Below are 49107 nucleotides of genomic sequence, written 5' to 3' on the forward strand. Positions count from 1 at the left end.
CCAAGCGGGGTGGTGTGGGGAGTGGGCGGGGTGGGGTCCCGCGTCGGGGCCGCGGGTGCGGGGCTCGGCCGGGGCGGGCGGGCCCCCGGCCGCCGTGACGACCGGGCACCGCCGGGCGGTCCACCGGCGGCCCCGGTCGACCCGATGGGGCCCGCCCATGACCGCGAGCAGCACCCGGCCCGGCCCCGCGCCGCGCGCCCGCCGCACCACCGAGGCGCACGTCCACCGCCCCGCGCCGGACTCCCCCGCCCCCTGCGCGCCGTCGTACCACCGACTGACCGTGCTCACCCCGGTCGTGAGCGTGCGCTGCGCCCCACCCCGGCGCGGCGACGGCTGGCTGACCGTCGCCGACCTGGCAGCGGACCCCGGGGCGGTGCGCGAGCTGGTCGCCCACGACGCCCGACAGGGCCTCGCCCGCTACCGACAGCCGCTGCGCCCGGACGTGGCGGCCGGCTTCGGACTGCACCGCTTCGTCTGGCCGGTCTCGCTGCTGTTCACCGTGCCGTGGTTCCTGGAGCGGCGCGTGCCGCTGCTCGGCCCGGCGGACGTCTCGGTACGCCGGGGCCCGGGCTCGGTCGAGCTGACGGTCCGCCCGGAGTCCTTCGCCTGCCTGCCGGACGACCCGACGGCCGGCGCGCCGCAGGCCCGTACGGCACCGGACGAGCCCACACTGGCCGCCGAACTGCGCGGCGCGCTGGGTGAGTTCCTCGCGCCGGTGCTCGCCGCTTTCGGTCCGGAGGTGCGGCGCGGACCCCGGGTGCTGTGGGCGATGGCCACCGACGCGGTGGTGGAGGGGCTCGGGTACGCGGGCGGGCTGCTCGGCGAGCAGGAGCGGGCGCGCGCCGAACTGACCGCGCTGCTCGCCCCCGGGGAGCCCGCCGCGTGCGCGCCCGGCGCGGGCCGGTGCCCCGCTTCCGCCCCGGCCCCCTTCACCCCGGGTGCCGGTTTCGCGGACCCGGCGCCCGGCCGCCCCGGCGCCCCCGATGGTCCGGCGGAGGGCTCGGTCAGTGCTTCGGACACCGACCGAGCCCGGGCCAGCTGCTGCCTCGTGTACACCGTGGAACCCGAGGACATGTGCGGCGGCTGCCCCCGGATCCGGCGGCGCCGAGCCGCGCCGCCGCCCGTCACGCCAAGTTGACGGAAATCCGTCCGATTTCGAATCCGAAAAGCCCGCCATTTCGGGAACAATCCGCATCGCATTGATACGACAATGCGCTTTTCGCCGGATCAGAAATCCCTCTCCTCAGCGCATTGACAGCGAATCAGCCGTTCCCCGGCCGAGCATCCGCCATGATGGTCCCCGCCATCACGACACAGGAACGCGACGCAGGAAAGCGAGGCTGGTTCCGGCGATGAAATTGTCCGACATACCGCTCGGTTGGGCCGTCACCGGGGTTGCTGGGCTACTGGTCAGCGCGCTCCTGGTGGCCCTGGCCCGGAGCCGGGGATCCGCTCCCGCCGCCGGCGCGGATTCCTGGGAGCGTTCCGAGGAACGGCGCCGCCACAAGGAATCCCTGTACGGCGCGGCCTCGTACACGCTGCTGTTCTGCTGCGCCGGCGTCGCCGCCGCGCTGTCCTTCCACGGGCTGGTCGGCTTCGGCGTGCAGAACCTCGGCCTCTCCGGCGGCTGGGAGTACCTCGTCCCGTTCGGGCTCGACGGCGCCGCGATGTTCTGCTCGGTGCTGGCCGTGCGCGAGGCCAGCCACGGCGACGCCGCACTCGGCTCCCGGCTGCTGGTCTGGCTGTTCGCCGGCGCCTCGGCCTGGTTCAACTGGGTGCACGCCCCCCGCGGCTTCGGCCACGCCGGCGCCCCGCAGTTCTTCTCCGGCATGTCGCTGTCCGCGGCGGTCCTGTTCGACCGGGCGCTCAAGCAGACCCGCCGGGCCGCGCTGCGCGAACAGGGCCTGGTGCCCCGCCCGTTGCCGCAGATCCGCATCGTCCGCTGGCTGCGCGCCCCGCGCGAGACCTACGCGGCCTGGTCGCTGATGCTGCTGGAGGGTGTGCGCAGCCTGGACGAGGCGGTGGACGAGGTCCGCGAGGACAAACGGGAACGCACCCTGGACAAGGAACGCCGCAAGCTGGCGGGCCGCCGCGAGCGGGCCGAGATCCGGGCGATCAACCGCAGCGGCGGCCACTGGCGCGGACGCGGCGGCGCCGCACGGCAGTTGGAGTCCGGCTCGGAGCCCGCCACAGCCGACGGGCCCGGGGCGGAGCGGCCGGAGCCCGCCATAGCCGCCGGGCCCCGCGGGGACGGGCCGCGCGAGGTCGGCGCGGCCGAGGGCACCGTCGTCCAGCCGGGCCTGCCGGCCCGTCCGGAACGGCGCACCATCGACCTCACCGCGGACGAGGACACCGTCACCCTGCCGCGGCTGGACTCGCTGGAGCGCAAGCTCAAGGACCTGGAGCAGCAGTTCGGCTGACGGTGGCTCGACTGACGTCGGCCGGGCCGAACAGCGGTCGGGCCGACGGCGGTTCGGCCGACGGCGGTCGGGCCGACGGCGGTTCGGCTGAGCACCTCCACCGGGGTCAGGACCGGACGCCGGGCGTCAGGACGACCGCCGCACCGGCACCGAGGAGTCGGCCCGCGCCCGGCGGCAGGGGGACGGAAATCGCGTCCCGGTCGTGGTCGAGCGGCCCGGCACCGACCGGGTCCCGGTCGGCGATCGCACCGGGCAGCTCGGAGTTCCAGGCCGCCCGGATCCGCAACTCGCCCTCGGGATCTACGCCGCGCTCGCCCCGCTGAGTTCGAACCACATCCGCTTGCCGGAGCCGCGCGGCTCCACGCCCCAGGCGTCCGCCAGCGCCTCGACCAGCATCAGGCCGCGTCCGGAGGAGGCCTGCTCCCCCGGCGTGCGGCGGGTGGGCCACAGGTCGGACTCGTCCTCCACCTCGACCCGCAGCCGGGCCCGGCCGCCGTCCGAGGCCGACTCGCGGTAGAGCCGGGCGGTGAACATGGCGTCCCGGTCGGTGTGCCGGATGGCGTTGGTGACCAGCTCGGAGGAGAGCAGCTCGGCGGTGTCGATGAACTCGGCGACACCCCAGCGGCGCAGCGCGTCGCGCAGTTCGGCGCGGACCTCGGCGATCCGGGCCAGGTCGGCCTGGCCGATCCGGCGGCGCAGCTGCTGGGTGGTGAGCCCGCCCGCCGGGCCGTCCCAGCGCAGGAGCAGCAGCGCTATGTCGTCCTCGCGCTCGCTGGAGTCGGCGGCCTGGGAGGCGATCCGGTCGGCCAGGTCCTCCAGCGGGTCGCGGACCGCCTCCTCGGGGGCCGGCAGCGGACGGGCGAGCACGCGGGTGAGCCGGCCGATGCCCTCGTCCAGGTCCATGCCGCGTGCCTCGACCAGGCCGTCGGTGCACAGCAGCACGGTCTCGCCCGGGTCCAGGCTGAACCGGGTGACCCGGTACTCCTGGTCCGGGTCGATGCCCAGCGGCAGCCCGCCGGCCACCGGCACGGCGGCGGCGGTGCCGTCCGCGCGGCGCACCACCGGGTCGAGGTGGCCGGCCCGCACCGCGTAGACCACGCCGTAGTCCACGTTGACCTCGGCGTAGGTGCAGGTCGCGAAGTGGTCGGTGTCCAGGTCGGCGAGGAAGCGGGAGGCGCGGGCCATCACCGCGGCGGGCGGGTGGCCCTCGGCGGCGTAGGCGCGCAGCGCGATCCGCAGCTGGCCCATGATGCCCGCGGCGTGCACGTCGTGGCCCTGGACGTCGCCGATCACCAGCCCGACGTGCCCGCCGGGCAGCGGCACCACGTCGTACCAGTCGCCGCCGATCTGCAGGCCGGAGCCGGCCGCGAGGTAGCGCACGGCGGTGGTCACGCCGGGGATGGAGGGGACGGTGCGCGGCAGCATCACCCGCTGCAGGCTCGCCGCCAGCTCGTGCTCGGCGTCGTGCAGCCGGGCCCGGGCCAGCGACTGGGCGACCAGCCCGCCCAGGGTGGTCAGCAGGGTCCGCTCGTCGGCGTCCAGTTCGCGCTCGTCGTCGAAGCTGACCACGCAGACGCCGATCGCCCGGCCGCTGGCCACCAGCGGCAGGTAGGCCCAGGAGCCACGGCCGGTGCGGCTGGTCTGCTCCCAGACGTCGGCGTGGCGCTCGCGGAACTCCCGGCGGTTGGAGACGAAGACCGGGGCGCGGTGCTTCAGCGCCTCGGCGGCCGGGTGGCCGGGCGGCAGCACGGCGCGGTCCCAGACCGCGAGCGCCTCGGCGCGGTAGCCGGAGGCGCCGAGGATCTGCGCCCGGCCGGCCTCGAAGGAGGCGAGCACCAGGCCGTCCGGCGGCAGTCCGGGCAACGGCAGCTCGGTGAAGACCCGGGCCACGTCCCGGACGGTGACGGCCTCGGACAGGGCGCGGGCGGCCTCCTTGATGAAGCGGGAGCGATCCTCGCGCAGCAGGGCGAGCCGGTCGGCGCGGTCGCGCTTGTGCAGTTCGACGGTGGCGTCCCAGACGAAGCCGACCATCCGGGAGGCGCGGCCGAAGGCGTCCGCGAGCACCCGGCCGCGGAAGCGCACCGCGCGCATGCTGCCGTTCGGCCCGACGGTGCGGTAGTAGGCGCCGCACTGGCCCAGTTCGGTCACGGCACGCTCGACCCGGCGGCGCACCACGGGCGCGTCCTCGGGGTGCAGCAGGGACAGGAAGGAGGCGGCGGTGCGGTCGAAGCGGCCGCGCTCGACGTCGTCCAGGCCGATGATCGCGCAGGCGCGCTGGTCGCCCTCCAGGACGTCGCGGCGGATGTCCCAGTCGAAGGACCCGATGCCGTTGGCGGCCATCGCGGGCTCCAGCCAGTCCGGCATGGAGTCAGCCGTGGCGGGCGGCAGTCCGCCGGACAGCACGGGGGCCAGCCGTCCGGAGGCGAGTCCGGGGGGCGTGCGCAGCGGGTTCCGACGGGAGGCCTGCGCGGGCGGGCGGGCGGCGGGCGGCGGCTCCACGGCGGACGCGCCGGGAGGAAGCGCCGGCCCCGGCGACTCGGGCTCAGTGGGCATGCTGCTCCTGCCGCTGCCGTGGCGGACCGCGCCGACCGTCCGGACGGGCCGCGTGGCGATGTGATGGGTCGTGCTGGATCGGACGGTGCCGACGGACGGTGGTCAGTCGAGGTTCGGTCTCCCCGCTGCTGTCCCGCACGTGGACACACATTCCCACCATCCTGGCCAATGTTCGGCCGAGCGGCAATGGCAACGGGCCGGAAATCTTGCGTTCCGCCTTCTGTTCAGGGCTTGCTTCGAGAACAGATCAATCGATGACGAACAGTCGTGTGGACGGCGGGTACGAGTGGTGGCGCGGCGCGCGGTCCGACGATCGGACCGGCGGTCGGTGCGGCACGGGGCCCGCGGCGGGACTCAGGGCATCGCGAGCTCGAACCAGGTGACCTTGCCGTCGCCCCTCAGCTGCACTCCCCAGGAGTCCGCGAGCGCCTCCACCAGCAGCAGGCCGCGCCCCGAGGTCGCGTACTCGGCGTCCGGATCGCGGCGGCGCCCGGGCAGTCGGCTCGCACCGTCCTGCACCTCGACCCGCAGCCGGCTGTCCGAACCGAGCACCGCGTCGAAGACCGCGCCCTTGCCGGTGTGCAGCAGCGCGTTGGTGACCAGCTCGGAGGAGAGCAACTCGGCGGTGTCGGACAGCTCCGGCACCCCCCAGCGGCTCAGCGCCGTGCGCAGCCGGTGCCGGACCGCGCCGACCGCGACCAGGTCGGCCGGGTCGAGCGTCAGGTGCAGCCGGTGGTGCAACGCGCAGCCGGGCGCGGACGCGCCCGACACGGTCGTCCCGGTGCCGGTGGCCGGGCCCTGGGTCTGTCCGGCCCGGTAGGTGTCGCCCGAGCCCGTCCGCTGCCGCGGGAATCGCGACTGACCGTCCATCAACACATGCCCCCGCCCTCAAATCCGGGCCCCCGCCTCCGGATCCCCCGCCGGCCGGGTGGCCCCCTCGTTCTGACCACCCATCCTCATGCCCAGTTGACGGCGTTTGCAACAGTGTGCGTCCGATCACGTGGGGTGAAAGGGGCACGGGGAGGTTCACGTGATCCAACTGCCCGCGCCGGACAGGTTTGCGAAGCGCAGAGGCGCTTTTCGAGGCCGCCCCCACCCGATCCCGCGCACACCCGGCGCCCGTCCGGACCGCACGCCCGGACACGCGCCCCCGCCTTCGCCACCGCCGCGCGCCGGGTCCCGACACCCGCCCTCACCGCCGCCGCCCGCCCGACAGGCCGGACCCGGTCGGAGCGGCAACGCTGGACAGGGCGGCCCGGTCCGGGTTCAATGGCCCCGAGATGTTTGAACGACGTTCTAACGATGGTCCGAACATCACCCCATAAGCCCCCCGGCCCCGTGCCGGCCCCTCTCCCGGCGACGAGCGAGCGAGGAACCGTGCGACTGACCCCCACCGAGCGGGACCGGCTGCTGATCTTCACAGCAGCCGAGCTGGCCCGCGCCCGCCGTGCCCGGGGCGTACGCCTCAACATCCCCGAGGCGACCGCCCTGATCGCGGACACCGTCTGCGAGGCCGCCCGCGACGGCCTGCGCCTGGCCGAGGCCATCGAGGCCGGCCGCTCCGTCCTGACCGCCGACGACGTGCTGCCCGGCGTGCCGGACGTGGTCACCGTCGTCCAGGTCGAGGCCGTGTTCGAGGACGGCACCCGCCTCGCCGTCGTCAACGACCCCTTCAAGGGCGCCGGCTCACTCGGCGACGAGGCCCCCGGCGGCGCGCTGATCGGCGACGGCGCCGGCTACGACCCGGTCGAGGAGACGCTGCTGATCCCCGTCCACAACACCTCCGGAGTACCGATCTCGGTCACCTCGCACTTCCACTTCTTCGAGGCCAACCCGCGCCTGGCCTTCGACCGCGCCGCCGCCTACGGCACCCACCTGGCCGTACCGGCCGGCTCCTCGGTGCGCTTCGACCCGGGCGCCACCGTCGAGGTCGGCCTGGTGCCGATCGGCGGCGAGCGGGTCGCGATCGGCTTCGCGGGGCTCGTGGACGGGCCCCTGGACGCGCCCGGCGCGAAGGAGGCCGCCCTCGCGAAGGCCCGCGCGACCGGCTACCTGACCAGCTTCGACGACACGGAGGTGCCCTCATGACGGCGATCAGCCCCCACGACTACATCTCCGTCCACGGCCCGCGCGCCGGGGACCGGATCCGGCTCGGCGACAGCGGCCTGATCGTCCGGGTCGAGGCCGACTCCCAGGCGCCCGGCGACGAGTTCCTGGCCGGCTTCGGCAAGACCGCCCGCGACGGCCTGCACCTCAAGCCCGCCGCCGTCCGCGACACCTGCGACGTCGTGATCAGCAACGTGCTGGTGATCGACGCGATCCAGGGCATCCGCAAGACGTCCATCGGCCTGATCGGCGGCCGGATCGCCTCGATCGGCCGGGCCGGCAACCCGGACACCCTCGACGGCGTGGACGTGGTCGTCGGCACCGGCACCACGATCGTCTCCGGCGAGGGCATGATCGCCACCGCCGGCGCCATCGACACCCACGTCCACCTGCTCTCGCCGCGGATCATGGAGGCCTCGCTCGCCTCCGGCGTCACCACGATCATCGGCCAGGAGTTCGGCCCGGTCTGGGGCGTGGGCGTCAACTCGCCCTGGGCGCTGCGCCACGCGTTCAACGCCTTCGACGCCTGGCCCGTCAACATCGGCTTCCTGGGCCGCGGTTCGTCCTCCGACGAGGCCCCGCTGATCGAGGCGCTGGCCGAGGGCGGCGCCTCCGGCTTCAAGGTGCACGAGGACATGGGCGCCCACACCCGCGCCCTGGACACCGCGCTGCGGGTCGCCGAGGAGTACGACGTCCAGGTCGCCCTGCACACCGACGGCCTGAACGAGTGCCTCTCCGTCGAGGACACCCTGAAGGTGCTGGAGGGCCGGACCATCCACGCCTTCCACATCGAGGGCTGCGGCGGCGGTCACGTCCCCAACGTGCTGAAGATGGCGGGCGTGCCGAACGTCATCGGCTCCTCCACCAACCCCACCCTGCCCTTCGGCCGGGACGCGCTGGGCGAGCATTTCGGCATGATCGTCTCCGCGCACGACCTCAAGGTCGACCTGCCCGGCGACGCCGCGATGGCCCGCGACCGGATCCGCGCCGGCACGATGGGCGCCGAGGACGTGCTGCACGACCTCGGGGTCATCGGCATCACCTCCTCCGACGCCCAGGGCATGGGCCGGGCCGGGGAGACGGTGCGCCGCACCTTCGCCATGGCCGGCAAGATGAAGGCCGAACTCGGCCCGCTGGACGGCACCGGCTCGTACGGCACCACCGACAGCGGCGACGACAACGAGCGCGTGCTGCGCTACATCGCCAAGCTGACCATCAACCCGGCCATCGCGCACGGCCTCTCGCACGAGGTCGGCTCGATCGAGGTCGGCAAGCTCGCCGACATCGTGCTCTGGCGCCCGGACCACTTCGGCGCCAAGCCGCAGCTGGTCCTCAAGGCCGGGTTCCCCGCGTACGGTGTGGTCGGCGACCCCAACGCCTCCACCGACCGCTGCGAACCGCTCGTCCTGGGGCCGCAGTTCGGCGCCCACGGCGCCACCGCCGCCGACATCTCGGTGGCCTTCGTCGCCCAGGCCGCCGCCGACGGCGCCTACCTCGACCGCCCCGCCGACGGGCTGCCCACCCGCCGCCGCCGCGTCGGCGTCCGCGGCACCCGCGGCATCGGGCCGCGCGACATGGTGCGCAACGCCCGCGTCGGCCAGGTCGAGGTCACCGAGACCGGACTGGTCTCGCTGGACGGCTCGCCGCTGCGCTCCGAGCCCGCCGACAGCGTCTCCCTCAGCCGCCTCTACTTCCTCTGATCCTCCCCTCAAGGACCCGATGATGACCACCCCCACGCCCGCCTCCCTCGGCTACCGGATGCCCGCCGAGTGGCACCCCCACGACCGCACCTGGATGGCCTTCCCGACCCCCAACCCCACCTTCGACGGCCCCGAGCAGCTGCACGCGGCCCGCGAGGCCTGGGCCGCCGTCGCCGACACCATCGTCCGCTACGAGCCGGTGACGCTGATCGTCAACACCGGTGAGACGGCGGACGCCCGCCGGTACGTCTCCGAGCAGGTCGAGATCGTCGAGCGCCCGCTCAACGACGCCTGGATGCGCGACATCGGCCCGTCCTTCCTGATCGACGGCAAGGGCTCGGTCGCCGCCGCCGACTGGATCTTCAACGGCTGGGGCGCGCAGTCCTGGGCCCGCTGGGACAAGGACCAGCACATCGCCGAGCACATCGGCGAGCTGACGGGCGTCCAGCGCTTCGCCTCCCGGCTGATCAACGAGGGCGGCGGCATCCACGTCGACGGCGAGGGCACGGTGCTGGTCACCGAGACCGTCCAGCTCGGCGAGGGCCGCAACGCCGACTGGACCAAGGAGGAGGTCGAGGCCGAGCTGCACGCCTTCCTCGGCACCACCAAGGCGATCTGGCTGCCGCGCGGGCTCACCCGCGACTACGACGAGTTCGGCACCCGCGGCCACATCGACATCGTCGCCTCCTTCGTGCGCCCCGGCGTCGTGGTCGCCCACGTCCAGCCCGACCCGTCCCACCCGGACCACGAGGTCTGCCGGGAGCTGGTCGCCGTCCTGCGTGCCGCCACCGACGCCCGGGGCCGCTCGCTGGAGGTCATCGAACTGCCCGCCCCCACCGTCCTGTCGGACGAGGACGGCGAGCCGGTCGACTACTCCTACATCAACCACTACGTGGCCAACGGCGCCGTCGTGCTGTGCGCCTTCGCCGACCCTCGCGACCAGGAGGCCGCCGACATCCTCGCCAAGGCCTACCCGGGCCGCACCGTAGAACTCGTCGACGCCCGGGAGATCTTCGCCAACGGCGGCGGCATCCACTGCATCACCCAGCAGCAGCCGAAGGCGCTCTGACATCCACCCCGGGCGGGAGCCGCGCGCTCCCGCCCGGGTAGCCTTCTGAGCTCCGCACCACCGAGGGAGAGCACTGCACATGGCGGACGCCCGCCCGCGCCGGCCGGCGCGCCCCCGCGAGGAGGTCTTCGCCACCGCCCGGGCCGCGATCGCCGAACACGGGCTCGCCAAGCTCACCATGGCCGGGCTCGGCAAGCAGCTCCAGATGAGCGCCGGGCACCTGCTCTACTACTTCGGCAGCAAGGACCAGCTGCTGCTGGAGACCCTGCGCTGGAGCGAGGACCAGCTCGGTGCCCGCCGCCGCGAGGCCCTCGCCGACCACGCCCTCGACCCCTGGCGGCGCCTCGACGCCTACCTGCGCCTCTACCTGCCCGAAGGGCCCGGCGACCCGCGCTGGATCCTCTGGGTCGAGGTGTGGGGCCGCTCCCCCGCCAGCGTCGAGATCCGCCAGGGCCAGCAGGAGATCGAATCCCCCTGGCAGGCCGACCTGGTCGCCCTCATCGAGGAGGGCACCGCCGCCGGCCACTTCACCCCCGGCCCCGCGGCCGACCGCGCCCTCCAACTGCGCTCCCTGCTCGACGGCCTCGCCGTCCCCATCGCCATCGGCCTGCCCGGCGCCGGCCGGCCCGCCGCGCTCGACCAGGCCACCGCGGTCGCGACCATCCTGCTGCGGGCCTGAGGCACCGACTGGGGCCCACCCGCGCGAGAAGTCGGACCGGCCGACTTCTGGTGCAGACGGCGGGGCACTGAGATGTGGCCGTCGGCATGGCCGTTGGCATTCGCCCGACCTGACGTGAGACGGCCACGACGTCCGGGGGCGGTGGGAAGCGGGCGCCACAGATCCGGTTGCGCCAGAAGTCGGATGGGCCGACTTCTGGCGCCCGGGCACCAACTCACTCGGTCCAGACCGCGGCCGCCGTACGGTCGTCGGCGTAGCCCTTGGCGCGGACCTGGACCTGGCGCAGGAAGTCGACCGTGCCCGGCGGGTGGGGGTGCGCCCAGTGGGCGGACAGGAAATGGGCCACGGCGGGCTCGTCCGCGATCGGGGCGGCCAGGCCCGGGGTGCAGAGCAGCAGGATGTCACCGGGGGTGGCCGGAACCAGCCGGAAGCGGAACGGGCGCGGATCCGGCACCGGGGCGTCCGGCACCGGCGGCTGACCGTCGGGGTGGTGGAGCAACCGGGCCGCGTAGGCGTCGATCCAGTGGCCCGAACGCAACAGGTACAGCCCGCCCGGGCCGACACCGAAGGCCGCGCGGTAGCCCGCCGCCGGGTCCAGCGACAGCATCAGGCAGTGCAGCGAGGCCGGGGACGGCGCGTCGTCCCCTTCGGCCCGGGGCGCCAGCGCGCGCAGCGGGGCGGCGGCGCTCGTGGCCAGGCGCTGCAGGCCGTAGCGCAGCCGGTCCCGGGCGCCGTCGCGCAGATCGGTGGCCAGGCCCGCCCGGCTGCGCCCGATCGCGGCCGCGAGCTGACGGCCGGCCTCGCTGGTGGCGGCGGCGACGGCCCCCGCGGTGAGTGCCCCCTCCTCGGCGCCGCCCGTACGGTCGAAGCCCGCGAGGACGGCGAGCAGCAGCCCGTCGGGGCCGTCGCCGAACCTGGTCACCAGCAGGCTGTCGCGGCGCGGCTCGCCCCGGTAGCGGGCGGAGTCGCCCCGGACGGAGACGGCGCGCAGCACGGTGTTCCCGTACTGGGCGCCCTCCAGCGCGGTGTCCGGGACGACCGCGCCGAGCGAGTCGGGGTCCGCCTCCGGTACGGCGGTGGGCTCGGGCCCGTAGGTCGGGGGGCGCTCGCCGACGTGCGGGACGGCGGGGTCGGTGTCGGCGCGCTGGGTGCGGATGGCCAGGCGGGGGTCGGGGATGGCGGGTGCGGGCTCGGGGTCGGGCTGGGGGGCGTGGTCGGGCTCGGGTTCGGGGGTGGGGGTCTTGGTGGCGGCCGGGGGTTCGGGGGTGGAGGCGGGCTCGGGCTCCGGTTCGGGGGCGGGTTCCGGCTCGGGGGCGGGCTCCCCGGCGGCCGGGGGTTCGGGAGCGGGCTCAGGCTCGGGCTCCGGTGCGGCGGCGGGGGCCGGGGCGGGCTTCTCCAGGGACACCGGGGTGGGCGGCTCCTCGAGCTCGGGCTCGGGCTCGGGTTCGGCCTCGGCACCGGCCTCCGGCACGGGCGCGGCCTCGGTCGCAGGCACGGCCTCGGCCACGGCCTCGGTCGCAGGCACGGCCTCGGTCTCGCTCTCGGGCGCACGCTCCGCCCGGGGCGCGTCGGAGGCGAAGGACGGGGCGGGAAACTGGTGGGTCTCGGTCGAGGGGCGCCGGCGCCCTGGCCCGTCGGTCCCTCCGGTCTCCCCGGTCCCCTCGCTCCCCCCAGTCCCCTCGATCACGCCGATCGCGGTGTCGAACCAGTCGTCGATGCTGTCCCGCGCCACCGCAGGCTCGGGCTCGGGCTCCGGCGCGGGCTCCGCGACGGCCTCCGGCTCCGACTGCGGCTCCGGCTCCGCCGCGCGCTGCTGCCCGATCAGCCCGACCGCCGTGTCGAACCAGTCGTCCACGCTGCCGTCGCCGGGGTCGGCGTGCGGGGTGTCGGGGAGGGTGCCCGCCGGGCCGTCGTAGACCGTGTCCCACCAGCCGTCGCCCGGCCGGGGCGGCTGTGCGGGTGCACCCTGCTTGCTCATCTGGCGGCTCCTGGTCGGTCCGTGGTCGCGCCGCCCCCGGCGGGGCCGGACTGGCGTCATTGTCTCCAAGTGCAACGACGCTGTCCGGGTTTCGGCGACAACCGGTCACCGACCGGACCATCCCGGCCACCGCGCTCACCAGCCGGTTCGCCCAGGCGCGGCCGGGTCGCGACGGAGCCGCGGCGGGGCGGTCGCGGGGCCGTCGGCACGCCGTCCGCTTCCGTTCCGTCCGTGCTTGCCGGATGTGCCCCGAGCAGGGCGTTTCCTGGACATTGCGGGGCATGCGCCGCCGAAAATGGGGGCCGAGGAGGGGCATCGCTTCACCCGTTCGGCTGATTAAATGTGCGCATGACCGCGTCGGCCCCCAGCTCGCCCCGACCGGGGAGGGCCGCACCGGCGGGCCGCCCGGCGGGTGCGCTGTTGGTCCTGCTGCTGGTCGCCCTGCTGACGGCACTGCCCTGCGCGGGCCAGTCGAGCGCGTTGGACGCTCCCGTCCGTCCGGCACCGGCCCCGGTCAGCGCCGTGTCGGTGGTCAGCGCCGCCGAGGCCACTGCGGCCACTCCCCACGCCGGCCACGCCACCAGGGCGTCCCAGCACCACCAGCGGCTCGCCGTGGAGCAGGACCACTGGATCCTGTGCACCGCGGACGGCCGGCCGCCGCACGACAACGGCTGCTCCAGCCACCCGTTCTGCCCGCAGGACGCGCAACTGCCGAACCCGCCGCCGCAGCCGCAGCCCGCCGTCTCACCCCTCACCGCGCCGGCGCCCGAGGCGCTGCCCCGCGTGGTGCCCGCGGGACTGCTGGACGGCCCGCACCCGGCACCCGATCTGCACGAACTCCAGGTGCACCGGTCCTGAGCGGAACCCACCGCCGACGCTGCCCGTCGGCGGGTCCGCCCCACCCCCACCACAGCCGACCGCCGTCGCCACCAGCCGTGCGCGGCGGGGACAAGGACAACCATCATGGGTTCCGCCTCGAAGCAGTCCAACAAGCCCGGCGACAAGAACGTCGCCGACCGCCGTACGCGCATCGCCGAGCTGCGCGCCGCCGAGCAGCGCCGCGACCGCCGCAACAAGGTCATCGCCTCGGTCGCGGCCGGTGTGCTGGTGATCGGCGCGATCGCCACCGGCACCTGGATCGTCATGGACCAGAACCAGAAGAAGAAGGACAAGGAGGCCGCCGCCAACGCGGACATCCCGGGTGTGAAGACCTTCGGTGACCTGAGCCGCAACCACGTCAAGGAGAAGGTCAACTACCCGATGACCCCGCCGGTCGGCGGCGACCACAACGCGATCTGGCTGGACTGCATGGGCCACGTCTACGACCAGCCGGTCGAGAACGAGCGCGCCGTCCACTCGATGGAGCACGGCGCGGTCTGGGTGACGTACAACGGCAAGGCCACCCCGGAGGACATCAAGACCCTCTCCGACAAGGTCAAGAACACCCCGTACTCGCTGATGAGCCCCTACCCGGACGAGCAGGGCACCATCACCCTGAACGCCTGGAGCACCCAGCTGATCGTGGACAGCGCCAGCGACCCGCGGGTGAACCAGTTCTTCACCAAGTACGTCCAGGGCAAGCAGACCCAGGAGCCGGGCGCCTCCTGCACCATGGGGCAGATGTGACCGCCGACGCGACCCGTCCCGAGAAGGCCTCCGCGGCGGACGCTCCGGAGCCGGACGCTCCGGAAGCGGTCGCGACCGGGGAGCCGGCGGCCCGTCCCGGCCGTCGGCGGCTGTGGTGGCCGGCCGCGCTGGCCGCCGCGGTGGCGCTGGCACTCGGGGTGCCGGCCCTGGTGGCGAGCGGGACGTCGGCCTCCGGCACGGCCTCGGTGGCCGTCCCCGCGGACGACTCGCCCGAGGCCGGGTTCGCCCGCGACATGGCGACCCACCACCAGCAGGCGGTGGACCTGTCGTTCATCGTCCGGGACCGCACCGGCGACGAGCCGACCCGCACCCTGGCCTTCGACATCATCAACACCCAGGCCAACCAGCGCGGGATGATGACGGGCTGGCTCGACCAGTGGGGGCTGTCGCAGCACTCGCCCGCCAAGCCGATGGCGTGGATGAAGATGGACCACGACTACGCCGCCCACGACGGTTCGCTGATGCCCGGCATGGCCACCAACGCCCAGATGGCGAAGCTGCGTTCGCTCAGCGGGCGGAACGCCGAGGTGTACTACCTGCAGCTGATGATCGAGCACCACAAGGGCGGCGTCGAGATGGCCCAGGGCTATGTGGACCTGGCGAAGAACGACGTCGAGAAGCGGCTCGCCCAGTCGATGGTGGTCGCCCAGACCTCCGAGATGGAGCTGATGACCGACATGCTCAAGGAGCGCGGCGCCGCCCCCGGCGTCCCCGCGTCCTGACAACTGCTGTTCCCCGGACGGCCGGGGAAGGTGCTGTTTCCCCGGACGGCCGGGGCGCTGCGGCGGTCCCGTACCGCCCGCACCGCGCTCCGGCCGTCCGCCGTCCCGACTCCTGGAGAACACCGTATGACCCCTGACGCGCCCTGGCTGATCACCGGGCTGGGCAACCCCGGCCCGTGGTTCCGGCTGACCCGGCACAACGCGGGCTTCCTCACCGTCGACCGGCTGGCCGAGCGCCACGGCGCCCGGTTCCGCCGGCGCGGGCTCGCCACCGTGGTCGCCGAGATCGAGGTGGACGGCCGCCGGGTGCTGCTGGCCAAGCCGCTGTGGTTCATCAACCTGTCCGGCCGCCCGGTGGCCGCCCTGCTGCGCCGCTACGGGGTGCCGGTCGAGCGCCTGGTGGTCGTCCAGGACGACCTGGACTTCGCGTACGGCTCCGGCAAGTTGAAGCGCGGCGGCGGGCCGGGCGGGCACAACGGGGTGCGCTCGGTGGGCGAGGTGCTCGGCACCCGCGACTTCGTCCGGCTGCGGTTCGGCATCGGGCGTCCGCCGAAGGGGCAGAGCGTCGGCGACTATGTGCTGAAGAAGTTCTCGGACGAGGAACTGGCCGCGATGCCGGGGGTGTTGGACCGCTGCGCGGACGCCCTGGAGACCCTGGTGCGGCTCGGCCTGAACCGGGCCCAGGACGCTCTGAACGTCAGCCCGTCCTGAGGCTCCCACGGACCGGGGTCGGACCGGTCAGCGCGGTGGCCGCCACGGCGACCACCGCGAGGACGACCAGCACCGTCCGCCCACCGGACGCCGCGCCCGCCAGGTGGACGCCGAGGACGGACAGCGCCATGCCGAGCGCGGTGCCGAGGCTGCGCGCCATGTTCACCATGCCGCCGCCGACCGCCGAGCACTCCGCCGGGATCGCCCGCATCACCAGCGCGTTGTTGGCGGGCAGCAGCAGGCCCAGCCCGTACCCGGCGACCAGCAGCGGGGCCACCACCGCCGCACCGGAGACCGGCAGCACGGCGAACAGCAGCAGCCCGGCGCCCGCGAGGCCCGCGCCGAAGCGGCACCTGGCCACGTCCGACCAGCCCCGGGGCAGCAGTGCGCCGCCGACCGTCGCGGCGACCGCGAAGGCCGCCGGCAGCATGGTGACCACCAGTCCCGCGGCAGCCGTCGACACCCCCGCACCGGTGAGCAGCACCGGACCCAGCACGAGCGGGCAGAACAGCAGCAGGTAGCCGATCAGCGCGACCACCAGCCCGGACCGCACGCCCGGGGTGTTCACCAGCCCCGGCGCCAGGATCGGCCGGGCGGCCCGCCGCTCCTGGCGCACCAGGGCCAGCGCGAGGACGACGGAGACGAACAGCAGGACGGCGACGGCCCAGCCGGGCAGGGGCAGGCCGGAGGCGGTGGACAGGGCGAGCAGCAGCGCGCTGGTCGCGCCGGTGAGCAGCAGCATGCCGGGCAGGTCGAAGCGGGGCGCCCGCGGCTCGCCGTCGCGCGGTCCCGGGACCGCCACCGGAGCGCAGGTCCGGGTGCGGGGCAGCAGGTACCAGCCGGCCACGATGCCGAACACGGCGATCGGCACGTTGACCCAGAACACCCACTGCCAGGAGGCGTGCTCCACCAGCAGCCCGCCGAGGCTGGGGCCGAGCGCCAGCCCGAGGCCCTGGGCGGCGGCCTGGATGCCGAGCGCGCGGCGCATCGCGTGCTCCGGGACCCCGCGCGCGACCAGGGCGACGCTGTTGGCCTGCATCATCGCGGCGCCGACGGCCTGGACGGCCCGGCAGGCGACCAGGATCCACAGAGCGTCGGCGAATCCGGCGCCCAGCGAGGACAGGCCGAAGACGGCGAAGCCGCCGATGTACATGGTCTTGCGGCCGACCAGGTCGGACAGCCAGCCGATCGGGGCCAGCAGGGCGACCAGGACCAGCAGGTAGGCGAGCGCGACCCATTCGACGGCGGCGAAACCCGCGTCGAAGTGCCGGCCCAGGGCGGGGAAGACCAGGGCGATGACGCTGGCGTCGAGCTGGCCGAGGAAAGCGCCGAGGCAGACCGTGCCGACGGCCAGCCAGTGGGCGTGGCGCCAGCCGGCTACGCCGCGGGGCCGGGGCCGCTCGGTGAGCAGGCGCGCAGCAAGGGCGGTGGCGTTCATGGGACGAATATATCGGATGCAGATATGTTCTTTCTACGAGCTGATCGCCCTGCGATACGAAACGTCCCACCCTACGTCCGCGGCCCGTCCGAGGGGCGGACGGCGCGCCGGAAACGCCCCGTACCAGGCGATACGCTGTTCGCCATGCCGTCGTCACCGCATGTTCCCGACCCCGCCACCGAAGCCCCGGACCCGGCGGTCGAGCACGCCCGGCAGCTGACCGACACCGTCACCCGGCTGCGCCGCGCACTGCGCAGCAGCATCCGCACCGACTACCCGTGGGAATCCCTGCCGATGGCGCAGGTCGAGCTCCTGCTGACGCTCGCCGCCGCACCACTGCGGGTCGGCGAGCTGGCCGCCCGGCAGCGGCTCGCCCCCAACACCGTCAGCGGCCTGGTCGGGAAGCTGCTGGAGGCCGGGTTCGTCGACCGCCAGGCCGACCCCGGCGACCGGCGCACCGCCCGGATCGCGCTCACCCCGGCCGGGCGGCGCCAGCTGGACGACTGGCAGCACGCCCACGAACGCCGGATCGCCACCGCCCTGGGCACCCTCGCCCCGGCCGACCGCGAGGCGGTCGTCCACGCACTGCCCGCGCTGGACCAGCTCGCCCGCGCCCTGGCCCAGCCGGGGGGCGGCGGGGAGCAGGGCTGACGGGCAGGGCCCGGAAGCCGGGCCGAGGAGGCGGGTCCAGGAGCCCGGCCCGGGAGGCGAGCCCGGGAGCCGGGCCGACGAGGCGGGCCGACGAGGCCTGCGGACCGGCCCCGCTCGGTAAAACCGCTGGTCCCCGAGGCCCGGCGACGCTACCGTCCCCGCCATGACCACCGTAGAGGTACAGATCGAACCCTGGACGGACGCCGACCTCGCGCTGCTGCGCCGGGTCAACACGCCGGAGATGAAGAAGCACGTCGGCGGACCGGAGACCGAGGAGCAGCTGCTCCACCGGCACCGGCGCTACCTGGACTTCATCCCGTCCGCCCTGGGTTGCATGTACCGGATCGTGCTGCTGCCCGAGGGCGAGGCGGTCGGGACGGTCGGCTACGGCACCCGGACGTGGGAGGGCGAGACCGTGCACGAGATGGGGTGGAACGTGCTGCCCGGCCACCAGGGGCGGGGCATCGCCGTCGCCGCCACCCGGGCCGCCGTCGAGGCCGCCCGGCGCGAGGCCGCGCACCGCCATCTGCACGCGTTCCCGTCGGTGGACAACCCCGCCTCCAACGCGGTCTGCGCGAAGGCCGGGTTCACCCTGCTCGGCCAGAGCGACTTCGAGTTCCCGCCCGGGCGGTTCATGCGCAGCAACAACTGGCGGGTGGACCTGCGCAGTTGAGACCGCCTCGGCACGGAAACCGGTTCAGCCGACCCCGGACGAGAGGCCGCCCAGCCGGCTGCGGGCTCACCGGGTCAGAAGAGGGTGCCGCGCTCCAGCTCCAGCAGCCAGCGCTTGCGGTCCACGCCCGCGGCGAAGCCGGTGAGCGAGCCGTTGGCGCCCATCACCCGGTGACAGGGGCGGACGATCAGCAGCGGGTTCGCGCCCACCGCGCCGCCGACCGCCCGCACCATGCGTGGCTCCTGCCCGGCCAGCTCGGCGAGTTGGCCGTAGGTGACGGTCGTGCCGTACGGGATCTCGTCCAGCGCGGCCCAGATCCGGCGGCGGAACTCGGTGCCCTCCGGCGCGAGCGGAAGGTCGAAGGTGGTGCGCCGGCCGGCGAAGTAGGCGGTCAGCTGGGTCACCGGCTCGGCGAGGGCCTCGGGGTCGAGCACCCAGTCGTCGGCGGGCTCGGCCAGCGCGTACTTCTGGCCGGGCGCGGTGACGGTGGCCAGGGCCGCCGCACCGCCGTCCTCCGGCAGCACACCGCTGAGCAGCAGCTGGCCGAAGGGGCTCTCCATGGTGGTGTAGACGGTGGTGCTCATGCCGGGTCGTTCTCCGTTCCGGTACTGATGATGGCGCTGGTGCTGGTGCTGGTGCTCGCGGGGCCGGCCCACAGCCGGTGGACGGCGTAGGAGCGCCACGGGGCCCAGGCCCCGGCCGCGCAGGCGGCGGACTTCGGGTCGCCGGCGGCGCCGAGCCGGGTCAGGCCGTGCTTGACGCCCACGTCGCTCGGGAGGAAGACGTCGGGGTCGGCGAGGGCCCGCATCCGCAGGTAGCCGACCGTCCAGGGGCCGATCCCGGGCAGGGCCAGCAGCTGGGCCGCCGCCTCCTCGCGGTCGGCCCCGCTGTCGAGGCGGACCACACCCTCGGCGAGCGCGGCGCACAGGCCGGTGAGCGCGCGGCGACGGGCCGCGGGCATCGCGAAGTCCTCCGGGTCGGCGGTGGCCAGGGCCGCCGCCGTCGGGAAGAGCAGCCGCAGGCCGCCACTCGGCTCGGGCAGTGCGGCGCCGTACTTCTCGGCGAGCCGGCCCGCCAGGGTGCGGGCGGCACCGACGGTGATCTGCTGGCCGAGGACGGCGCGCACGGCGAGCTCGTGCGGATCCACATGGCCGGGCGAGCGCAGGCCGGGGCGCTCGCGGACCAGCAGGCCGAGCACCGGGTCGGCGCCGAGCTGTTCGTCGACGGTGTCCGGGTCGGCGTCCAGGTCGAAGAGGATGCGCAGGCGCTGGACGGCGGTCGGCAGGTCGCGCAGGTCGGCGAGCAGCAGGCGGCAGTCGAGCCAGCCGCGGGTGCGCGGCTCGCCCGGCGCGAGGCCGTCGACTTCGGCGATGCCGTGCCCGTACGGGAGCGCGAGGGTGCGCCGGTAGGTGCGCACGCCGGGGCGCGCGCTGGGTACGACCTCCTCCACGCCGGGGACGGCACGCAGGGCGAGGAAGTCGATCAGGTGGTCGCTGTCGATCGCGCCGCGGTAGGCGAGGCGCAGGGTGAGGCCGCCTGCCGGGGTCGCGGTGCGGCGGCCGGCCGCGACCTCGGCGCGCAGGCTGGTCGGGGTGCGGTCGTAGACCTCGCGGACGGTGTCGTTGAACTGGCGGACGGAGGCGAAGCCGGCCGCGAACGCGATGTCGGTGACGGGCAGCTCGGTGGTCTGCAGCAGGAGGCGGGCGGTCTGGGCGCGGCGGGCGCGGGCCAGGGCGATCGGGCCGGCGCCGAGCTCGGCGGTGAGCTGGCGCTGCAGCTGGCGGGCGCTGTAGCCGAGGCGGTCGGCCAGGCCCGCGACACCCTCGCGGTCCACCACACCGTCGCCGATCAGGCGCATCGCGCGACCGACCAGGTCGGCGCGGTGGTTCCACTCCGGGGAGCCCGGCACCGAGTCGGGGCGGCAGCGGCGGCAGGCACGGAAGCCCGCGCCCTGGGCGGCCGCGGCGCTGGGGTAGAAGCGGCAGTTGGCGCGCTTGGGGGTCACGGCGGGGCAGCTCGGTCGGCAGTAGATTCCGGTGGAGGTGACGGCCGTGAAGAAGACCCCGTCGAAACGGGCGTCGCGGCTGTCCACGGCTCGGTACCGGATGTCGTCGTCGATCACGTTGTCCAGTTTGCGGCACCGGGTGGGGGGTGACTGGCGGGAATCGGACATCGCCGTTCGGGGGGCCCTCCCCCTCCCCCTCCCTCCCACCCGCCGCCACCTCCGCCCTCCGCCTTCCGCCTTCCGCCTTCCGCCTTCCGCCTTCCGCCCATGCCGGGGCCTCACAGGGCCCGGGTCCCCTGCCCGGGTCCCCTGGGTCGCTCAGGTCACCTCGTCGCGCCGCCCGGCGACCCAGAGGCCCCAAGGGCCCAGAGGCGCGGGCGGTCCGGACCGCCCGCGCCCACCGCACCCCGGGCAAACCGTGGGCGAGTCGGGTCCAACCAGCTCAGGTCAGCGCTTCACCGGACCTCCCGCAGCACGCATCGACTTGGTGATCGTCTTCCACTTGTTCAGCCGGGCCTTGGCCACCCGGGCGTCCGAGCGCGAGGCGATCCACTCGTTCTCGCGCTGGAGCTTGAGGTAGCTGTCCATCCGGCGCTGCGGCAGCGTGCCGTCGGCCAGCGCCGCCCGGACCGCGCAGCCGGGCTCGGTGTGGTGATTGCAGTCGTGGAAGCGGCACTGCTCGGCCAGCTCGGCTATGTCGGCGAAGGCCAGGTCCACTCCCTCGCCACCGTAGAGGCCGACCTCGCGCAGCCCGGGGGTGTCGATCAGCACGCCCCCGCCGGGCAGTGCCGCCAGTTCGCGGGTGGTCGTGGTGTGGCGGCCCTTCTGGTCGACCGAGCGGGCCTCCTGGACGGCCATCACCTCGGAGCCGACCAGCGCATTGGTGAGGGTGGACTTGCCGACGCCGGACTGGCCGATCACCACGGTGGTACCCGGGGCGCAGGCGCGGAGCACGTCGATGCCCTCGCCCGTCTCGGCGCTGACCACCAGCACAGTGACACCGGGTGCGACCGCCTCGACGTCGGCGCGGATGAACTCGGCGTCGTCGACCAGGTCGGCCTTGGTGAGGACGACCAGCGGTTCGGCGCCGGACTCCCAGGCCAGGGCGAGGAAGCGCTCGATCCGCCCGAGGTCGGGATCGGCCGCGAGCGAGGCGGCGATCAGGACGGTGTCGACGTTGGCCGCCAGCACCTGGCCGTCGGAGCGCTTGCCGGCCACCTTGCGGATGATCGCGGTGGAGCGCGGCAGCAGCGCGACGACGGCGGCCATCGGCTGGGCGTGCAGGTCGGCGGCGGCCCAGTCGCCCGTGCACGGGCAGTTGATCATGTCGGCGTCGCCCACCGGCCGGGTGTCGAGCCGGACGGTGCGCAGCTCGCCCGTCTCCGGGTCGGCCAGGACGGCGTCGCACTGGCCACGGTCGACCCGGACGATCCGGGCCGGGAGCAGCCCGGCCTCGGCGAGCGGGGCGAAGAGCTCGGCGCGCTCGGTCGTCCAGCCGTAGCGGGACAGCGGGGAGTCGTCGACGGAAGAGGGGGAGGCGAGGGAAGGAGAGTACGACGGAACGGAGGCAGCGTTGAACAACGCAGTGGCCCTTCGGGAGGAGATGGTCCCGGCGGGCTACGGCTGGCGCGGAAGGCTCAGCCTGCGGCCGGGAAAAGGAGGTGAACGCGCGTGCTGCCCAGGGCAGCTATCGGGGCGACAACGACCACGGGGTTCACCTCCTGCTCTCTACTCCTCGGGTGGCCCAACGGCCCCCGAACCGGACGCTGACACGCTAGCGGAACGACCGTGCGCGGCCAACGTATTTTTGACCTGCGGAAATGCGGCCGCGGCGGCCGGAAGTCGCTCGACAACGGCCCGACAGCGGGCCGGCAGCGCTCCGACAACGGGCCGAGAGCAGCGCGATAGGACAAGGCCGGCAGCAGGGGCCAGCAAGGACCAAACTTGGCCCCCCTACAGAACTCCCCTACCCGCCGTACCGGTGCTTGAGGTTCGGGTCGTCCAGCCACCAGGGCCGCATGCCGGTCTCCTCCTCCTCCGGCAGCCCCGCCGCCCGGGCCTCCGCGGCCGCCGCCTCGAAGCGGGCGTCCAGCTCGGCGTCCACGGCCTTGATCTCCTCGCGCCCCTGCACCACCATCCGCCGCACCAGCGCGGCCAGGAACGGCAGCCCGACGAGGTCCCCCAGGACCCAGAAGGCGTTGCCGCCCCAGGTCTGGTCCTGCGCCAGGCTCGGCCCCCAGGGCCGCCCGAGCGCCACGTAGTAGTGCTCGGCGACGAGGTGGCCGCCGTAGATCAGCACGATCCCCAGGCCCGCGTCGAAGATCACCTCGGCGAAGGTGATGAACAGCCCGACCAGGTGCGGGTACTCGTGCCCGACCGGGTCGATCTGCAGCCGCGGCCAGAAGTACGCCAGCCCGAGCAGCACCAGCGACAGGTGCAGCACCACGTTCCCGGCCCCGCTGGAGAGCGACCACTCGTACCAGGGCGTGAAGTAGAGCAGCCACGGCGGCGCCATCAGCAGCGCGGTCGAGACCGCCGGGAACATCAGCACCTTGGACGGCCGGCTGCGCAGCGCCCGCAGGACCCGCTCGCGGCGGTGCTCCGGCAAGGACTCGACCAGCAGCGAGATCGGCGCGCCGAGCGCCAGCAGCAGCGGGACGACCATGAGCAGCAGCACGACCTGCACCGCGCGGTCGGTGAAGAGGATCCGCTCGTACACGCCGAGGCCGGAACAGGTGCACCAGATCCACAGCAGCAGCCCGCCGAGGAAGGCGGCGGTGCGGGTGGGCTGCCAGCGCCCGCCGCCCCGGTGGACGGTGCGCACCGCGATCAGGTACCAGCCGCCGAGCAGCACCGAGAGCGCGAGCACCAGCGGTTCGAAGGTCCAGGAGGTGACCAGGTCGGACCACTGCCACGCGGGCGGTCCGCTGTACGCAAGCGCCGCGCCGTCCATCCGTCCACTCACCTCGTCCGCAACCGCCGGAAGGCACCGGGCGGGGGCCGCGGCGCCCGGCCATGATGTCCTCCCCCCACGGGGTCCGCCCCGGGCGGGGCCCACCTCTATACCTGGACCTGAACAAAGCTTTACCCAGCCCCAGCAAAGCTTTGCCCAGGCAAAGTTCTCCCCTCGCCGGCCCCGGGACCGCAACCGGCGCCGGACCGCGTTCGTCTGGCAGGATGCACCGTCGGCGATACCGGCCACGTGGGTGACAGCAAGGGGACGACAAGAGGTGCGAAGCACTGCACGCGGCGAGGGCCGCCGGCTGGCCGCGCGCCACCGCAACATCGAGCTGGGCCTGCTGGTCCTCGCGGTGGCCGTCTGTCTGGCGGGACACATCGACGCCTCGCTGGCACTGAGAGGCTCGATGCCTCCGGGGCTGCTGATACACGGGCTGTCCCTCGGGGCGCTGGCCGTGGCCGCGCACCTGGCGGTGCGGCGGTTCGCGCCGTACGCCGACCCGCTGATCCTGCCGATCGGGGTGTTCCTGACCGGCTTCGGGCTGGTGCTGCTGGACCGGCTGGACTTCAGCTACAAGGCCGCGCACGCGGCCAAGGGCGACTACCAGAAGCTCCCGGCCGCGCCCTCCCAGCTGATGTGGGTGTTCATCTCGGTGGCGGCGGCGATCGCGCTGATCGTCTTCGTCAAGCACCACCGCTTCTTCCAGCGGTACGTCTACCTGATGATGGCGGGCGCGCTGATCCTGCTGACCGCGCCGGTGTTCTCGCCGACCGACAGCTTCGGCGCCAAGCGGTGGATCAAGCTTCCCGGGCTGCCCTCCTTCGAGCCGGACGAGTTCGTGAAGGTCGCGATCACGATCTTCTTCGCGGGCTACCTGATGGCCAACCGGGACGCCCTGGCGCTGGCCGGGCGGAAGGTCTGGGGGATGACCCTGCCGCGCGGCCGGCACGCCGGTCCGGTGCTGGCGATCTGGGCGGTCAGCCTGCTGGTGCTGATCTTCGAGCGCGACCTGGGCACCTCGCTGATCTTCTTCGGCCTCTTCATCGTGATGCTGTACGTGGCGACCGAGCGCACCAGCTGGGTGGTGCTCGGCGTGATCATGGCGGTCGGCGGCGCGACGGTGGTCGGCACCCTGGAACCGCACGTGCACGGGCGTGTCGAGGCCTGGCTGCACCCGCTCGACTACTACAAGCCGGTGCACGACCCGGCGATCTCCGAACAGCCCGCCGAGGCACTGTTCAGCCTGGGCACCGGGCACATGACCGGGACCGGCCTGGGCTCGGGCCGGCCGTGGCTGATCGGCTTCGCCGGGCGCAGCGACTTCATCTTCACCACCATCGGCGAGGAGCTGGGCCTGGCCGGGGTGACGGCGGTGCTGCTGGTGTACGTGCTGCTGATCCAGCGCGGGCTGCGCACCGCGATCGGCCTGACCGACCCGTTCGGCAAGCTGCTAGCCACCGGCCTGTCGGCGGCGCTCGCGCTGCAGATCTTCGTGGTCGTCGGCGGCGTGAGCGGGCTGGTCCCGCTGACCGGCAAGGCGCTGCCGTTCCTGGCCGCCGGTGGCTCCTCGCTGCTGGCGAACTGGCTGATGATCGCGCTGCTGATCAAGCTGAGCGACTCCTCGGGCCGCACCGCCATGGAGCCGGCCCCGCCGAGCCCCGAGCCGGTCCTGGCACAGGCCGGCCCGGCCGACCGCTCCGCCGCGACCGCCCCGACCGCCCCGGGTCCGGGCGCAGGTCCGGGCGCGGGCCCCGGTACGGGCCCGGGCGCCGACCCGGCGGCACCGAGCCCGACCCTGGGCGGCCTCGCGGACCCCGGCGCCCCCACCGAGCTGCGCCCCGCGTTCGGCCGCACCCCGGCCACGCCGCAGCCCGGCGGCCCCCAGCCGGACGGCGCCCGGCCCTCGTACGGCTACCCGCCGGTCGCCGACCAGCCCACCCACGGCTACGGCCTGCCCCCGCAGTCCCCGTTCCCCCCGAACCCGACCGGCACCTGATCACCATCCGACCGCCACATCCGGCCGGAAGAACACACAGGGCCTCCCCCGCACCCGCGGGGGAGGCCCTGCCCGTATGTCCCGAAACGCCCGTCACCGCCGGCCGGCGCTCGAAACGCCCGTCACCACCGGCCGGCGCCCGGAACCGCCCGCTACCGCTGCTCCCACGGCGGCCGCGGCGGCCTGGGCGGGTAGCCCGGCAGCTGCCGCTCCGGCGGCGGCCCGGCCGGCCGGTCACTGTCCGGCGGCGGCGGGGCGGGCCGGTGGTGCGGCCCGCCGCGGGAGGTGAGGCGGCCGCGCACGTTGTCGGCGGCCAGTATGTCGGCCCACCGCTCGGGGTACTCTGCGGGCACGTCGACCTCGTCGACCTCCTCCTCGCCCCACTCCTCCTCGACGCCCTCGGCCAGGCCCAGCTCGCGGGCCCGCCGGGCCCGTTCGACGGCCCGTCGGGCGGCGACCTCGCGGACCACGGCGGCGGCGGCCTCCTCGTGGGCGCGCTCGTTCTCGGCGCGGGCGTCGGCGGTCTCCAGGGTGGGCCAGCGACGGTCTATGGCGGCGTTCATGGCGGCGCCGATGAGCACCGCGAGGGCCACTACGAAGATCCACAGCAGTACGGCCACCGGCGCGGCCAGCGAGCCGTACACCGAGGGGCCCTCGACCGAGCTGACCAGGTAGAGGCGCAGGCCGACGCTGCAGAAGACCAGCACCACCAGGGCGACCAGGGCGCCGGGGATGTCCTCGCGCCAGGGCGTGGAGACCGGTACGGCCAGGTGGTAGAGGGTGGTGAGGGAGACGATCAGCAGCAGGATCGCGACCGGCCAGTAGGCGGCGCCGACCAGCCCCGCGATGCCGGGCACGGCGTTCTCGACCAGTCCGGGCCCGGCCATCATCAGGGGCAGCACCAGCGAACCGATCACCAGGGCGCCGAGGTAGAGGCCGAGCGACATCGTGCGGGTCTTGACGATGCCGCGCTTGCCGTCCAGCCCGTACATGACGGTGATGGTGTCGATGAAGATGTAGAGCGCCCGGGATCCGGACCACAGCGACAGCAGGAAGCCGATCGAGATGAGGTCGGGCCGGGTGTGGTCGAAGACCTGGCTGAGCAGCGGTTTGACGACCTGGTTGACGGAGGAGTCCGACAGCACCGTCCCGGAGGCCGAGACGATGTCGTGCTTGAGCCGGTCGATGGTGCCCGCGCCGAGGAACTCGTCGAGATAGCCGAGGGTGGCGGCCAGGCCGAGCAGCAGCGGTGGGATCGACAGCAGGGTGAAGAAGGCCGCCTCCGCGGCGAGGCCGGTGACCCGGTACTCGACGCAGGTGTTGGTGGTGTCCCTGACCAACTCCCACACGGTGCGGCGCCAGGTGGCCTGTTTGGCCGCGCGCCGGGAGCCCTTGCCCCGGCGCCGGGAGACCCGCTCGGGATTCGGTCTGCTCGTATCGCCTGCTGCTTGCACAGGGCTAACGGTATCGGGCCCCGACAGCTGCGGTTGATCTCCCCGGGGGTACGGGCGCGTGACCGGACACCGGGCGGGGAGCGGCGGGAACCGTACGGCGTCCCGGATTCTGAAACTCCAGCGTCCAGCATTCGGATGTTAGTGGACCGCGAGTCCCGTGCCGTGCGAATCTCTTGCCATGTCTAGCGCCGGAACCACCCTGGTAGGTCGACTCCACGTCGATCTCCTTCGCGTGTCCAGCGCCATCTGTCCGGTGATCTGAGCCCACCCCGCCGCACCACCGCACCCGGCGCCGACCTCACGCCATCCCCCGCAGCAGCGGATGCGTAGGCGCCCGCCCGGCCCGGCCACTGCTCTCCCCGGTCCTGAGAAACCCGCAGGTCACAGCAGCACCGCAGCGTCGAGCACGCCCAGCGACCCACCCGGCTCCAGCACCACCTGCCCCGAAGGACTTCACCATGGCCACCTCCCCCGAGACCGCCGAGCCCACGGCCGACCGCACCGCCGCGCGCCGACCCGCCGCGGCTCGCAAGGTGACCCGCCACCGCGGCGAGGGCCAGTGGGGCATGGGCCACTTCACCCCTCTGAACGCCAACGAGCAGTTCAAGAAGGACGACGACGGTCTCAATGTGCGGACACGTATTGAGACGATCTACGCGCACCGGGGCTTCGACTCGATCGACCCCGCCGACCTGCGCGGCCGGATGCGCTGGTGGGGCCTCTACACCCAGCGCAAGGAGGGCATCGACGGCGGCAAGACCGCGATCCTGGACCCGCACGAGCTGGACGCCGAGTACTTCATGCTCCGGGTGCGCATCGACGGCGGCCGGCTGACCGTCCCCCAGCTGCGGGCCGTCGCCGAGGTCTCCGAGCAGTACGCCCGGGGCACCGCCGACCTGACCGACCGCCAGAACATCCAGTACCACTGGATCCGGATCGAGGACGTCCCGGCGATCTGGCGGAAGCTGGAGGCCGTCGGCCTGTCCACCACCGAGGCCTGCGGCGACACCCCGCGCGTCATCCTCGGCTCCCCGGTGGCCGGCGTCGCCCAGGACGAGATCATCGACGGCACCCCGGCCATCGAGGAGATCAACCGCCGCTTCATCGGCAACAAGGAATTCTCCAACCTGCCGCGCAAGTTCAAGAGCGCGATCTCCGGCTCCCCGCTGTTGGACGTCGCGCACGAGATCAACGACGTCGCCTTCGTCGGCGTGGTCCACCCCGAGCACGGGCCCGGCTTCGACCTGTGGGTCGGCGGCGGCCTGTCCACCAACCCGCGCCTGGGCGTGCGCCTGGGCGCCTGGGTCCCGCTGGAGCAGGTGCCGGACGTCTACGGCGGCGTGATCGGCATCTTCCGCGACTACGGCTACCGGCGCCTGCGCAACCGCGCCCGGCTGAAGTTCCTGGTCGCCGACTGGGGCGCGGAGAAGTTCCGTCAGGTGCTGGAGGACGAGTACCTGAAGCACAAGCTGGTCGACGGCCCCGCGCCCGTCGAGCCCGCCGCCCGCTGGCGCGACCACGTCGGCGTCCACCGGCAGAAGGACGGCCGGTTCTACATCGGCTTCGCCCCGCGCGTCGGCCGGGTCGACGGCAAGCTGCTCGGCCGGATCGCCGACCTCGCCGCCGACCACGGCAGCGACCGGGTGCGCACCACCGCCGAGCAGAAGATGCTGATCCTCGACATCGCCGAGGAGCACGTCGAGTCGGTCGTGGCCGGCCTGGAGGCGCTCGACCTGCGGGTCACCCCCTCGCCGTTCCGCCGCGGCACCATGGCCTGCACCGGCATCGAGTACTGCAAGCTCGCCATCGTCGAGACCAAGGAGCGCGGCCGCACCCTGATCGACGAACTGGAGCAGCGCCTGCCGGAGTTCGCCGAGCCGCTGACCATCAACATCAACGGCTGCCCGAACGCCTGCGCCCGCATCCAGGTCGCCGACATCGGCCTCAAGGGCCAGCTGGTCACCGACGAGGACGGCAACCAGGTCGAGGGCTACCAGGTCCACCTGGGCGGCGCGCTCGGGCTGGAGGCCGGCTTCGGCCGCAAGGTCCGCGGTCTCAAGGTCACCAGCGCCGGCCTGCCCGACTACGTCGAGCGCCTGCTGACCCGCTACCAGGGCGACCGCGCCGAGGGCGAGCGCTTCGCCCAGTGGGCGGCCCGGGCCACCGAGGAGCAGCTGTCGTGAGCGAGAGAGCCGCTCCGTTCTTCTGCCCCTACTGCGGGGACGAGGACCTGCGCCCGTCCGAGGCCGGGCACGGCGCCTGGGAGTGCCACGGCTGCCGCCGTGCCTTCCAGTTGAAGTTCCTCGGCCTGCTGTCACCGACCAACGGGGGTGCGTCCCATGAGCGGCACGACGACTGACTACGAGGAGATCGCCGTCCGCGCCGGCCGCGAGCTGGAGGAGGCCACGCCGCAGGAGATCCTGCGCTGGGCCGCCGACACCTTCGGCAAGCGGTTCTGCGTCACCTCCTCGATGGAGGACGCGGTGGTCGCCCACCTCGCCTCCTCGGTGTTCCCCGGCGTGGACGTGGTGTTCCTGGACACCGGCTACCACTTCGCGGAGACCATCGGCACCCGCGACGCGGTGGCCGCGACCATGCCGGTCAACGTCATCACGCTCACGCCGCTGAAGACGGTCGCCGAGCAGGACGCCGAGCACGGGCCGAACCTGCACGACCGCGACCCGGACCTGTGCTGCTCGCTGCGCAAGGTCGAGCCGCTCAACCGCGGCCTCGGCGGCTACGACGCCTGGGCCACCGGGCTGCGCCGCGACGAGTCGCCGACCCGCGCCAGCACCCCGGTGGTGGCCTGGGACCCCAAGCGCCGCAAGGTCAAGATCGCCCCGATCGCCCGGTGGACGCAGGAGGACGTGGACGCCTACGTCGCCGCCAACGGCGTGCTGCTCAACCCGCTGCTGTGGGAGGGCTACACCTCGATCGGCTGCTCGCCGCTGTCCTGCACCCGCAAGCCCGCCGAGGGCGAGGACGCCCGGGCCGGCCGCTGGTCCGGCTCCGGCAAGACCGAGTGCGGCATCCACCTCTGATCAGCCATCACTTCTCGCGTAAGGAAGACACCGTGACAGCTCACACCCTGGCCGCCGATGGAGCCGCAGAGGCGGCCCGCGCGGCCGCCCCCTGCGAGCGCGGCGCCACCGTGTGGCTGACCGGGCTGCCGAGCGCCGGCAAGACCACGCTGGCCTTCTCGCTGGCCGAGCGGCTGCGCGCCGAGGGCCACCGGGTCGAGGTCCTGGACGGCGACGAGATCCGCGAGTTCCTCTCCAAGGGCCTCGGCTTCTCCCGCGAGGACCGGCACACCAACGTCACCCGGATCGGCTTCGTCGCCGAGAAGCTCGCCGCCAACGGCGTCAAGGTGCTCGCGCCGGTGATCGCCCCGTTCGCCGACTCCCGCGCCGCCGTGCGCGAGCGCCACGCCGCGGCCGGCACCGAGTTCCTGGAGATCCACGTCGCCACCCCGGTCGAGCTGTGCTCGGACCGCGATGTCAAGGGCCTGTACGCCAAGCAGGCCGCCGGTGAGATCTCGGGTCTCACCGGCGTGGACGACCCGTACGAGGCCCCGGACAACCCGGAGCTGCGTATCCAGACGCAGGGCCGCGCGGTCACCGAGTCCGCCGCCGAGCTGCACGCCTTCCTGACCGAGAGGGGTCTGGCATGACCACCGCGACCGACAGCCCGGTCCGCACCGAAGACACCCCCTTCGCGCTGTCCCACCTGGACGCGCTGGAGGCCGAGTCGGTGCACATCTTCCGCGAGGTCGCGGGGGAGTTCGAGCGCCCGGTGATCCTGTTCTCCGGCGGCAAGGACTCCATCGTCATGCTGCACCTGGCGCTCAAGGCCTTCCATCCGGCGCCGGTGCCCTTCTCCCTGCTGCACGTCGACACCGGGCACAACTTCCCCGAGGTCATCGCCTACCGCGACCGCGTCGTCGCGCAGCACAACCTGCGCCTGCACGTCGCCCACGTCCAGGACTTCATCGACCGCGGTGTGCTGCGCGAGCGCCCGGACGGCACCCGCAACCCGCTGCAGACCGTGCCGCTGCTCGACGCGATCGAGCAGAACCGTTTCGACGCGGTGTTCGGCGGCGGCCGCCGGGACGAGGAGAAGGCCCGCGCCAAGGAGCGCGTCTTCTCGCTGCGCGACGAGTTCGGCGCCTGGGACCCGCGCCGCCAGCGCCCCGAGCTGTGGTCGCTGTACAACGGCCGGCACGCGGTCGGCGAGCACGTGCGGGTCTTCCCGCTGTCCAACTGGACCGAGCTGGACGTCTGGCAGTACATCGAGCGCGAGGGCATCGAGCTGCCGGAGATCTACTACGCGCACGAGCGGGACGTCTTCGCCCGGGGCGGCATGTGGCTGACCGCCGGCGAGTGGGGCGGCCCCAAGGACAGCGAGCCCGTCGAGCGGCGGCTGATCCGCTACCGCACCGTCGGCGACATGTCCTGCACCGGCGCCGTTGACTCCGACGCCACCACCATCGAGGCCGTGATCGCCGAGATCGCCGCCAGCCGCCTCACCGAGCGCGGCGCCACCCGCGCCGACGACAAGCTGTCCGAGGCCGCGATGGAAGACCGCAAGCGCGAGGGGTACTTCTAAGATGACCAGCACCACCCGGGAAGCCACCGCCACGTCGCTGCTGCGCTTCGCCACCGCCGGCTCCGTCGACGACGGCAAGTCCACCCTGGTCGGCCGACTGCTGCACGACTCCAAGTCGGTGCTCGCCGACCAGCTGGAGGCCGTCGAACGCGTCTCCCTGGGTCGCGGCCAGGAGGCGCCCGACCTGGCGCTGCTCACCGACGGCCTGCGGGCCGAGCGCGAGCAGGGCATCACCATCGACGTCGCCTACCGCTACTTCGCCACCCCCCGGCGGCGGTTCATCCTCGCCGACACCCCCGGACACGTGCAGTACACCCGCAACATGGTGACCGGCGCCTCCACCGCCGAGCTCGCCGTCGTGCTGGTCGACGCCCGCAACGGCGTGGTCGAGCAGACCCGCCGGCACGCCGCCGTCGCCGCGCTGCTGCGGGTGCCGCACGTCGTCCTGGCCGTCAACAAGATGGACCTGGTCGACTACGCGGAGCCCGTCTTCGCCGCCATCGCCGAGGAGTTCACCGCCTACGCCGCCTCGCTCGGCGTGGGCGACGTCCTCGCCGTCCCGATCTCCGCCCTGGCCGGGGACAACGTCGTCGAGCCGTCCGCCCACATGGACTGGTACGGCGGCCCGACCCTGCTGGAGCACCTGGAGACCGTCCCGGTCGGCAGCGACCCCAGCCAGGAGGGCGCCCGCTTCCCGGTCCAGTACGTGATCCGGCCGCAGACCGAGGAGCACCCCGACTACCGCGGCTACGCGGGCCAGCTGGCCTCCGGCGTGCTGCGTGTCGGCGACAGCGTCACGGTGCTGCCCTCCGGCCGGACCAGCACGGTCGCCGGGATCGACGCGCTCGGCCGCCAGAGCGACATCGCCTGGGCGCCCCAGTCGGTCACCGTCCGCCTCACCGACGAGCTCGACATCTCCCGCGGCGACCTGATCGCCGCCGGGGCGGCCCCTGCCCCCACCCAGGACATCGAGGCCACCGTCAGCCACCTCAACGAGCGGCCGCTGCGCGCCGGGGACAAGGTGCTGCTCAAGCACACCACCCGCACGGTGCGCGCGCTGGTCAAGGAGATCTCCTACCGGATCGACATCGACACTCTCGAACGACGCTCCGGCGCCGAGGGGTTGAACGTCAACGACATCGGCCACGTGCGGCTGCGCACCGCTGAGCCGCTGGCCCTCGACACCTACGCCGACAACCGCCGCACCGGCTCGTTCCTGCTGATCGACCCGGCCGACGGCACCACCCTCACCGCCGGGATGGCGGGCGAGGCCTTCGAGACCGTACGCACCAACGACGCACCCGACGCACCCGACGAGGAGGACTGGGTCTGATGCCCAGCGAGGCGTTCTCGAGCATGGACAAGGAAGGCGGCCGCATCGGCAGCGGCGCCCTCGGCAGCGGCCAGGGCGGCTTGACCCGATGTGTGGGCCGACAGGGCTGAGAACGCCCTGTCACCGGGCTGTCCTCCCCCCACAGCCGCCCGGCTTGCCCCGGCACCTCGATGCCGCGCGCACCACCTTCCCGACTTCCCGCCCGAGACCGCCTCCTGACGGTCCGTCCGCGAACAGGACTCACCACCATGGCACCGAACCCGGCACCCTCCCATACCCTCTCCCGCCCCGATGCCGGGCGGAGCAGACGCCGCCTGGCGGCCGTCGTCGCCTCGCTGGCCGCCCTGAGCCTGGTCAGCGCCTGCGGCTACGGGTCGAAGGCGGACGACAAGTCCTCGGACACCAAGGCCAACTCGACAGCCGCCGGCGGGAATTCCACCGGCGCGAAGCTCTCCGCGGACACCGTGAAGATCGGCTACTTCGCCAACCTGACCCACGGCACCGCTCTGGTCGGCCTCCAGGAGGGCCTGTTCCAGAAGGAGTTGGGCGCCACCCAGATCAAGACCCAGGTCTTCAACGCGGGCCCGTCCGAGATCGAGGCGCTCAACGCCGGCTCCATCGACATCGGCTGGATCGGCCCCTCCCCCGCGATCAACGGCTACACCAAGTCCGACGGCAAGTCGCTGAAGATCATCGGTGGTTCGGCCTCCGGCGGGGTCAAGCTCGTGGTCAACCCGGCGAAGATCTCCTCGCTGGACGACCTCAAGGGCAAGAAGATCGCCACCCCGCAGCTGGGCAACACCCAGGACGTGGCACTGCTCAACTACCTCGCGGGCAAGGGCTACAAGGTCGAGGCGACCTCCGGCGCGGGCGACGTCTCCGTGGTGCGCACCGACAACAAGGTCACCCCCGACGCCTACAAGCAGGGCTCCATCGACGGCGCCTGGGTGCCCGAGCCGACCGCCTCCAAGCTGGTCACGCTCGGCGCGAAGGTCCTGCTCGACGAGAAGGACGTCTGGCCGGACAAGAAGTTCGTGATCACCAACATCATCGTCTCGCAGAAGTTCCTCAAGGAGCACCCGGACGTGGTGGAGGCCGTGCTGCGCGGCTCGGTGAACACCAACGCCTTCATCAAGTCCAGCCCCTACAAGGCCAAGGCCGACGCCAACGAGGCCATCAAGCAGGCCACCGGCAACGCGCTGGAGCCGGCCGTCCTCGACCCGGCCTGGGCCGACATCGACTTCCTCGACGACCCGCTGGCGAACACCCTGCAGGCCGAGGCCGACCACGCCGTCACCGCCGGGCTCCTCAAGCTGCCCAGATCAAGTTCCGCTGGCGCGGGGGCGAACCTGGACGGCATCTACGACCTCACCCTGCTCAACAAGGTCCTCGCGGCACAGGGCCAGGCCTCCGTGGCGGACGCCGGACTCGGCGCCAAGTAGCGCCGGACGTACGGCAGTTCACCCCCGAACCCGCGGTCCGGTCCCCCGCCCGCCCGGTCGATCCCCGATCGATGCCCACCGGGACGGGCGGGGGCCGGACCCCGGCCCCCGCTTCGCAGCCCTTTCCCTCCTGGCCCGCCGACCGGCAGGAGGGGCCCATGACCACTCACGCAGGAGGGGCCCGCATGAGCGAGCACAGCGAGCGAATCATCAGAAGGCGCGCGTGGGCGAATGCCCCTGCCGAGCGAAGCGAGGAGGGCGCATGAGCCCGGCACTGACCACCGAGGCCAACGCCACCGGCGTCCACGCCCCCGGCGGCGCGCCCGCCGTGCGGATCTCGCACGTGCACAAGTCCTTCGGCCGCCCGGGCGCGCAGACCCACGTCCTGGACGACATCACCCTCGACGTCGCGCCCGGCGAGTTCGTCACCCTGCTCGGCGCCTCCGGCTGCGGCAAGTCCACCCTGCTCAACCTGGTCGCCGGCCTGGACAAGCCCAGCCGCGGCACCATCGAGGTGCCCGGCGGCCGCCCCGCCCTGATGTTCCAGGAGCACGCGCTGTTCCCCTGGCTCACCGCCGGCAGGAACATCGAGCTGGCCCTCAAGCTGGCCGGCGTGCCCCGTCCCGAGCGCCGCGCCGAGGCCGAGCGCCTGCTCGAACTCGTCCGCCTGGGCGGCGCGTACGGCAAGCGGGTGCACGAGCTATCCGGCGGCATGCGCCAGCGCGTGGCGATGGCCCGGGCGCTCGCCCAGGGCAGCAAGGTGCTGCTGATGGACGAGCCGTTCGCCGCGCTCGACGCCATCACCCGGGACGTGCTGCACGACGAGATCACCCGGATCTGGGCCGAACGCCGGCTGTCCGTCCTGTTCGTCACCCACAACGTGCGCGAGGCGGTGCGTCTGGCCCAGCGCGTCGTGCTGCTCTCCTCCCGCCCCGGCCGGGTCGCCCGCGAGTGGCGGATCGACCTGCCGCAGCCGCGCCGCATCGAGTCCTCGGGCGTGGCCGACCTGTCCATCGAGATCACCGAAGAACTGCGTGGGGAGATCCGTCGCCATGTCCAGCACTGACACCACGCTGTCCCGCCCCGACAGCGGCACCGCCGACGTCGGCGCCGGCCTCGACGCCCTCGACTCCGTCTCCGCACAGCGCAGTTCACTCGGCGAGGTGCTGCGCACCAAGGCGCTGCCGCCGCTGATCGGCGTGCTGGTCGTGCTCGCGCTGTGGCAGGGCGCGTACAGCCTGCACCTCACCTCCTCGTACAAGCTGCCCAGCCCCGCGGACGTGTGGCACTCCCTGCAGGACCTCTGGTACCAGGGCACGCTGTTCTCCATCATCTGGACCAGCGTCTGGCGCGGCCTGTCCGGCTTCCTGCTCGCCGTCGTCATCGGCACCCCGATCGGCCTGGTGGTCGCCCGGGTCAAGCCGGTGCGCACCGCGATCGGCCCGGTCCTGCAGGGCCTGCAGTCGCTGCCCTCGGTCGCCTGGGTACCCGCCGCGGTCATCTGGCTCGGCATCAACGACTCGATGATGTACGCGGTGATCCTGCTCGGCGCCGTCCCCTCCATCGCCAACGGCCTGGTCGCCGGCATCGACCAGGTGCCGCCGCTGTTCCTGCGCGCCGGACGCACCATCGGCGCCACCGGCCTGACCGGCGCCCGCCACGTGCTCATCCCCGCCGCGCTGCCCGGCTACCTGGCCGGCCTCAAGCAGGGCTGGGCATTCTCCTGGCGCTCCCTGATGGCCGCCGAACTGGTCGCCTCCTCCCCCGACCTCGGCCGGGGCCTCGGCCGGTTCCTGGAGGACCAGCGCGAGTTCTCCGACATGTCCGGCGTCCTGCTCGGCATCATCCTCATCCTGTTCGTCGGCATCGCCATCGAACTGCTGGTGTTCACCCCGATCGAGCGCCGGGTCCTGCGCAACCGCGGCCTGCTGACCGCCACCAAGTGAGGCCCCGCTGATGCCCGCCCTGCTCCTCATCGCCCACGGCAGCCGCGACCCGCGCCACGCCGCGACCGTCGCCGCCCTGGTACGGCAGGTGCGGGCGCAGCGGCCCGGCCTGGAGGTCGCCACCGCCTACCTGGACCACTGCGCCCCGCGGATCCCCCAGGTCGTGGGCCGGCTCGACGACGCGGTGGCCGTCCCGCTGCTGCTCAACCGGGCCTTCCACGCCAAGCACGACATCCCCGCCGCCCTGCGGGCCGCCGGCGCCGCACTGCCGGTGGCCGACGTGCTGGGTCCCTCGCCCCTGCTGCTGACCGCCCTGGACCGCCGCCTCGCCGAGGCCGGGCTCGACGTCCGCTCGGCCGCGGTCCGCGCCCGTACGGGCGTGGTGCTGGCCGCCGCGGGCTCCTCCGACCCGGCCGCCGACGCCGCCACCCGCGCCGTCGCCGCCGCATGGCGCCGCACCCGCGGCTGGGCCGCCGTCGAGGTCGCCTACGCCTCGGCCTCCGGCCCGCGCGTCCCTGACGCCCTCGCCGCCCTGCGTGCCGCCGGCGCCGAGCGCACCGCGGTCGCCCCCTACCTGGTGGCCCCGGGCCTGCTGCCCGACCGCATCGCGGCGGCCGCGAGCGGGGCGGACACCGTGGCCGACACCCTCGGCCCCGCCCCGGAACTGGCCGCCCTGCTGCTGGAGCGCTACGACGAGGCCCGCCGGGCGGCGCGGGCGGTTCCGGCGCTCACCGCCTGAGCTCGGGGTCGGCTCACTCGTGGTCGAAAATGCTGTGTTCGCTCAGGTCGGGGGCGTACCGCGACACAGTCCGATAGTCCGCGTCGATCGCGTCGAACCAGGCGGTCTGGAGCCTGGGCTCACGCAGCAGCCGGACCAGTGCCGACGTGTCGAGGAGATGGATCACCGAGCATCCTTCTCGGCCTGGTGCAGCCGCTCGGCTCGCTCGACGGACTCCCAGTGTCGGGCCCGCTCAAAATGCCTGCTGATGCGGGCCGCGCGTTCCTGCTGTTCGGCGTAGAAGCGCAGTGCGAGGTTGACAGCTTCCTTCTTGGTCCGCACTCCGGCGAGGGCCATCGCGCGCTCCAGTGCCTCTTCATCGATGTCGATCTGTGTCACGGACATCTGGCACCTCCGCCAATCGATGTTGGTGATGTACACAGCATTGCATCTCGCCAACATCGATTGCCGAAGGGATTTCAGAGCAGCGTCAGATCCGCCGCAGGACGAAACTGTCCGTCGGGTGGCCGGCGTTGGCTTCGGTGAGGCCTCCGGAGAGCTGGTAGAGGGCGCCGGCGGGGCCGGTGGTGACGGCGGTGGGAGTGGGGTCGCTGGAGGGGTGGACGGCGGTGAGGCGGGCGGTGCGCCAGCGGTCGTCGGAGCGCAGCTCCACCTCGGCGTCGCGGCCGGCGCCGTAGAAGAGGTTGGTGACGCCGGCGAGGGTGCCGTCCGGGCGGGCGAAGATGCCGTCGAGGTGCAGCAGGGCCCCGCCGTCGGCGACCTCGACGCGGCGCAGGGCGGCCGGGTCCCACAGCGGGACCTGCCACAGGGTGCCGTCGTCCCACTTGCCGAGGATGAGCCGGCCGCCCTGGTAGGCGATGCCGTTGAGGCCGTAGGAGCCGGCGGGGGCGGTGAGGCGGTCGTCGCGCAGCAGGACGGAGCCGGTGCCGTCGGGGTCGACCTGGTAGACGTACGGGGCGAAGGAGTCGGTGACGTAGGCGGTGCCGTCGGGGGCGACGGCGATGTCGTTGGCCAGGTGGGCGCCGCCGTCGGCGGCGACGGCGGCGAGGTCGGTGTAGAAGAGGCGGCGGCCGGTGTCCAGGTCGTAGGCGGCGATGCCGGCGACTCGGCCGAGGGTGGCGGGGCCGCTGCGTTCGCCGATGCCGTTGTCGAGGTTGGTGACCAGGATGCGGCGGTGGGCCTGGTCGATCCGCAGGCCGGCGATCTCTATCAGGGTGCCGGGGTCGTCGATCAGGGTGCGGACGCTACCGTCGGCGGCGACGGCGGAGACGGTGCCGTGGCGCAGCGAGCCGACCAGGAAGCGGTGGTGGGCCGCATCCCAGACCGCGGTCTCGGGCACCAGGGTGGGCGCGTGGCCGGCGATCACGGCCGGGGCCGGACGGTGGGCGGCCGCGGCGGCGGGTAGCGTGCCGGCGGTGCCGAGCAGGGTGGCGGCCGCGAGGGCGACCAACGCGCGGCGGACAGTACGGTTCTGGCGGTTCATCACGATTCCCTTGCGCATGCGGTGCGTTGTCGTGATCAAGCTTCGTTCGGACGCCGGGGGCGCAGCAGTGCGTGGGGATACTGGTAGTTCGACCACCAGGAAGGACGGGGGACATGAACGAGGTGGAGGAGCGTCGCGCGGAGCTGTCGAGTTTCCTGCGCACCCGGCGGGCCCGGCTGACGCCGCAGGACGTCGGGCTGGCGCCGGGGGTCCGGCGGCGCACGCCGGGGCTGCGGCGGGAGGAATTGGCACTGCTGGCCGGGGTGGGAGTGACCTGGTACACGTGGCTGGAGCAGGGGCGGGACATCCACCCGTCGCCGGAGGTTCTGGCGAGTCTGGCGCGGACGTTGCGGCTGGACCGGGCGGAGACGGCGTACCTGTTCCGGCTGGCGAGCAGTCATCCGCTGGACGGCGAGGTGACGGCGGCCGCCGAGGTCCCGGTGGCGCTGCTGCGGCTGATGCACGCCCAGTGGCCGTCGCCGGCCTGGGTGATGGACGCCAACTGGGACGTGCGGGCCTGGAATCCGGGCGCGGACGCGCTGTTCGGGTTGTCCGGGCGGCCGCCGCAGGAGTGCAACCTGGCGTGGGTGGTGTTCGGCAACGCGGTGCACCGGCGCCGGGTGGAGCACTGGGAGGAGCACGCCCGCCGTTTCCTGGCGCAGTTGCGCTCGGCGTACGCGGAGCGGGGCGGGGAGGCGACGGCGGTGGGCCGCCGGCTGGGCCGGATGATCCAGCATGTGCGCGGCGAGCATCCGGAGGCGGACCGCTGGCTGGACGAGCACCAGGTCGCGGAGCGTTCGGGCGCGGAGAAGGTGGTGCGCCACGAGGAGTTGGGCGAGCTTCGGATCGACCAGCACGTGCTGCTGGCCGCGGAGGGGCTGCAGTTGATCGTGATGGCGCCGCGTGACGCGGAGACGGCGGAGCGGTTGCGCCGGCTGGCGCCCGCCGCGACAGCCGAGTCCGTGGCGAGTGCCGCGCCCGCCTCGACGGCCTGACGGCAGACGGCCGGCGACAGACGGCCGGCGGCCTGACGGCGCCGGGCCCGGAAAACGGCCGGGGCCCCTCACCCGAGGGGCCCCGCAACCGTCTGTCGTTCTCGTCCCGCAGCCGTCAGTCGGCCTTGCGCCGCTGGCGCCCGGTCCCGTAGTTGGAGCCGGACTTGGAGCCGGTGCCGGGCTTGGCACGGCCCGAGGAGCGTCCGATGAAGCCGGCGGCCTGGGGCCGCTCGCCCTGGCCGGCCGCGCCGAAGCGCTGCTTGGGGCGCGGGCGGCGGGGGTTGCCGTTCATGTCGACGTCGGCGGGCAGCCCGGAGCGCTTGGCGGGGCGGCGGCGCGAGGTGGCGGCCTTGCCGTCGGCGGGCTTCTCGACGGCCGGGGCGGCCGCGGCGGCGGGGACGAGCACGGCGACCGGGACGCCGCTGGGCGTGCGGGCACCGGTGATCCGGGCCAGGTCGGCGTCGCCGGGGCGGACCTTGGTGACGGTCGGGCGGATCCCGGCGACCGTCATCAGCCGGTTGACCTCGCGGCGCTGCTCGGGCAGCACCAGGGTGACGACGGTGCCGGACTCGCCGGCCCGGGCGGTGCGGCCGCCGCGGTGCAGGTAGTCCTTGTGGTCGATCGGCGGGTCGACGTTGACGACCAGGTCGAGGCCGTCGATGTGGATGCCGCGGGCGGCGACGTTGGTGGCGATCAGCGCGGTGACGTCGCCGTCGCGGAACTGGTCGAGGACCCGGTTGCGCTGCGGCTGGGACTTGCCGCCGTGCAGGGCGGCGGCCTGGACGCCGGTGGCGCGCAGCTGCTTGGCGAGCCGGTCGGCGCCGTGCTTGGTGTGCACGAACATGATCACGCGCCCGTCGCGGGAGGCGATGTGGGCGGTGGTGGAGGCCTTGTCGGCGGGGTCGAGCTGCAGGACGTGGTGGTCCATGGTGGTGACCGCGCCGGCCGAGGGGTCGACCGAGTGGGTGACCGGGTCGTTCAGGAAGCGCTTGACCAGCCGGTCGACGTTGCGATCCAGGGTGGCGGAGAAGAGCATCCGCTGCCCGTTCTCGGCGACCTGCTCCAGCAGCTTGCTGACCTGCGGCAGGAAGCCCATGTCGGCCATCTGGTCGGCCTCGTCGAGGACGGTGATCGCGACGTCGGAGAGGTTGACGTCGCCGCGCCCGATCAGGTCGTCCAGTCGGCCGGGGGTGGCGACCAGGACCTCGGTGCCGCGGCGCACCGCGTTGGCCTGCCGGCTGATCCCCATGCCGCCGACGACGGTGGTGATCCGCAGGTTGACGGCGGTGGCGTAGGGGGTGAGCGCCTCGGTGACCTGCTGGGCGAGCTCGCGGGTGGGCACCAGGACGAGCGCCAGCGGGTGCCGGGCGTCGGCGCGGCGGCCGGCGGTGCGGGCGAGCAGCGGCAGGCCGAAGGCGAGGGTCTTGCCGGAGCCGGTGCGGCCACGGCCGAGGACGTCGCGGCCGGCGATCGAGTCGGGCAGGGTGGCGCCCTGGATCGGGAACGGCTCGGTGACGCCTTCGCGGGTGAGGGCGCTGAGGATCGCCTTGGGCAGGTCGAGTTCGGCGAAGGTGGCCGCCGGGGGCCGGGCCGGGGTGCCCTCGACGACGGTGAAGTCGGCGGGCTCGGCGGCGGCCGTGCGGGCGTTCTTGGGGGAGCCGGCCTTGGGGGCGCCGGCGCGGCTGCGCGGCTTGCGGGGGCGCTCGGCGCTCTCCCCGCCGCGGCGCGGGCGGTCGGTGCGGCGGCCCTGGTCGGCCGGGCGGTGCTGGTCGTTGTCGCGGGCGCCGCGGTCGCGGGGCGGGCGGGCAGGGTTGGTCACGGGGTCTCCGTCCGTCAGTCGGCAGCCCGCTGTCGCGGGCAGGTCGGCCGTCGGATTGGAGTGCGCCGCCCCGGCCGTTCGGCGGCATGAACGAGGGCCCGCACCGTCGAGCGGTGCGGGCCCCCGCTTCACGAGATCAGAAGATCGCGCGTCAGCGTGGTGGCTGACGTCAGCCGATGATCTGGATGTTCTCGCCCTGCGGGCCCTTCTGGCCCTGGGTGACGTCGAACTCGACGCGCTGACCCTCGACGAGCTCACGGAAGCCCTGGGCCTGGATGTTCGAGTAGTGGGCGAACACGTCCGGGCCGCCACCGTCCTGCTCGATGAAGCCGAAGCCCTTTTCGCTGTTGAACCACTTCACGGTGCCGGTAGCCATAACCGTCTCCTCATATTGGGGCATCAGGGATTCACACCTCGTGAATCCCCAAGTAGCCGCGATCCCCATCCGGAGACTGAAACACCGGACAAAACAAATGCGCCTGTTGGTTGGGACCAGCAGGCGCACACAAGCGTTCATGGGAACCAAAACTGCAACTGCTTCGACTGTAGCACGGTCGTACCCCGATTGACCGGGGAGTTTCCTGCCCGGAAGATCACGTTTGCCGCCCCGGTAAAGCGGGGAGCGGCGCCCCGCCGACGCGGGGCGCCGCCTGTGGTTCAGCCCGTGATCAGGCCGTGGCCGAGCGCTCGGTTCAGCGCCGGCCGGCCGGCTCCGGCACGCCGTGGGCGTCGGACAGCGGGGCCGGGCCCTCGCCGTGGCCGGGCCCCTTGGCGTCGCCGTGGCCGGGCCACCAGGCGCGGCGGCCGAGCAGGGCGGTGAGCGCCGGGGTGAAGAACATCGCCATCACGAAGGCCGCGATGATGATGCCGATGGCGATCGAGAAGCCCATCTCGCTCATCATCGTGTTGCCGGCCAGCAGCATGGTGCCGAAGGTCGCGGCCAGGATGAAGCCGGCCGCGGCCACCGTCGGGCCGCCGTGGCGGATCGCCTGGCTGGCCGCCTCGTGGGGGTCGCGGCCCTCGCGGGCCTCCTCGCGCAGTCGGGCGATCATCAGGATGTTGTAGTCGGTGCCGAGCGCGACCACGAACAGGTAGATCAGGATCGGCAGCATGAACATCAGACCGGCTTCGCCCTTGATGTTCTGGAACACCAGGGTGGTGGCGCCGAGGGTGGCGCCGAAGCCGAGGCCGACCGAGGCCATCAGGTACCACGGGGCGACCACGCTGCGCAGCAGCAGGCCGAGGATGATCATGATCAGCACCGCGGCGATCGGGAAGACCAGGCTGTAGTCGTGGACCATCGCCGTGTTGATGTCCTTGTACACCGACGAGGTGCCGGAGACGTAGGCCTTGGTACCGGCGGGCGCCTCGCTGTGGGCGACCTTGCGGACCTCGCCGACGGTGTCGATGGCCTTGTTGCTGGACGCCTCGTCCTTCAGGACGACGGTGACGTCGACGGTGAGCCCGTCCTTGCTGATGCCGCGCTCCGGGTTCGGCATGGCGGCGCCGGCCACGCCGTCGACCTTGCCGAGGTCGTTCACGTAGCCCTGGAGGGAGGCCAGGTCGATCTTGTTGCCGTTCTCGCTGGTGACGAGGACGTGGGTGGGGTCGGCGGCGCCGGCCGAGTAGGCCTTGATCATCGCGTCCTGGACGACCATCGACTCCTTGTCCTTCGGCATGGAGCTGCCGGCCATGTCGAAGGTGCCCTTGTAGCCGAGGGCGGCGAGCGCGAGGCCGACCATCACCAGGCCGGAGACCAGGGCGGCGACGGCCGGACGGCGGCCCACGCCGCGGCCGATGGCGGCGAAGCGGGCGTTCGAGGGCTCGCGCTGCCAGGCCTTGGAGGGCCAGAACAGGACCTTCTCGGGGATCAGGCACAGGATCGCGGGCACCAGGGTGACCGAGGCGATCGCGGTGACGGCGACGGCGATGGCCAGCGCCGGGCCGAGCGCCTTGAACATGCCGAGGCTGGACAGCACGAGCACGGCGAAGGCGACCACGACGGCGCCGGCGGCGGAGGTGATGGCCTCGCCGACCCGGCCGACCGCGTTGGCCACGGCCTCCTTGCGGTTGTCCCCGGCCCGCAGCCGCTCGCGGTAGCGGAACATCAGGAACAGGAAGTAGTCGGTGCCGACGCCGTAGAGCACGACGGTCAGGATCTGCGACATCGAGCTGTCGGCCTTGAGGCCGAACCAGTCGCTCGCGAAGCCGATCAGACCGGTGGCGACCAGCGAGTAGATGACCACCGAGATCACCGGCAGCAGCGCGATGATCGGGCTGCGGAAGATGATCCCGAGCGTGAGCAGGATGATCACGACGGTGCCGAGGCCGATCAGCATGCCGGCCGTCTTGCTGGAGTCCTTCTGGTCCAGCGCGGTCGCGGCCGGGCCGCCGACCTGGTACTTCAGGTTGGTGCCGGCGGCGAGCTCCTTGCCGTCGTCACGCAGCTTCTTGGCGGCGTCGGTGAACTCGTCCGACTGCATCTTGGTCTTGTCGATGGCGACGAGCGCCATCGCGTACTTGTGGTCCTTGGAGTACGAGCCCGTCTTCTCGGAGACCGGGAGGACCTGCTCGACCAGCGGGATCTTCTTGTCGGCCAGGCCCTGGGTGATCTTGTCCATGGCGGCCTGGTCGTTCCCGTCCAGCTGACCACCGTCGGTGCGCTCGAAGAGCAGCAGCGCGGAGGGCGCCTTGTCGGACGGGAAGGCCCTCTGCTGGAGGTCCATCGCCTGGATGGACTCGTAGTGCTTGGGCAGGAAGGACGACTCATCGGTGCTGGCGGTGAGCTCGGGAGCGGACCCGATGATCGCGACCGCGGCGATCAGCCACGCGCCGATCACCCACCAGGCTCGACGGACGACTACGTGTCCTAGTCGGTGGAACATGCTCGAATGCCTCCTGGGCATGGTTCACCGCAGCCCTTGGGGGACGGGACGCTGGGCGACGGCAGGACCGGCGTCGCGAGCGCGCGAGGCGCCACTAGCCGGTCGGCAGGTAAGTGGGACTGGGTGTCATCCTACGAGTACGTGCTTGCCGCCCGGCAAGGTGCCCCCGTAATCCAACCCCCGTACGGGGCCGCCCCGAACCGGCCCCGACCCAGTTTCTCCCGACCGCACCCCGGTTGACCTCGTGCTCTGGGTGGAGACATCTCCCCCTCAGGGTGGAGCCCGTCCCCTACTCCAAGGAGGAGGCGTCAGGGTCGCGAGGTAGGGAAAACCCCACCCCGCCCCCGAGGCGGGCCCCAGGGCGCACTCACCCGCCAGCCGGATTACCGCCCAACCACCGCTTCCCTACTGTCAGTTGCGACGCCGGAGCGGTATCCGGCGGACACCTTCTCCGGCGGTCGAGGCGATCGGGCCGCCGCCGCTCACCTCGGCGTCGACCGCCGCTCTCCCAGGGGGATCCCGTGAAGACCAGAATCGGCACTGCCGCCGCGATGGGCGCCTGGAGCGCCCGACACAGAAAGACCGCCGTCTTCGGTTGGCTGCTCTTCGTCGTCCTGGCCGCCGTGCTCGGCGGCCTGCACGGCAGCACCGAGGTGACCGAGTCCGAGTCGATGCCCGGCCAGGTCTCCCGCGCCGCGAAGATCCTCGACCAGGCCGGACTGAAGAGCCCCGCCGGCGAGACCGTCCTGGTCCAGAGCGCCACCCGCGGCGCCGACGACCCGGACTTCAAGGCCGTCGTCTCCCAGGTGGTCGCCGCCGTCGACGGTACCGGCAAGGCCGCCGAGGTCCGCTCCCCGTACGACACCAAGGCGGTCTCCCGGGACGGCCACTCCGTGCTCGTCCTGCTCACCCTCAAGGGCGACCAGGACCAGGCGGTCAACGAGGTCCGGTCCGTCATGGACGCCGTCGCCGGGGTGCAGCGGCAGCACCCGGACCTCACCGTGGTCGAGCTGGGCGACGCCAGCTCCGGCAAGTGGATCCAGGACCAGTTCAAGGACGACTTCGCCCGCGCCGAGTGGACGGCCGTGCCGCTGGCGCTCGGCATCCTGCTGATCGCCTTCGGCGCACTGGTCGCCGCCGTGCTGCCGGTGGTGCTCGCGCTGACCGCCTTCGTCGCGGCCGGCGGGCTGGTCGCGCTCAGCAGCGGCCTGCTGCACACCAGCAACGACGCCAGCTCGGTGATGCTGCTGGTCGGCCTCGCCGTCGGCGTCGACTACTGCCTCTTCTACCTGCGCCGCGAGCGCGAGGAGCGGGCCGCCGGACGCGACGCGGCCACCGCGCTGACCGTCGCCGCCGCCACCAGCGGCCGGGCCGTCCTGGTCTCCGGCGTCACCGTGGTGGTCGCCATGGCCGGCATGTTCCTCACCGGGATCGCCGACTTCCGGGCGATGGCCTACGCCACCATCGTGGTCGTGATCACCGCCGTGCTCGGCTCGCTCACCGTGCTGCCCGCGCTGCTGTCCATGCTCGGCGACCGGGTCGAGAAGGGCCGGGTGCCCCTCCTCGCCAGGCTGCGCCGCCCCGACGCCGTCCGCACCGGCGGGCGGTTCTGGAACGCGGTGCTCACCCCGGTGCTGGGCCGCCCGCTGGCCTCCACCGTGCTCGCCGGGGCCGCGCTGCTGGCCCTGGCCGCGCCACTGCTCACCATGCACACCGCCAATCTGACCTTCCAGCAGCAGCTGCCCGCGGGCAACGAGCTGGTCGCCGCCTCGCAGAAGATCGAGGCCGCCTTCCCCGGCAGCCCCGCCCCCGCCACCGTGGTGATCAAGGCCGCCGACATCTCCTCCCCCGCGATGACCGCCGCGATCGCCGACCTGCGGAACCGGGCCCTGGCCAGCGGACGGATGCACGGGCCGGTCGAGGTCACGGTGCACGCCGACAAGAACATCGCCACCGTCGACATCCCCCTCGACGGCACCGGCAACGACGCCGTCAGCAACGCCGCGCTGAAGACCCTGCGCGAGGACCTGGTGCCCGCGACCGTCCTCAAGGTGCCCGGCACCGAGGCCCCGGTCACCGGCCGCACCGCCGGCTCCTACGACTTCAACGCCAAGATGACCGGCTCGATGCCGCTGGTCTTCGGCTTCGTGGTCGCCTTCGCCTTCGTGCTGATGCTCACCTCCTTCCGCTCGCTGGCCGTCGCCCTCACCGCCGTGGTGCTCAACCTGCTCTCGGTGGGCGCCGCGTACGGGGTCCTGACCCTGGTCTTCCAGCACGGCGTGGGCGCCTCGCTGCTGGGCACCGCCGGGGTCGGCGCGGTGGAGTCCTGGGTGCCGCTGTTCCTCTTCGTGATCCTCTTCGGACTCTCGATGGACTACCACGTCTTCGTGGTCTCCCGGATCAAGGAGGGCCGCGACCGCGGCCTGCCGACCCAGGCCGCGATCGCCCACGGCATCCGCTCCACGGCCGGGGTGGTCACCAGCGCCGCGGTGATCATGGTGGCGGTGTTCGCGGTCTTCGGCACCCTGTCCATGCAGGCGATGAAGCAGATGGGCGTGGGCCTGGCGGTCGCGGTGCTCATCGACGCCACGGTGATCCGCGCGGTGCTGCTGCCCTCGGTGATGAGCCTGCTCGGCGAGCGCAACTGGTACCTGCCGCGCTGGCTGGCCTGGCTGCCGGACCTCTCGCACGGCGAGTCCTTCCCGCCGGTCGGCGCCGGGCGCGCCCTGCAGGAGCAGCCGGCCGCGCCCGCGGACGGCCCCCGGCACCGCCGGGTCGAGGCCTGAGGTCCCTCCCCCGCACCGACGTCGCACGGACGCCGGGCCGCCGCACCGCGCGGGGCCCGGCGTCCGTGCGTCATGATGATCACCGTCCGGGGCCCTTCGGACACCCGCCGGCGGAACGGAGCCCAGCCATGATCCCCTTCGACGAGGGCCGCGCCCGGCTGCTGCTCGCCCACGCCTGCGAGTCCGCCGGACTGCCCGGCCCCGGCGACGCCCGGCTGCTCGCGCTCGGCGAGAACGCCGTCTTCGACCTCGGCGACCCGGCCGTGGTCGCCAAGGTCGGCCGCGGCCCCGAGCTGTACGACCGGGCGCACCGCGAGCTGGCCGTCGCGCACTGGCTGGCCGGGCAGGACGTCCCGGTGGTGCGCCCGTACCAGGAGGTGGCGTCCGAGCCGCAGCTCGCCCACGGGCACCCGGTCACCTTCTGGCACCGGCTCGCCCCCGCCGTACGCCCGGCCCGCCCGGCCGACCTCGCCCCGCTGCTGCGCGCCCTGCACCGGCTGCCGCTGCCGCCCTTCCGGCTCGGGCAGCGCGACCTGCTGGCGCCGGTGGAGCGCTGGCTGGCCTCCGCCGAGGGCCAAGTCGCCCCCGAGGACGTCGCCTTCCTGCGCCACCGCCGGGACGCCTTCGAGGCCGCCCTGCCCGACCTGGTGCCGCAGCTGCACCCCGGGGTGATCCACGGCGACGCGCTGCCGCGCAACGTCCACGTCGGCCCGGACGGGCCGGTGCTGCTCGACCTGGAGAACGTCTCGCACGACCTGCGCGAGCACGACCTGGTGGTCCTCGCGCTCAGCCACGACCGGTACGGCGTGCCGGGCGAGGAGTACCGGGCGTTCACCGCCGCGTACGGCTGGGACGTGCGCGACTGGCCCGGCTTCGCGGTGCTGCGCGGGGCCCGGGAGACCGCCAGCGCCTCCTGGGTCGCGCAGCAGGCGGCGGGCAACCCGGCCGCGCTGGCGGAGTTCCGACGCCGGGTCGACTCGCTCCGCGAGGGGGCCGCCGAGGTGCGGTGGTACCCGTTCTGACGGTGCGGGGATACCCCGGCTGAGGGCCGGGTGCCAACCCGGGCGAGTGTGAGAAGGCTCTTAAGGCGGATCGGTCCGGCGCGCAACCGGGGCACGTACGGTTGGCGTCTGATCGGACAGTCGTCCTGACCGAGGAATCGGCCCCCCTTCTCGTCCCTCAGGAGCCGCGCCATGCCCACGGCCGCCGCCCGTCGCCCCTCCCACCCGACCCGCCCGACCCGTGGCCGCAGCAGCCTGATCGCGGGCTGCGTCGCGGTGGCCGCCCTCCTGGGCCTGACCGCGTGCGGCACCGCCAGCGGAGCGCTGCAGTCGACCAGCGCCTCCGCCCCGTCCTCCGGTGACACGCCGCAGCAGCCGACCGGCACGGGCGCCGCCACCATCGCGCCCACCCCCGGCCCGGACGCCTCGGACGCCGCGGACGGCTCCGGCCCGGTGGCGGCGCCGCCGGTCGCCCCGAAGTCCAAGACCCCGGTGGCGCCGGCAGCGCAGACCAGGACCCCGGGGCAGCCCTCCGCCGACGCGGCCCCCTCCTCGCCCGCCGCGCCGGCCGCCGCGCCGCCCGCCCACACCGGGCCGGGCAAGGTCATCGGCTCCACCGCCTCCGGCGGCCGTACCGTCGCGCTCACCTTCGACGACGGCCCCGGCCCCGCCACCCCCCAGATCCTCGACCTGCTCGCCCAGTACCACGTCAAGGCCACCTTCTGCGAGATCGGCCAGAACGCCGCCGCCAACCCGGCCCTGGTCAAGCGGATCCTCGCCGAGGGCCACCGGCTCTGCGACCACAGCCTCGACCACCCCCAGCCCTTCGAGAAGCTCCCGCACGACAAGGCGGTGCACGAGATCACCAGCGCCCGGGACATGATCGTCCAGGCCGGCGGGCCGGACACCCGGATCAGCTGGTTCCGCGCCCCCGGCGGCGGCTTCAACGCGGACAACGAGCACATCACCGCGAGCCTCGGGATGTCCTCGCTCGGCTGGTCCGTCGACCCGCGCGACTGGTCCCGCCCGGGCGTGCCCGCGATCGTCTCCACCGTGCAGAGCCAGCTCAAGCCCGGCGGCGTGATACTGATGCACGACGGCGGCGGCGACCGCAGCCAGACCGTGGCCGCGCTCAAGCAGCTGCTGCCGTGGCTGGTCGCCCAGGGGTACACCTTCGACCTCCCGGCGGCGTAAGGCAGTCGGGGTCCCCCGCGTTCACCCGGCGGGGGGGGGGGGGGGGGGGGGGGGGGCGGCGCGCCCCCGCCCCCCCCCCCCCCCCCCCCCCCCCCCCCCCCCCCCCCCCCCCCCCCCC

General features: G+C 73.5%; 44 protein-coding genes. 28 read left to right on the forward strand and 16 right to left on the reverse strand.

The features are described from left to right. The first annotated feature begins 157 nt into the window (after window positions 1–157). The gene (locus ACGF12_RS10910) at window positions 158–1138 is read left to right on the forward strand and encodes a (2Fe-2S)-binding protein (protein WP_393027974.1); all 981 of its coding nucleotides are present in this window, start codon (window positions 158–160) and stop codon (window positions 1136–1138) included. Between the two features lie 214 nt (window positions 1139–1352). After that, window positions 1353–2420 carry a DUF2637 domain-containing protein gene (locus ACGF12_RS10915; protein WP_393027975.1) on the forward strand — a complete coding sequence of 356 codons (1068 nt, stop codon included), beginning with the start codon at window positions 1353–1355 and terminating at the stop codon, window positions 2418–2420. A 106-nt stretch (window positions 2421–2526) separates the two neighbouring features. On the opposite strand, the gene ACGF12_RS10920 is transcribed toward ACGF12_RS10915, so the two are convergent. The 3 genes from ACGF12_RS10920 to ACGF12_RS10930 all read right to left on the reverse strand — a co-directional run bounded on the left by ACGF12_RS10920 (window position 2527) and on the right by ACGF12_RS10930 (window position 5843). Next, a complete protein-coding gene (locus tag ACGF12_RS10920) occupies window positions 2527–2754 on the reverse strand; it encodes a hypothetical protein (RefSeq protein WP_393027976.1) in 228 nt (75 codons plus the stop codon). Further along, window positions 2721–4973 carry a SpoIIE family protein phosphatase gene (locus tag ACGF12_RS10925; RefSeq protein WP_393027977.1) on the reverse strand — a complete coding sequence of 751 codons (2253 nt, stop codon included), beginning with the start codon at window positions 4971–4973 and terminating at the stop codon, window positions 2721–2723. The genes ACGF12_RS10920 and ACGF12_RS10925 overlap by 34 nt, the downstream gene beginning before the upstream one ends. Before the next feature lie 354 nt (window positions 4974–5327). Next, window positions 5328–5843, reverse strand: a complete 516-nt coding sequence (locus ACGF12_RS10930; protein WP_393027978.1) for an ATP-binding protein — start codon at window positions 5841–5843, stop codon at window positions 5328–5330. Between the two features lie 507 nt (window positions 5844–6350). Here ACGF12_RS10930 and ureA point away from each other — a divergent pair. The 4 genes from ureA to ACGF12_RS10950 all read left to right on the forward strand — a co-directional run bounded on the left by ureA (window position 6351) and on the right by ACGF12_RS10950 (window position 10527). Then, a complete protein-coding gene (gene ureA / locus ACGF12_RS10935) occupies window positions 6351–7061 on the forward strand; it encodes an urease subunit gamma (protein WP_393027979.1) in 711 nt (236 codons plus the stop codon). Continuing rightward, a complete protein-coding gene (locus tag ACGF12_RS10940; protein ID WP_393027980.1) occupies window positions 7058–8779 on the forward strand; it encodes an urease subunit alpha in 1722 nt (573 codons plus the stop codon). Before ureA ends, ACGF12_RS10940 begins: the two co-directional genes overlap by 4 nt. Before the next feature lie 19 nt (window positions 8780–8798). Then, window positions 8799–9848: an agmatine/peptidylarginine deiminase gene (locus ACGF12_RS10945; RefSeq protein WP_393027981.1), complete on the forward strand. Its 1050-nt coding sequence runs from the start codon at window positions 8799–8801 to the stop codon at window positions 9846–9848. Window positions 9849–9927: 79 nt separating this feature from the next. Beyond that, complete coding sequence (locus tag ACGF12_RS10950) at window positions 9928–10527, forward strand: TetR/AcrR family transcriptional regulator (protein WP_393027982.1); 600 nt, start codon at window positions 9928–9930, stop codon at window positions 10525–10527. Window positions 10528–10741: 214 nt separating this feature from the next. Here the strand turns inward: ACGF12_RS10950 and ACGF12_RS10955 are convergent, their stop codons facing one another. Further along, the gene (locus tag ACGF12_RS10955; protein WP_393027983.1) at window positions 10742–12505 is read right to left on the reverse strand and encodes a hypothetical protein; all 1764 of its coding nucleotides are present in this window, start codon (window positions 12503–12505) and stop codon (window positions 10742–10744) included. Window positions 12506–12853: 348 nt separating this feature from the next. Between ACGF12_RS10955 and ACGF12_RS10960 the strand changes: the two genes are divergently transcribed. The 4 genes from ACGF12_RS10960 (at window position 12854) to pth (ending at window position 15585) form a co-directional block, all read left to right on the forward strand. Continuing rightward, on the forward strand, window positions 12854–13363 hold the full coding sequence (locus ACGF12_RS10960) for a hypothetical protein (protein WP_393027984.1): 510 nt from the start codon (window positions 12854–12856) through the stop codon (window positions 13361–13363). A 105-nt stretch (window positions 13364–13468) separates the two neighbouring features. Next, window positions 13469–14131 (forward strand): DUF3105 domain-containing protein, encoded by a 663-nt coding sequence (locus ACGF12_RS10965; RefSeq protein WP_393027985.1) that lies wholly within the window; start codon window positions 13469–13471, stop codon window positions 14129–14131. Between the two features lie 110 nt (window positions 14132–14241). Next, complete coding sequence (locus tag ACGF12_RS10970) at window positions 14242–14874, forward strand: DUF305 domain-containing protein (protein WP_393028035.1); 633 nt, start codon at window positions 14242–14244, stop codon at window positions 14872–14874. Window positions 14875–15000: 126 nt separating this feature from the next. Next, window positions 15001–15585, forward strand: a complete 585-nt coding sequence (gene pth / locus ACGF12_RS10975) for an aminoacyl-tRNA hydrolase (RefSeq protein ID WP_393027986.1) — start codon at window positions 15001–15003, stop codon at window positions 15583–15585. Here the strand turns inward: pth and ACGF12_RS10980 are convergent. Beyond that, on the reverse strand, window positions 15572–17023 hold the full coding sequence (locus ACGF12_RS10980; protein WP_393027987.1) for an MFS transporter: 1452 nt from the start codon (window positions 17021–17023) through the stop codon (window positions 15572–15574). The genes pth and ACGF12_RS10980 overlap by 14 nt on opposite strands. A 144-nt stretch (window positions 17024–17167) precedes the next feature. Here ACGF12_RS10980 and ACGF12_RS10985 point away from each other — a divergent pair, with 144 nt between their 5' ends. Both ACGF12_RS10985 and ACGF12_RS10990 read left to right on the forward strand, forming a co-directional pair. Then, a complete protein-coding gene (locus tag ACGF12_RS10985) occupies window positions 17168–17674 on the forward strand; it encodes a MarR family winged helix-turn-helix transcriptional regulator (RefSeq protein ID WP_393027988.1) in 507 nt (168 codons plus the stop codon). Window positions 17675–17837: 163 nt separating this feature from the next. Next, entirely contained in the window at window positions 17838–18347 is a 510-nt protein-coding gene (locus ACGF12_RS10990) for a GNAT family N-acetyltransferase (RefSeq protein WP_393027989.1), read from the forward strand. Between the two features lie 74 nt (window positions 18348–18421). Here ACGF12_RS10990 and ACGF12_RS10995 read toward each other — a convergent pair whose 3' ends face one another. The 4 genes from ACGF12_RS10995 to ACGF12_RS11010 form a co-directional block, all read right to left on the reverse strand. Next, window positions 18422–18931 (reverse strand): methylated-DNA--[protein]-cysteine S-methyltransferase, encoded by a 510-nt coding sequence (locus ACGF12_RS10995; RefSeq protein ID WP_393027990.1) that lies wholly within the window; start codon window positions 18929–18931, stop codon window positions 18422–18424. Next, the gene (locus ACGF12_RS11000; protein ID WP_393027991.1) at window positions 18928–20520 is read right to left on the reverse strand and encodes a DNA-3-methyladenine glycosylase 2 family protein; all 1593 of its coding nucleotides are present in this window, start codon (window positions 20518–20520) and stop codon (window positions 18928–18930) included. The genes ACGF12_RS10995 and ACGF12_RS11000 overlap by 4 nt, the downstream gene beginning before the upstream one ends. A gap of 279 nt (window positions 20521–20799) precedes the next feature. Beyond that, entirely contained in the window at window positions 20800–21933 is a 1134-nt protein-coding gene (gene rsgA, locus ACGF12_RS11005) for a ribosome small subunit-dependent GTPase A (RefSeq protein ID WP_393027992.1), read from the reverse strand. 385 nt (window positions 21934–22318) lie between these two features. Beyond that, the gene (locus tag ACGF12_RS11010) at window positions 22319–23305 is read right to left on the reverse strand and encodes a cytochrome c oxidase assembly protein (protein WP_393027993.1); all 987 of its coding nucleotides are present in this window, start codon (window positions 23303–23305) and stop codon (window positions 22319–22321) included. Window positions 23306–23582: 277 nt separating this feature from the next. Here ACGF12_RS11010 and ACGF12_RS11015 point away from each other — a divergent pair, with 277 nt between their 5' ends. Beyond that, window positions 23583–25307, forward strand: coding sequence for an FtsW/RodA/SpoVE family cell cycle protein (locus tag ACGF12_RS11015; RefSeq protein WP_393027994.1), 1725 nt, complete (start codon window positions 23583–23585; stop codon window positions 25305–25307). Between the two features lie 152 nt (window positions 25308–25459). Here ACGF12_RS11015 and ACGF12_RS11020 read toward each other — a convergent pair whose 3' ends face one another. After that, window positions 25460–26761, reverse strand: a complete 1302-nt coding sequence (locus ACGF12_RS11020) for a YihY/virulence factor BrkB family protein (RefSeq protein ID WP_393027995.1) — start codon at window positions 26759–26761, stop codon at window positions 25460–25462. Between the two features lie 178 nt (window positions 26762–26939). On the opposite strand from ACGF12_RS11020, the gene ACGF12_RS11025 reads away from it, so the two are divergent. The 11 genes from ACGF12_RS11025 (at window position 26940) to ACGF12_RS11075 (ending at window position 36826) form a co-directional block, all read left to right on the forward strand. After that, window positions 26940–27023, forward strand: a complete 84-nt coding sequence (locus tag ACGF12_RS11025; RefSeq protein WP_317621159.1) for a putative leader peptide — start codon at window positions 26940–26942, stop codon at window positions 27021–27023. A 196-nt stretch (window positions 27024–27219) separates the two neighbouring features. Next, window positions 27220–28944, forward strand: coding sequence for a nitrite/sulfite reductase (locus tag ACGF12_RS11030; RefSeq protein ID WP_393027996.1), 1725 nt, complete (start codon window positions 27220–27222; stop codon window positions 28942–28944). After that, the gene (locus ACGF12_RS11035) at window positions 28941–29120 is read left to right on the forward strand and encodes a hypothetical protein (protein WP_387628996.1); all 180 of its coding nucleotides are present in this window, start codon (window positions 28941–28943) and stop codon (window positions 29118–29120) included. Before ACGF12_RS11030 ends, ACGF12_RS11035 begins: the two co-directional genes overlap by 4 nt. Then, window positions 29101–29802: a phosphoadenylyl-sulfate reductase gene (locus tag ACGF12_RS11040; protein WP_393027997.1), complete on the forward strand. Its 702-nt coding sequence runs from the start codon at window positions 29101–29103 to the stop codon at window positions 29800–29802. Before ACGF12_RS11035 ends, ACGF12_RS11040 begins: the two co-directional genes overlap by 20 nt. A gap of 47 nt (window positions 29803–29849) precedes the next feature. After that, the gene (gene cysC, locus ACGF12_RS11045; protein WP_393028036.1) at window positions 29850–30431 is read left to right on the forward strand and encodes an adenylyl-sulfate kinase; all 582 of its coding nucleotides are present in this window, start codon (window positions 29850–29852) and stop codon (window positions 30429–30431) included. Further along, window positions 30428–31366, forward strand: coding sequence for a sulfate adenylyltransferase subunit CysD (cysD, locus tag ACGF12_RS11050; protein ID WP_393027998.1), 939 nt, complete (start codon window positions 30428–30430; stop codon window positions 31364–31366). Before cysC ends, cysD begins: the two co-directional genes overlap by 4 nt. A gap of 1 nt (window position 31367) precedes the next feature. Further along, the gene (locus tag ACGF12_RS11055; protein ID WP_393027999.1) at window positions 31368–32699 is read left to right on the forward strand and encodes a sulfate adenylyltransferase subunit 1; all 1332 of its coding nucleotides are present in this window, start codon (window positions 31368–31370) and stop codon (window positions 32697–32699) included. A 248-nt stretch (window positions 32700–32947) separates the two neighbouring features. After that, window positions 32948–34141 carry an aliphatic sulfonate ABC transporter substrate-binding protein gene (locus ACGF12_RS11060; RefSeq protein ID WP_393028000.1) on the forward strand — a complete coding sequence of 398 codons (1194 nt, stop codon included), beginning with the start codon at window positions 32948–32950 and terminating at the stop codon, window positions 34139–34141. A gap of 262 nt (window positions 34142–34403) precedes the next feature. After that, the gene (locus tag ACGF12_RS11065) at window positions 34404–35207 is read left to right on the forward strand and encodes an ABC transporter ATP-binding protein (protein ID WP_393028001.1); all 804 of its coding nucleotides are present in this window, start codon (window positions 34404–34406) and stop codon (window positions 35205–35207) included. Further along, on the forward strand, window positions 35194–36087 hold the full coding sequence (locus tag ACGF12_RS11070) for an ABC transporter permease (protein ID WP_393028002.1): 894 nt from the start codon (window positions 35194–35196) through the stop codon (window positions 36085–36087). The genes ACGF12_RS11065 and ACGF12_RS11070 overlap by 14 nt, the downstream gene beginning before the upstream one ends. 10 nt (window positions 36088–36097) lie before the next feature. After that, window positions 36098–36826, forward strand: a complete 729-nt coding sequence (locus tag ACGF12_RS11075; protein ID WP_393028003.1) for a sirohydrochlorin chelatase — start codon at window positions 36098–36100, stop codon at window positions 36824–36826. 13 nt (window positions 36827–36839) lie between these two features. Here ACGF12_RS11075 and ACGF12_RS11080 read toward each other — a convergent pair whose 3' ends face one another. From ACGF12_RS11080 to ACGF12_RS11090, 3 genes are all read right to left on the reverse strand, one after another. Then, entirely contained in the window at window positions 36840–36992 is a 153-nt protein-coding gene (locus ACGF12_RS11080) for a hypothetical protein (protein WP_393028004.1), read from the reverse strand. Beyond that, window positions 36989–37210: a type II toxin-antitoxin system VapB family antitoxin gene (locus ACGF12_RS11085; protein WP_393028005.1), complete on the reverse strand. Its 222-nt coding sequence runs from the start codon at window positions 37208–37210 to the stop codon at window positions 36989–36991. The genes ACGF12_RS11080 and ACGF12_RS11085 overlap by 4 nt, the downstream gene beginning before the upstream one ends. Window positions 37211–37295: 85 nt before the next feature. Continuing rightward, window positions 37296–38327: a hypothetical protein gene (locus ACGF12_RS11090; RefSeq protein WP_393028006.1), complete on the reverse strand. Its 1032-nt coding sequence runs from the start codon at window positions 38325–38327 to the stop codon at window positions 37296–37298. 95 nt (window positions 38328–38422) lie between these two features. Between ACGF12_RS11090 and ACGF12_RS11095 the strand changes: the two genes are divergently transcribed. Next, entirely contained in the window at window positions 38423–39304 is an 882-nt protein-coding gene (locus ACGF12_RS11095; RefSeq protein ID WP_393028007.1) for a helix-turn-helix transcriptional regulator, read from the forward strand. Window positions 39305–39419: 115 nt separating this feature from the next. Here ACGF12_RS11095 and ACGF12_RS11100 read toward each other — a convergent pair whose 3' ends face one another. The 3 genes from ACGF12_RS11100 to ACGF12_RS11110 all read right to left on the reverse strand — a co-directional run bounded on the left by ACGF12_RS11100 (window position 39420) and on the right by ACGF12_RS11110 (window position 44008). Beyond that, window positions 39420–41123 (reverse strand): DEAD/DEAH box helicase, encoded by a 1704-nt coding sequence (locus ACGF12_RS11100; protein ID WP_393028008.1) that lies wholly within the window; start codon window positions 41121–41123, stop codon window positions 39420–39422. Window positions 41124–41292: 169 nt separating this feature from the next. After that, entirely contained in the window at window positions 41293–41499 is a 207-nt protein-coding gene (locus tag ACGF12_RS11105) for a cold-shock protein (protein ID WP_380614299.1), read from the reverse strand. A 316-nt stretch (window positions 41500–41815) separates the two neighbouring features. Then, window positions 41816–44008, reverse strand: a complete 2193-nt coding sequence (locus ACGF12_RS11110; RefSeq protein WP_393028009.1) for an MMPL family transporter — start codon at window positions 44006–44008, stop codon at window positions 41816–41818. 551 nt (window positions 44009–44559) lie between these two features. Between ACGF12_RS11110 and ACGF12_RS11115 the strand changes: the two genes are divergently transcribed. From ACGF12_RS11115 to ACGF12_RS11125, 3 genes are all read left to right on the forward strand, one after another. Then, window positions 44560–46794 (forward strand): MMPL family transporter, encoded by a 2235-nt coding sequence (locus ACGF12_RS11115; RefSeq protein ID WP_393028037.1) that lies wholly within the window; start codon window positions 44560–44562, stop codon window positions 46792–46794. 128 nt (window positions 46795–46922) lie between these two features. Continuing rightward, window positions 46923–47816: a phosphotransferase enzyme family protein gene (locus ACGF12_RS11120; protein WP_393028010.1), complete on the forward strand. Its 894-nt coding sequence runs from the start codon at window positions 46923–46925 to the stop codon at window positions 47814–47816. Window positions 47817–47987: 171 nt separating this feature from the next. Then, entirely contained in the window at window positions 47988–48989 is a 1002-nt protein-coding gene (locus ACGF12_RS11125) for a polysaccharide deacetylase family protein (RefSeq protein ID WP_393028011.1), read from the forward strand. The last annotated feature ends 118 nt before the right edge of the window (window positions 48990–49107 follow it).

Origin of the sequence: Kitasatospora sp. NPDC048296, assembly GCF_043201815.1 — a bacterium.
In the GTDB taxonomy this organism is placed as follows: Bacteria; Actinomycetota; Actinomycetes; order Streptomycetales; family Streptomycetaceae; genus Kitasatospora.

Bases quoted from the DNA above. Each gene is read 5' to 3' on its own strand.
- ACGF12_RS10910 (WP_393027974.1), top strand. From the start codon at position 158: ATGACCGCGAGCAGCACCCGGCCCGGCCCCGCGCCGCGCGCCCGCCGC.
- ACGF12_RS10915 (WP_393027975.1), top strand. From the start codon at position 1,353: ATGAAATTGTCCGACATACCGCTCGGTTGGGCCGTCACCGGGGTTGCT.
- ACGF12_RS10925 (WP_393027977.1), bottom strand. From the start codon at position 4,973: ATGCCCACTGAGCCCGAGTCGCCGGGGCCGGCGCTTCCTCCCGGCGCG.
- ACGF12_RS10930 (WP_393027978.1), bottom strand. From the start codon at position 5,843: ATGGACGGTCAGTCGCGATTCCCGCGGCAGCGGACGGGCTCGGGCGAC.
- ACGF12_RS10940 (WP_393027980.1), top strand. From the start codon at position 7,058: ATGACGGCGATCAGCCCCCACGACTACATCTCCGTCCACGGCCCGCGC.
- ACGF12_RS10945 (WP_393027981.1), top strand. From the start codon at position 8,799: ATGATGACCACCCCCACGCCCGCCTCCCTCGGCTACCGGATGCCCGCC.
- ACGF12_RS10950 (WP_393027982.1), top strand. From the start codon at position 9,928: ATGGCGGACGCCCGCCCGCGCCGGCCGGCGCGCCCCCGCGAGGAGGTC.
- ACGF12_RS10955 (WP_393027983.1), bottom strand. From the start codon at position 12,505: ATGAGCAAGCAGGGTGCACCCGCACAGCCGCCCCGGCCGGGCGACGGC.
- ACGF12_RS10960 (WP_393027984.1), top strand. From the start codon at position 12,854: ATGACCGCGTCGGCCCCCAGCTCGCCCCGACCGGGGAGGGCCGCACCG.
- ACGF12_RS10965 (WP_393027985.1), top strand. From the start codon at position 13,469: ATGGGTTCCGCCTCGAAGCAGTCCAACAAGCCCGGCGACAAGAACGTC.
- pth (WP_393027986.1), top strand. From the start codon at position 15,001: ATGACCCCTGACGCGCCCTGGCTGATCACCGGGCTGGGCAACCCCGGC.
- ACGF12_RS10980 (WP_393027987.1), bottom strand. From the start codon at position 17,023: ATGAACGCCACCGCCCTTGCTGCGCGCCTGCTCACCGAGCGGCCCCGG.
- ACGF12_RS10985 (WP_393027988.1), top strand. From the start codon at position 17,168: ATGCCGTCGTCACCGCATGTTCCCGACCCCGCCACCGAAGCCCCGGAC.
- ACGF12_RS10990 (WP_393027989.1), top strand. From the start codon at position 17,838: ATGACCACCGTAGAGGTACAGATCGAACCCTGGACGGACGCCGACCTC.
- ACGF12_RS10995 (WP_393027990.1), bottom strand. From the start codon at position 18,931: ATGAGCACCACCGTCTACACCACCATGGAGAGCCCCTTCGGCCAGCTG.
- ACGF12_RS11000 (WP_393027991.1), bottom strand. From the start codon at position 20,520: ATGTCCGATTCCCGCCAGTCACCCCCCACCCGGTGCCGCAAACTGGAC.
- ACGF12_RS11010 (WP_393027993.1), bottom strand. From the start codon at position 23,305: ATGGACGGCGCGGCGCTTGCGTACAGCGGACCGCCCGCGTGGCAGTGG.
- ACGF12_RS11025 (WP_317621159.1), top strand. From the start codon at position 26,940: ATGTCTAGCGCCGGAACCACCCTGGTAGGTCGACTCCACGTCGATCTC.
- ACGF12_RS11030 (WP_393027996.1), top strand. From the start codon at position 27,220: ATGGCCACCTCCCCCGAGACCGCCGAGCCCACGGCCGACCGCACCGCC.
- ACGF12_RS11040 (WP_393027997.1), top strand. From the start codon at position 29,101: ATGAGCGGCACGACGACTGACTACGAGGAGATCGCCGTCCGCGCCGGC.
- cysD (WP_393027998.1), top strand. From the start codon at position 30,428: ATGACCACCGCGACCGACAGCCCGGTCCGCACCGAAGACACCCCCTTC.
- ACGF12_RS11055 (WP_393027999.1), top strand. From the start codon at position 31,368: ATGACCAGCACCACCCGGGAAGCCACCGCCACGTCGCTGCTGCGCTTC.
- ACGF12_RS11060 (WP_393028000.1), top strand. From the start codon at position 32,948: ATGGCACCGAACCCGGCACCCTCCCATACCCTCTCCCGCCCCGATGCC.
- ACGF12_RS11065 (WP_393028001.1), top strand. From the start codon at position 34,404: ATGAGCCCGGCACTGACCACCGAGGCCAACGCCACCGGCGTCCACGCC.
- ACGF12_RS11070 (WP_393028002.1), top strand. From the start codon at position 35,194: ATGTCCAGCACTGACACCACGCTGTCCCGCCCCGACAGCGGCACCGCC.
- ACGF12_RS11075 (WP_393028003.1), top strand. From the start codon at position 36,098: ATGCCCGCCCTGCTCCTCATCGCCCACGGCAGCCGCGACCCGCGCCAC.
- ACGF12_RS11085 (WP_393028005.1), bottom strand. From the start codon at position 37,210: ATGTCCGTGACACAGATCGACATCGATGAAGAGGCACTGGAGCGCGCG.
- ACGF12_RS11090 (WP_393028006.1), bottom strand. From the start codon at position 38,327: ATGCGCAAGGGAATCGTGATGAACCGCCAGAACCGTACTGTCCGCCGC.
- ACGF12_RS11095 (WP_393028007.1), top strand. From the start codon at position 38,423: ATGAACGAGGTGGAGGAGCGTCGCGCGGAGCTGTCGAGTTTCCTGCGC.
- ACGF12_RS11105 (WP_380614299.1), bottom strand. From the start codon at position 41,499: ATGGCTACCGGCACCGTGAAGTGGTTCAACAGCGAAAAGGGCTTCGGC.
- ACGF12_RS11110 (WP_393028009.1), bottom strand. From the start codon at position 44,008: ATGTTCCACCGACTAGGACACGTAGTCGTCCGTCGAGCCTGGTGGGTG.
- ACGF12_RS11115 (WP_393028037.1), top strand. From the start codon at position 44,560: ATGGGCGCCTGGAGCGCCCGACACAGAAAGACCGCCGTCTTCGGTTGG.
- ACGF12_RS11120 (WP_393028010.1), top strand. From the start codon at position 46,923: ATGATCCCCTTCGACGAGGGCCGCGCCCGGCTGCTGCTCGCCCACGCC.
- ACGF12_RS11125 (WP_393028011.1), top strand. From the start codon at position 47,988: ATGCCCACGGCCGCCGCCCGTCGCCCCTCCCACCCGACCCGCCCGACC.